The organism is Grimontia sp. SpTr1, from assembly GCF_947387585.1.
GTDB lineage: Bacteria > Pseudomonadota > Gammaproteobacteria > Enterobacterales > Vibrionaceae > Enterovibrio > Enterovibrio indicus.
Genome location: NZ_CANDOD010000014.1, coordinates 115344 through 169503 on the forward strand (window position 1 = coordinate 115344; position 54160 = coordinate 169503).

Below are 54160 nucleotides of genomic sequence, written 5' to 3' on the forward strand. Positions count from 1 at the left end.
TGTGTGCCAATGAGGTAGGCGTTCATCAGTTGTGGAGAAACCAAGGTTACTCCTAAGACAATTCCTAATATGGGTGTGCCACCCAGCTTGTTGACGGTGGACCAACATATTCCGACAGGCAGGAAGAAGAACACGGCTTCACCAATCAACCATAAAAAGCTGTGTGAGGTTGCCCAGAACTCGCTGGTTTCGATGAGTGTTTTCCCTCCGAACATTTCCACATCGCCGATGACATTGCGAAAACCGAGGATCAGTCCCCCCGTGATAATAGCGGGCAGAAGGGGAACAAAAATTTCTGCGAGGTGTGATATGGCACGCTCCAACACATTCATGTTCTGTCGGGCTGCTTTCTTTGCTGCTTCCTTTGATTCACCTTTGATGCCAGCTTGTTGCTCCAGTAGCTTGAATGCTTGATCGACGTCCGTGCCGATTACGACCTGAAACTGCCCGGCATTGGTGAAACAGCCTTTCACCATTGGCAATTTCTCTATTGCTTTGGCATCAGCCTTCTCCGTCTGATTTAGCACGAACCTAAGCCTCGTCAAGCAATGACTCACTGTTGCTATGTTCTCTCTTCCGCCGACTAAACGGATAAGGTCGTCAACCCCTTTTGCCGTAATGCTACTCATAGTCTTAATCCCTGCATGTTGATATTCATGGTTAGCTTTTGGAACCGTTCCCAAAAATATATCAGGCTTTGCTCAGGATGCCGTGGGAACATTCCCAAAACAGGATTTAGCTCACAAAGCAGTCGATCGGGATAAATGGGGAACAGCGCTTAGTCGTTGTCGGTCAGCAAGAGTCTACTGGGCTGTAAAAAATGGTAAGAGTTTGCTTTCTTTGGGTTTTCGAGTTGAGTGAGAAGCTGTTTCGCTGCCGCCTCGCCCGCTTGTCGGTAACCTAAGTCCACACTAATAGATTGTGGAAATACAAACCGAAGCAGTTGGTGGTTACCAATGCCGCCGAGACGAATGTCTGAACGGCCAATATCCTGTAATCGTTTACCCACGGCGAGCGCCAATGTGTCAGACGCGCAGACAACGGCTTGGGTTTCTCTTCGAATTAGCGCGTCGGTGTTCTGATAACCACTGTCCAGTGTCACCTCAGCGGTATTCCATACGGGGTCAAGCCCGTGTGAGTGGCAAAAACAGAGGTAGCTGTCGAGTCGCGCTTTACCCGTTGTTAAGTCTTTAGGGCTGACCCCCAGGTAGCTGATGTACCTCAAGCCTTCGTCATAAAAATGAGTCATCAATTGTTCGACAGCGCCACGGTTGTCATAGCTGACAGAGCTGAAGCGATCGGTATCTACCGCCATTACTACACATCTTTCTTCAAAAGGAGAGAGCTGGTCGACATCAAAATCCGAGAAGCCAAACATGATAATACCATCAGCATTCCGGCGTTTGAGTACCTCGATATGCTCTGCGGTGAGGGCTGCATCGAACTGGCTTTCCATGATGGCAGCATCATAACCCTGCGCATAGAGCGTTGAAAGAATACCGCTTACCGCTGCGTTTTCGGCACTGGAATCGAGTTTAGCGACAATAACTCCAATCAGGCGGGAACGACCTGCCCGCATGGATTGTGCTGACTTGGAGGGAGAAAAACCATGTTGAGCAATAACGGACTGAACGAGATCACGTGTCTCATCTTTAACGCGAGAATCGTTGTTCAACACACGGGAAACCGTCGACTTACCAACGCCAGCCAGTTTTGCGATATCCAATATGGTGAGCTTTTTTGTCATCGATGACTCAATCAGAGGGCTAAAAAAGGCATTTTGCTGGTAAACACGACAAAATCAAGCCCAAGCCTTGTTGGATGTGAGATTGCAACCAGCTATGAGGCATTTTTGATACCAGTGATATGAGTGATGGGACTGATAAGTGAAAGAGCGGTTTCTATTCACTCCTCTTTAAGTCAACCCGTGCTTCGAGGCGTTGAGTATGTTATTAGAGGAGTGATGTACAATAGAAATAGAGCAGCACAGCCTAGCGTTTCACACAAACGAAAATAGCGTTACCTGACGCGTTACCCCACATCTCCAGCTTTTCGTAGTCGTGCTCGAATACCGTCACTTCAAAGTAAGGCGCTAACAGCTCAGTGAGTTCTTGGAAGGTTATCGCGACCATTGGGTGCTCGTCGTGCCATTCTTCGGTGACTTTGTCTGTGGTCTTTTCAATGCTGAGCTTGAGCGCTTGCTTGTCGCCCTCACCGCCGTAGAACCAGCCCGATTTGAAAGCAAACTCACTGCCTTCATGCTGAACAATATGACGCACGAAGGAGCCGTTGTTGATCAGATTTTTCGCGACCGCGTTGAAGCAGAACACACCACCATCTACCATTGCAGCGTGCGCGCTTTCAATACATGCGCGCAGGTTTTCAATACTGCCGCTGTAATGGATGGAGTAGAGGAAACAAGTGATGAGGTCGTACGGTTGGTCAACCACGAAGTTACACATGTTCTGCAGCGAAAAAGCCGCTTCTGTCCAAAAACCATTCAGCGCAGCCATTGGCTGCGCTGGTGGTTTTATCAATTGGTCGGGTAGTGGGTGACAGGATGCCGCTTGAAAAATTCGGGATTCAATGGCTTCGCAGTCGCTTAGAGCGACTAACTAAATACATCGTTTATTCAAGCGATACGAATAGAAATCCAACCAACGAAGAATTTGTTATTGCCTCACAAGCTGCTGGGTTTTCTAACTAATCCACAATAGCTGAATTGAGTACGAAAAGCCGCTGATGAGAGTCAGCGGCTTTTTTTCAAAACTAACCTCAGAAAATCATACAAACTATTCGTGGCGTTGAGGCCAACGGTTAAATCGCCAAATACGGGCTTTCTCTCCCAATGCTGTATCTCCCGTCCAACATTGAAATTGAGTGGGTATTCAGGACTCAATGTCTCAATTATTAGCGTTGTGTTGGCGATTTTTGTGTCCAATTAATAAAATCAAGATAGTTTTATATTTCATTTCTCGCGTTCCTAAAAAGAACAAACAACAAACGGAGGGGCAGAATGAAGGAAACACAATCAACGCTTATTCGTGGCTTTCATATCCTTGAAAAAATTGTGAAGGCTGAAAAGCCACTTTCCAGTGTCTATCTTGCTGAAGAGTTAGATCTACCAAAACAAACCGTTCATCGTATCGCGCAACAACTGGAAGAGGATGGATTGTTGCAGCGTGAACCTGATGGAAAGCGTTTCACCGCTGGCACTCGTTTGTTAGATTTGGCCAGAGCCACTCTTAAAAATTCTTCTATCAATGCACATCGCTATACCATTCTGAAAGAGCTCTCTGACGAGATAGGTGAAACCTGTAACTTGACGATTTTGGATGGCTATGAAATTCTCTATCTGGAACGTGTTGAGACTAACTGGCCATATCGCATTCATTTGCCTGTCGGTGCGCATTACCCACTGCATTGCACAGCATCGGGTAAGCTGTTCCTCGCAGATATGAAGGCTGCAACGCGCAAACGACTGTTAAAAAGCATGAACCTGACTCGCGAGACGTCGCAAACCATCACGGATCTCACTCAGTTGGAAGCGCATTTGGCGAAGATAGCCGAAGATGGCGTGGGTGTGGATTCTGGTGAGTTTCTTGATGATATGGTGGCAATCGCGGTTCCCGTGATCAACAACGATAACCGCGTCGCTTTTACTGTCGCCGTTCATGCACCTTCTGCGCGTAAAACGACAGAAGAGTTAAGACAGTATTTGCCGCTACTTCGCCGTGCTGCCCAGCGTCTAGCTGTCGCGGAATTTGGTATAACTGACGATTGAGTAAAACTCGCTAATTTAGAGTCTGGTGAGCGAAAAGGGTAAACTGAAACCAAATAGCCAGCAGACTCTCCCCATTCTTGATGGCGAACACTTTCTTCGGCGCAGTCTGAACAGCCCGTTACTGCGCGAAACCATGGTCTTCCAGAATCATGTCAGAGGCCTTTTCTGCAATCATGATAGTGGGTGCATTTGTGTTACCTGATGCTATTTCCGGCATGATTGAAGCATCTACAACACGTAAGTTCTTAACGCCATAAACCTGCAATCTTGGGTTTACCACAGCCATCTCATCAACCCCCATTTTGCAGGTACTGGTTGGGTGATAAATGGTTTGGCTGTATTCTCTGGCTGCTGCCAACAACTCTTCATCTGATTGGAATTTTTCACCTGGCACATATTCGCTTAGCACATGCTCTGAAAGCGGAGGCGTACTCGCTATCTTTCTAGCAACTTTAATGGCATTGATAATCACAGTCTGGTCGCGCTCATCAGACAGATAGCAGGGCTGAATGGCTGGATGTTTTAGAGGATCTGTCGACGTGATTTTTACACTCCCGCGGCTATAAGGTCGAAGTTGACACACTGACGCAGTAAACGCTGAAAAGGGGTGTACGCCATCCCCGGGTTTGTCGGCGCTAAGCGGTTGCATGTGAAACTGAATGTCTGGACGCGATAAGCTTGGGTCGGACTGTGTGAAAATGGTGACTTGGCTTGCTGCCAGAGTGAGTGGACCTGTTCGGTTAAAGAGGTATTGCAGCGCCACCATCACTCGTTTCGTCAGACTATTCAATTCGTCATTGAGTGTGCGCTCACTGGTTTTAAAGACCAATCTCACCTGAAGATGGTCTTGCAGATTTTCACCCACACCAGGCAAGTCTTGAACAATCGCAATGCCCAGAGCGTTAAGCAGAGAAGCTGGACCGATTCCTGAAAGTTGAAGTAACTGTGGCGAGCCAATGGCACCGGCGCTCAGAATGACTTCCCGACTCGCCATAATTTGCTTTTTAGCACCCTCTTTGAGTACTTCAACGCCGGTGGCAGTTTTGTTCTCAAAGAGCACTTTTGATACATGGTGATTGGTGAGAATATTCAGGTTTTCTCTATGCTTAGCGGGGCGCAAGAAGGATTTTGCTGTACTCCAGCGGAAGCCTTTATATGCGGTTTGTTGGAAGTAACCGACACCCTCTTGGACTTCGCCATTGCAGTCAGGGTTATAAGGTATACCCAGCGCGGTCGCGGCGTTGATGAAGTGATCGGCAATCGGGCGGCGTAAGCGCAAATCGCTGACTTTCTGTGGGCCATTTACACCGTGATACTCGTCGGAACCGCGTTCCTGATCTTCTGACTTTTTGAAGTAGGGAAGCACCTCCTGATACGACCACCCCTGGTTTCCGAGCGCTGCCCAATGATCATAATCTTCCGCTTGTCCGCGAACATACAACAGCCCATTCAGAGCACTGGAGCCTCCTAACACTTTTCCTCTTGGCCACTGCAATTGGCGAGAATTGATACCCGGATCAGGTTCTGTGAGATAGCACCAATCTGTTTTTGGGTTGTGCATGGTCTTGAAATACCCCACCGGTATATGCAACCAGGGATTGTTATCCTTCCCTCCAGCTTCTATCAAAAGGACCCGGACCGATGGGTTTTTAGACAGACGATTGGCAAGAACACACCCGGCAGATCCAGCTCCAACAACAATAAAATCGTAATGATTTGAAGATAATCCCATCTTTTCCCTTCTCCCTGTTCACGAGTAACTGTCATGTATTCAAGGCGAGATGCTCCCGATCCAGCGCGAAATCGAAAATTCTCAAACATTAAAATATGAGACTAGTTATCTCGATTTTTATAGTCAAGGCTTGAATTTTGATTTTTCTATGCCATAAATGGAATGTTCCGGTTCATTTTTTAACCATTCTTTAACATGGGGTGGTTGAAGCGTTACCAAAAACACGGAGCAAAAATTTTCCACTGAACGTTGGATTGCTTGAATTTCAGAGCGTGATGATTGAACGCAGAAGGCTCTGTTTGAGAACGCAAATGTGGGCATGCCAGCGTAAACGTTTGAGCGACAGCCAACACAAAGGAGTGCGAGCATGAGCAAAAATCGGGAAAAACTCACGCGGCGAGATTTTATGAAGGTGTCAGCCCATTTTGGGATGACCTCCACCCTTATCGCAGCAGGTACTTTGGGAGCAGGTGCCACGGTATCTTCACTGGCACGAGCAGCCGAAAATACCCAAAAGGAACGCTATTCTGCGCCACCTAAATTTCAACTTAAATTTGGTGCATCCGGGTTTAATGAGAAGAACCTCGATATTCAAAAGTCGGCGCAGCTTTTCTTTGCAAGAGATCTGGAGGAGCGGACAAACGGCGCAATTCGCGTTGAGTTCATTGGCAGTAATCAGATATGCGGGCAAACCAATTGTGTGAAGAAAACACAGCAGGGCATCATCGATATGTATTCTGCTTCAACCCAGAACTCAGCGGGTGGTGCGCCGTATCTCAATGTATTGGATTACGCCTACATGTTCCCTTCCCGCGCATCTCAGTTTCATTTTTTCTACAGCAAGAAAAGCGAGCCCCTGTTTAGAGAGCCGTTGCGTCAGCGTCATAAAATGCAATTCCTGTTTACCCATTGCGAGCTGCGAGGTATCCAGCTTGGCTTGAAATGGAAAGACAAGCCTCTCGTCACGTCGATCGACCAGTTAGCGGGCACGAAAAACCGTGTAACGGGTACGCAATTGGGGCGTATCGCCATGCAGTTGATGAACCTCAACCCAGTACCGATTGCTTGGGAAGAAACCCTGGATGGTCTGAAACAAGGGCTTATCGATGGGGCAGAAACTTGGATGGGGGCGGTGGCTTATGCGGGTATGGCACCGGTGGTGTCGCAGTGTGTTGACCTCAAGTTTTTCTCCGGTACAGAGCACACCGCAATGAGTCTACCGGTGTTTGATAAGTTGGGCTCTGATCTTCAGGATGATGTCATGGAATCAGCGTATGTCGCTCAGATTTTCACACAGGGCATGAATGAGGCGGCACTGACTGACGTCATCGGTGCAACGAACCCGCCACGTGCGGGCACCATCTTCGCTGAAAACAATACCCGAGTTGCCACTTTGTCTGATGCTGAACTTCGTAAAGCGGAAGAAATGTGTTCGCCAGAGTTCAATCCAGAACCTTGGGAACAGTGGCGTGACCGTTTGAATAAGTGGTCCGGGGGACACGATACCTACCAAGAAATCTACGATATTGCGCGAGAAATTCCGCGCGACACTTCCGCTGTTAATGTGCCGCCACAACGCTGGTGGATGAGCTAAATAGGGTCGCACAGTGTCTGCTTGCTGATGTGAAACCACATCCGCAAACAGGCCTGTGCGTGTCTTTACTTCAAACTCTGTGAGGTCAGCATGAAACCGCTACAAACCTTGCTCAAATGGTTAGATGAAAACTCGGAAAAGGTCATCATCTTGATCACCTACTCAAGTATGGCTGGGATAATTTTTGTAGAGGTTGTTCGGCGGTTTCTGTTCAACCAACAAGTGCCCTGGAGCACGACAGTGCCTGTACTGCTTTTCTTGTGGGTGACGTGGTTTGGTGCTTCATACAACATCAAAAAACGTACGCATCTAGCCTTAACCGAAATTCGTTCGCGACTCTCCTACAAACATCAATTTTACTGCTTGGTTCTGGATGCGGTGCTCTGGATTGCCTTCGCCATCATCGTGATCTATCACGCAACGAGTCAAACCTACATTGCTTATGACAATTTCGCCATTGTGGGTGGAACGGATGATGTCATGGAATGGTGGTTTTACCTAGCAACGCCGCTTGCCTGGGGGCTGATCGTCATTCGTGTGCTGCAGAATCTCGCTCAAGACATTAAGCAATATCAGCGTAAAGAGCCTTTCGTGCTCCAAGCATCACTACTGGATTAGGAGCAGGATATGGAAGACGGCACTCTCATTACGCTGATTTCTCTCGGTGTCACACTGCTATTTATCATCGGCGTTCCAATTTTTCTTGTGATTGGTTTTTGGGTTGTAGGATGTAGCCTCGTTATCGATTTTACCCTTGCCAACATTGGCGTGACATTATTTGAAGGTTTGAACTTCTTTGGCTTACTGGCCTTGCCACTCTTCATCATGACAGGAGACTTAATCAATGCTGCCGGCATCGCCAAACGTATGTCTGATTTTGCCTATTCCATTTTAGGATGGGTGAGAGGGGGCTTGGGAATGGCCACCATTGGTGCGTGCGGAATGTTCGCCGCTATTTCCGGTTCCAATGCAGGGACGACTGCGACCATCGGTTCCATCATGCAGCCAGAGATGGCGAAGAATAACTATGATGAACGTTTTGCTGCTGCCACCGCTGCGGCGGGCGGCACAGTGGGTATCATTATTCCGCCAAGCATCATTTTCATTGTTTATGGCTTCCTGCTCGATCTTTCGATCAGCGACTTGTTCGTTGGTGGAATGTTACCTGGCTTACTCATGGTTATTGCAATGCAGTTGGCGTGCTACATCGTCTGTAAGAAGAATGGATGGGGTAACCTAATCAAGTTTGAGCCCAAGCGTATCTTTCAAACCGGTTTAAAAGCCTACCTCGGCTTAATTGCCATCGGAATAGTGATATACGGCATCTATTCCGGAGCCTTTTCTCCAACGGAAGCAGCCGGTGTCACGGTGGGTTTCTGTTTGATAGCGGGTGTGCTGATCACGCGACAAATCAAACTGCGCGAGTTGCCGAACATCTTACTGCGTTCAGGGCAAATCACGGGCATGCTGGCACCACTGATCGCGATATCCGTTGTGATGCAACAGTTGCTTTCCCTATTGGGTGCTGGTGAAGTGGTGCGTGGATGGATGTCTGCCATTGGTGACCCAACGTTTGTTTTGATTGCCTGCATGATGTTGGTGTTGTTGGCCGGAACGGTGTTAGAAAGCCTGCCCAATACCATCATTCTTGCCCCTATTCTGGCGCCAATTGCTTACAGCGTGGGGGTGGATCCGATTCATTTCGCCGTGATCTTCTTGGTTGGTGATGCCATTGGGTTTATCACGCCACCTTATGGGTTGAACTTGTATGTTGCCAGCGGGATCACGGGAATACCGTATTTCACCATTGTGAAATACGTAATGCCGTATCTGTTTGCACTGATGGTGGCATGGATGATCATCGCTTTCTGGCCGCCGCTTTCGACCTATCTTGTGCAGTTTTCAGCTGTGGGTTAGGGAGCCCGACCTTAAAATCTATTGCTGTTCTGACAAATAACAACGGCGCTGTTATATAGCGCCGTTTTCACTTTTTACTGTTAATGGGGGCATTTATTCTCAATACGCTATCTTGAGGGAACCCTGATAAATGAAGCTACCTCCTGGATCTTAGGGAAAACCTCTTTGATTAAGCGATTTTCATCCCATTCGCTCGTTTTAAATATGGCGACAATGCAGGCTATTATTTCCTTGTCGTAATTCAGAATGGGTACAGAAATATTTATCTTTCCATGGCTTATCTCTTGATTGGTTATGCAATATCCATTTTGCTTAAACTTCTGCACTTCATTCTTAATGTCTTCTTCATTTGTCATCGTCAGCGGCGTGAATGGTCTTTTGATTTCCTTCTCCAAGATAGAGTCGACCTTATTATCATCAAAAGTGGAAAGGAAAATTCTGCCTGAACTTGTACAGTAAATGGGGACAGTAAAGCCAGGATAATCGTTGGGATAGGCTTCGGTGATGCTTTGTAACGGAATGAGATAAACCACTTTTTCTTGATGGTAGACACTGACGCCAACGCGCGCATCCAGGTTCTGACGCAGATTGACAATGTGTGGGTTGATGGCGCTCACCAGATTGTTCTGACTAAGGTAACTACTTGCTGGAAGTAGCATTTTTAAGGAGAGCTCATATCGCTTTGAGGTTGGATTTTTCGTCAGGTATCCCAGCTCCTCAAGGGTATAAACATATCGTTGGACTGCGCTTTTCCCCATCCCCGTGACTTGAACAAGTTCGGTCAAACTCATGCTTTGCGTGGTCACATCAAAAGCTTCAATGATTTCAAAGGCTTTCTTAACTGAGCCAACAAATAAGCGATTCTCCATCCTCTAAATCCTCAGAAATAAGACATTAGAACGCAAGATCTGGTTTGCGATCGTAACCTGATCGTTATAGGGTTGTTAACGAAGTAACACAATACACAACAAAGTATTGCAATGCAATATTTATATGGAGGTAAATATCATGAAGTATCTATTCGCTACGCTTTTTGCTGTGCTTTCTATTGTCGCTAGCTTTACTCAAGCTGCTGAATGGCCGAAGAAAACAATCAAATTAACCGTTGGTTATGGAGCCGGTGGAACAACGGATACGGTGTCGCGCGTATTATCCACCGAACTTGAGAAAAGTCTTGGTAAGAAAGTTACCGTCATCAATAAGCCGGGAGGTGGCGGGTCTGTCGCGGCTGCGTTGTCGAAAGCGCAACGCCCTGACGGATATTCTATTTTTACACTGACGACAGGCGCGGCAGTACTCTCTCCCCATATGCAAAACCTGCCTTATGATCCGTTAAACGACTTTTCTTTCATCTCTCAAATTGCCCAATGGAACCTTGGAATAGTGGCCCCCAAGGATGCGCCGTACTCATCTATTCAAGAGCTTGTTGAATATGTGAAGCAACATCCGGGCGAAGTGAGTTACGCCATTGCTGGTGCCGGTACTCCACAACACCTTGCTATGGAGCGTCTCGCGCAACAAGAGTCGTTGAATTGGAAGGCGATCCCGTTTAAAGGCGGTGCTGCAAGTGTTACGGCACTCTTGGGTGGGCATGTTGATTTGATGGCTGGAGCGACGGAGTGGCTGCCTCAAGTCCGTTCCGGTGAATTTAAACTCCTTTCAATCATCACAGACAAGCGAATGGCTGAGTTCCCAAATGTGCCAACCTTGATTGATGCAGGTTACGACATCTCCGCGCCTTCTATTTTGGGTATTGCAGGTCCAAAAGGGATTCCCGATGAAGTGGTAGAGAAGCTTGCCAGCGCAATACAAGTTGCGACAGAAAGTGGGGATTTCAAGGAGATTATCGAAAAACTGGCTATGCAGGTGAACTATCTTGACGCGAAGAAATTCGAGAAGAACGTGACAGAGACGTTCCACAAGCAAGGCGAAATCATTCAGCTCTCTGGGCTAGGGAAATAGCCCGGTATTTAGAGCAGGAAGAGTAGAGCAGGAATTCAGGAAAGAATGATGAATCAAAAATCAAAGGACAGATTGTCAGCAGTGGTGCTTGCCATTATTGCTGTGTTGATAGGTGCCACATTAATACCAGGACAGGTTGAAGATACTCAATCTATCGCGTTGTCACCGAGGTTCTTCCCATACTTTGGTTGTGCGTTGGTTGGTATTGGCGCAGTTTTTCTGTTTATAAGCAGCTTTGATAAAGCCGCTGGTGAGCACGAAACTGCAGCTCCAAAGCAGAGTGTTGGGACTTGGTTTCGACCTCTTCTTACTGTCCTTGTGATAGTTCTGTTTATCAGTGTGTTTGAAAAATACGGCTTCATCCTTTCTGTATCAGCAATGATGTTTCTGCTCTTTCTCATCAATGGAGTACGACGACCAGCGACGCTAATCATCATACCGGCTCTGGTCACTCTCGCGCTCTATGCACTGTTTGTCATTGGACTGGGAATGTCCGTTTAAACCAAGGAGGGTGGTATGGAAGGCGAGATCCTTCAATCTGTTGTTTCAGTTTTTTCTGTACTTAATCTTGTCGCTATTTTTGTTGGTGTTGCATTTGGCATCTTTATGGGGGCAATCCCGGGGTTAACTGGCACCATGGGTATTGCATTGATTATTCCATTGACCTATGGATTTAGCCCTCTAACTGCGTTTTGTGTTTTGCTAGGGGCTTATAAGGGGTGTCTTTTCGGGGGGAGTATCCCCGCCATTTTATTAAATACACCGGGTTCTCCTGCAGCAGCGGCGACTGTTCTGGATGGCTATCCTTTGGCTCAAAAAGGACGAGGAAGCGAGGCGATGGGAATGGCGCTATGGGCGTCCGTTATTGCCGATGTTATTGCCACTGTCATATTGGTTTTGGGCGCTGTTTCCCTTGCCAAGCTGGCAACTAATTTTGGACCGCCGGAGTTCGCAACCCTAGTACTTTTTGCGCTTCTTGTTGTTGCTGGTGTATCGGGTAATTCACTTTCCAAAGGTCTAATTACCGCTTCACTCGGCTTTCTTTTTGGGACCGTCGGGCTAGACCCGATGGTGGCCACCCCAAGATTCACTTTTGATAACGTCAATTTGATGAATGGTATTTCGCTGATGGCGATGCTGATCGGTTTATTCGCCGTTTCTGAGCTCCTGATACAAGCAGAAAATTTGGTTGAGAAACAGACAGCGAAACAAGCCCACGACAAAGCCAGTTCATCTATTTCATGGTTTCAAATCAGGGGGAGCTTAAAGACCATCTGCAGAGGCTCATTCATTGGTGTTGTGCTGGGGGCGATACCCGGATTGGGAGCAACGCCCGCGGCGTTTCTGTCTTATTCCGAGGCAAAAAGGAAATCGGCGACACCCGAGAAATTTGGCCAAGGAGAGTTAGAGGGAGTCGCTGCCGCAGAGTCAGCGAACAATGCTACCTGCGGTGGTGCTTTGATTCCTCTGCTCGCATTAGGTGTGCCAGGAGATGTGACAACCGCTGTTCTGATGGGAGCCTTCCTGATACATGGCTTGGCGCCTGGTCCTGCGCTTTTTAGTGAAGATATTTCGTTGATTTATTCACTGTTCGTCGTGCTTTTTATCGCATCACTGTTTCTACCTCTTGTTGGTAAGGTCGCGATAAAGCTGTTTTTTCAGATTACGAGAATACCCCAAAGTGTCTTGTTGCCCATCATTGCTGTGTTTTGTGTTGTTGGCGTTTATGGGTTCAACAACAGCACGGTCGATCTTTGGATTATGTTGGGGTTCGGCTTGCTGGGTTACGTCATGCGAAAGCTCGATTTTCCGCTTGCCCCAATGATGATTGGCTTTGTTCTTGAGCCAGTGGGTGAACAAGCAGTGCGTCAGGCGCTCACCCTGTCTGAAGGGAATTGGCTCATCTTCGTCTCTACACCACTTTCTGTGTTGTTTTTAGCTTTATCAGTCATATCTGCGGTGGTGATTTTCCGTCGTAATACGAATAAAAATGGAGTTTAACAGTGAGTTTGTCTCAATCATCCTCGTGGAATATCAAGAAGAAAGTTGTTCGTACGCACCGAGGTGTGGTGACGTCACAAAGCCGTATTGCGTCAGAAATTGGTGCTGAGGTTCTAAGAAAAGGCGGAAACGCAGTGGATGCGGCAATAGCAACATCGTTCGCCTTAGGCGTCGCGGAGCCCTGGATGAGCGGTATCGGTGGTGGCGGCTTTATGGTGATTCGTTTAGCTAAAACTGACGAAGTTAAGGTGATCAACTTCGGTATGAAGTCCCCTAAGAATCTTAACGTCGAAGATTATCCGCTGGTTGAAGGTTCAGCGACAGATTTGTTTCCTTGGACTCGCGTCCATGAAGACAGGAATGTGACGGGGGCGCTCGCGGTTGCCATTCCTGGCCAAGTGGCTGGAATGGGGTTGGCTGCTGAGCATTTTTCATCTCTTCCCTGGAAAGCACTCATTGAGCCTTCCATAGACCTTGCTAAGAAAGGGCTGGTCGTTGACTGGTATGCACAGTTAGTTATTTCTTCCGTCGCCAAAGATCTGGTGCCGTTTAAAGCGTCTGCGGAGACGTTTTTGGATTCTGGTCTTTTCCCTAAATCTTCAGCGTGGACGTCTCATTCATCAAACGTCTGCGATCAGTCACGTCTGGCTAAAACGCTGGAAACCATAGCGGAAGAAGGCCATCAAAGTTTTTACCGCGGGGAGTTAGCAAGAACTATTGTCAATGAACTCGCTGCAGCAGGGGGCCGGCATAGTTTGGAAGACTTTGAAAGTTACACAGCCACTCTGCAGACTGCGGATAAATACAGTTATCGCGGCCATACCATATTTGGTACGCCATCAATGACTGCCGGTCCAACCTTAAAACGCACTTTTTCACTGATGGAGAATTGGCAGCCAGAGGGCAATTCTCCTGACTCAAAAGCCTACCAGGTCTACGACACTGCAATTAGGTTAGCCAACGAAGAGCGCTACCGCTTTATGGGAGATGAACGTAAGGAAGTAGCACCTAGTTGCACGACACATTTTAACGTTGTTGATTCTGAGGGAAATTGCGTATCGGTGACGCAGACACTGCTTTCCATTTTTGGCTCCAAGTTGATGTTGGGAGACAGTGGCATTCTTATGAACAATGGGATCATGTGGTTTGATCCGGAACCTAATAAGCCAAACTCGCTCGCTGCGGACAAAAAATGCCTGGCGAATATGTGTCCCACCATTCTCAAACGCAACGATGGTCACTGTTTCGCGTTAGGCGCATCGGGTGGACGTAAGATCATGCCTGCTGTAGCGCAACTTTCCTCGTTTATCTTGGATTACAAGATGGATATAGAGAAAGCGATGTGTATGCCAAGGATAGATACCAGTCTCAATGAGCTCACGATTGTGGATGACACAATGGATGAAAACCTCATTGAAGATTTAAGGGGAACAATACAACAGGTCAAATTAGCCCCGAGGACGATATATCCGTTTAACTTCGCTTGCCCAAGCATCATTTCGAGTCAGGTTGTAGGTGGCCAACTTGAGAATGCTGGCATCACAGAGGTGATGTCAGCCTGGTCAGATGCGATCAAAGAATGAAAGGCGTGATGGGTGGCAGAGGATGAGTGAATTCTTACTAAAGCTAAACGACGGAGATTTGGTTGCACTTGTTGTTCTCTTTTTGTCTCTATTTCTTTATGAGCCTATAAGTAAGGCGATATTTGGGAAGAATATTTCCAGCCAAATGATGTTGTGGAGAAAAGCGTGGGCAACCCAGATGCTCTGGCGCCATGAGAGAATTACGGATGTCAGTTTGGTGCGAGGATTGATTCACAATGTGTCTTTCTTCGCGACAACGACCGTTTTTGTTATTAGCGGCTTAGTTGCGCTGTTAGGTGCAAGCCACTCAATCACCGAAAAGTTAAACTCTTTTTCTTACTTGAATGGCACGACAGAGGAGGCAGTGGTTTTAAAAATAACGAGTTTGTTAATTATCATGGTGATTGCGTTTTTTGAATTTGCGTGGTCTATGGGTTTACACGCGAACTCTTTGCTTATGCTGGGGTCAGCGCCAGAGCCTAGTGAAAAGGATTCAAAAGCGACGAGCCTCGTTGTCAACAAACTCTCCGAAATGAGCGTGCTGGCCTCTTACCACTTTCAATATGGTGTGCGAGCTTATTACTTTGGAATATCCTCACTGGCTTGGATTATCCATCCTTATGTTTTCTATGCTGTTTTCCTGATTGTTATTCTTATTATTTTGAGAAGAGAGTTCTTTTCAAGAGCTTTCGATATCACGTCAATGGAAGACATCGAATGGCCAACCTCAGACTCCTCAACGGGGAGTCGTTAGGATCGGCAAGTAGTTGGAATATTCGTATTTTTGGTGTGTACCAGTAGCATCAAGAATCTTCACCCCAGCTTTCTTCTTCTATCTTCGCAAACGCGAGAGATGCCCTTTGCAGTGCAGGGAGGAAATGTAAGGCTTGGTCGGCTTTGAGTCGCATGATAGGTGCCTGAATGGCGACAGCGAGATTGGATTTTCCGCGCTTGGATGGCACAAGAACCGCGACACACAACAATCCGGGTAGGAACTCTTCGTTGTCGATGGCGTAACCGCAGGCACGGACGTTTTCCAGTTCTTCCTCCAACGAAGCCAGGTCAGTGATCGTTTTCTCAGTGAAGGCGGTCATCTCAGAGTTACCAAGCAGCCTGCGGCGCTGGGAAGGGGTCATATTTGCCAGAAACAGTTTACCTGTTGCTGAGCAGTGAACGGGGACTCGGGAACCAGGGTGTAAATGGAAACGCAAAGGAGCTTCCGTTTCAACGCGGTCAACGTAAATGACTTCGCCGCCTGACAGGGATGTCAGGTTACAGCTTTCACCCACTTCATCTCTTAATTGGCTCAACAGGTTGTGTCGTGCGCTGTGCGTGGTGGAGTTGAGCAAGACATTCTCTGCCATATGACGCAGTCTTGCCCCTTTGCCATAGTGTCTGTCGTCACCGTCGCGCTGGATGATACCCGCACTTTCCAGCTGTTGAAGCATTCTATGCAGTGAAGGCTTGGGGATGTTGGTTTCTTCGGTGAGATCTTGTAGCGAGAAAAATTCGTCTTTTTTAGCGATAAGTTCCAGCAATGAAAATAGACGTAATGTTGGCGTGTCGCCGTCCACAACAGCCAGATCAGATTTGTTCTTCGTTTTCATGGTTCTCCCTTATTCCATACCCGCCATATATATCAAAATTCTGGAAAATGACAACAAACCATCTTGAAAAATGAAATCCTCTGCCATTTATCCCGCTTCTGCGTTCATGACTAAATCACGGTTTTCATGACCTCCTTTTGCCATAAGATCTTCGTACTGACTCTGCAATCAGTGTGATGATATCGTTGAACGTCGCACTATCAGGTTGGAAGTCGATATCTAAGGTTAAATTGAGTGGGTAAAAGCGGCTAAGGTCTACACCTACACCCAGAGCAGTGATGATATCCCCCTGTTTTTCTCGGCTTGCTATGACTTGCTTGAGGTGGTTATCCAAATAGAAGTCGTCATTGGTCAGGTTGGTGGCGGTATCCATCGGACTTCCATCAGATATCACCAGCAATAGATGTCTCGAGATGTCTATCTGATGCGACCTTGCGCATGCCCATTCAATCGCTTCGCCATCAATACCTTCACGGAAAATATCTCCCTTCATCAATGCCGCCAAGTTTTTAGAGCCTTGGCGCCAATGTGTTCCAGCATCTTTGAAAATCAAATGGCACACTTCATTCATTCTGCCTGGCATGGCTTGCCTACCTGTCATTAGCCATTTTTTGTAAGGCCGCCCGCCATTCCAAGCACAGGTCGTGTATCCCAGAACTTCAGTAGGCACGCCACCAATGCCAAGTGCCCTGACCAGCCCATCAACGAGATGGATTATGTTTTCCATGTGTTGCCTCATCGAACCTGAGCAGTCAATCAGTATGGTGACAGCGCTATCGGGACGTTCAACGAAGTGTTCTTTGATAAATACGCGCCTTTCCATAGGGGATGAGACAACCTGTGGAAGGCGGCTTCCATCGATGTAACCTTCCTCCTCCTCAAATTGCCAGCCGTCGCGCGTTTTTTGGTTCAAACAAAGCAATAGGCGTTTGGATATTTCCCGAAGGTTCACTCCCAGATGAAGAAAGCCTTTATCAAGATGTGAGCGAAACTCTGCAAGCTGTGCTTTTCTCACCAAACTGCATGCGTCGATCTCGGTATCGAATTCACGGTTAAAAACCCGATATTGAAGACGGTGCATTTCAAATGATTTGCTGTTTCCCCCTACGACTGAAGAGTAGGTATTGTCGGCTTCTATATCCGTGTTGAGTAACAGGGGAAAAGCACTGAGGATCTGCTCACTCCTTTCACTGTCATCTTCATTGTTCTCACACTCACTCACCATGTTGGACACTTTCTCAGCCAGTGATAGAGCGTATCGGCCGTAAAAAGTTTGATGGTCTTTATTGCGACGAAGACCTGCCAGTTCTGAACCCAGACTGGGTGTGATACCGGCGCGGGTCGCCTCTATTAAATCTTCAATTTCTGGGTCGATGGGCGTTGAAAACAGGCGTGAACGGACAATCTGTATCACAGTGAAAATTAAGATACCGAGCTTTGATTCCATCAGATTCGTGTGCAATGCGAGCCTGCTCCAAGCGTCAAACCGATAGCGAATATTTTGTTGTGTGCCTGGCTGGTGGTTTCCGCTGAGAAGAGCTTCTGTGCGAAATTGTTCCAGTAGGTCATACAGCATGCCCGCGACAGGGTCTGCAGGCATGGTTGAGCGGTGAACATCAGCATTGCTAAACAACAGACGCGCTGATATAGCATCAGCACGTCCGCGCTGTGCTTGCGCATCATGGTAAAGATCATGAGCCTGTAAGTGAGCGGCCGAGATCGGCACATACACCGCTCCATTGTAAAAATGCTCACCACGAAGTTTGAGCTCCGAGTTGCCCGTTTCCGATCGGATGGTTGCCAGAATCAGTTCTCGTCTGCGCTGCTGGGCTCGGGTAAAAGGTGCGGGCGCGGGGTGGTGAGCACGACTCATCTTTCAGCACCCGTTAAAGCGGAGTCTTCCTCTATGACTTCCTCATTAAAACAGCGTTGATAAAGCTCGTTGATGATTGGCCATTCAGCTTCATCACATTTATTGAGGAAGGTGAGGCGGAAGGCAGTTCTAGGGTCACTGAATATTTCACAATTCTCCGCCCACGTAATCACGGTTCGTGGCGACATTAAGGTTGATATGTCACCGGTTGAAAACGCTTTGCGTGTCAGGTTGGCAATCTCAACCATTTGAGCCACCAGCTTTCGTCCGCGTTCTGTGTTTTTTGATGGGACACGCGCAAGAACAATCTTGGCTTCTGTTTCTGGCTTGAGGTAGTTCAGAGTGACAACCAGATTCCATCGGTCGATCTGGGCTTGGTTTAATACCTGAGTGCCATGATAAAGGCCCTGCAAATTGCCTAAACCGACTGTGTTGGCTGTGGCAAACAGGCGGAATGAAGGGTGAGGTTCTATCACCCGGTTTTTGTCAGTCAGGACAAGCTTTCCGTCTTTCTCAAGTAGGCGCTGAATAACAAACATGACATCAGGTCTGCCGGCGTCATATTCGTCGAGGATCAACGCAATCGGTCGGGCCGCAGACCAGGGCAGAATACCGTCCTGGAATTCGGTGACCTGCTTTTCGTCTCGGATCACCAAGGTATCTTTTCCTACCAAGTCCAATCGACTGATATGCCCATCAAGGTTAATCCTCATGCAAGGCCAGTTAAGCCGGGCTGCAACTTGCTCAATATGGGTGGATTTACCCGTGCCATGTAGCCCTTGAATCAGTGTTCTCCGGTTATGAGCAAAGCCCGCGAGAATCGCACTGGTCACTTCTGGATTGAAGACATAGTCAGGGTCGATTTTGGGCACTAACTCGCTGGTGCTGGAAAAAGCGGGTACAAGTAGGCGGGTATCGATACCGAATACTTCTTTGGCTGACACCTGGATATCGGGTCCTTGCATCATTGTCCTTTCCATTTTTCCTCCGTTATTAAACCTTGAGCGAGCCTCTATTGAATTGTTTTTACCAACGAGGCGATTTCTCGCTGGTGAGAATTTCGATATCAATAATTCCGCTATTTAAATTTTTTATTGACCAATCCCGAAACATGGCATTAACTAAATTTAAAATTCCGTATAACGAAACATTTAATTCCATAATATGAAATTTAGCAAGGAGAACGTTATGAGTGAATCATCGATGCGCACTGTTGTTGAAGGTCCAACCAAGATGACGCCATCAGAAGCATTCGTGGAAACATTGGTCGCAAACAACGTCACAACGATGTTTGGCATCATGGGTTCTGCATTCATGGATGCGATGGATATCTTCGCGCCTGCGGGTATTCAAATGATCCCGGTTGTTCATGAGCAAGGTGCAGCGCACATGGCAGATGGTTACTCACGTGTATCAGGGAATCATGGGGTGGTGATTGGACAGAATGGCCCAGGGATCAGTAACTGTGTGACTGCGATAGCGGCGGCTTACTGGGCACATAGTCCAGTGGTGATGATTACACCGGAAACAGGAACCATGACAATGGGCTTGGGCGGATTCCAAGAGTGTAATCAGCTGCCAATGTTTCAGGAATTCACCAAATACCAAGGACATGTTACTCACCCAGCAAGAATGGCGGAGTACACGGGTCGCTGTTTTGATAGAGCCATGAGCGAGATGGGCCCAACGCAGCTGAATATTCCGCGCGACTATTTCTATGGCGAAATCACTTGTGAAATTCCAAAACCTGCCCGTTTAGACCGTGGTCCTGGCGGTGAGAAAAGCTTGAATGAGGCCGCTGATATTCTCGCAGAAGCCAAGTTCCCTGTGATCATTTCTGGTGGCGGTGTGGTGATGGCTGATGCTGTAGAAGAGTGTAAAGCACTGGCTGAGCGTTTAGGTGCGCCAGTGGTAAACAGCTATCTGCACAATGACTCTTTCCCTGCTTCGCACCCACAATGGTGTGGTCCACTGGGCTACCAAGGCTCAAAAGCGGCGATGAAATTGATCGCGCAAGCAGACGTTGTCATTGCTTTGGGTTCCCGTCTGGGTCCATTTGGCACCTTGCCACAACACGGTCTCGATTATTGGCCGCAGAACGCCAAAATCATCCAGATTGACGCTGACAACAAAATGCTGGGATTGGTGAAGAAAATTTCAGTCGGTATCTGTGGTGATGCGAAAGCGGCAGCGGTGGCACTGACTGAACGGCTAAGCAGCCGAGAACTGGCATGCGACAGCAATAAAGAAGAGCGTCTTGGCATCATGAAACAGGAAAAAGATGCCTGGGAAAAAGAGCTGGATGAGTGGACGCATGAAAAAGATGCTTTCAGCCTCGATATGATTGAGCACAACGCGAATGAAACGCCATTTTCCGGCGGCGAATACCTCCATCCGCGCCAAGTCCTGCGTGAGCTTGAAAAAGCCATGCCTGAGGATGTCATGGTTTCTACCGACATTGGCAACATCAACTCCATTGCTAACAGTTACCTAAGATTCGAAAAGCCCCGCAGCTTCTTCGCAGCAATGAGCTTCGGTAACTGTGGTTACGCTTTCCCAACCATTATTGGCGCAAAAATGGCGGCACCAGACAGACCCGCTATTTCTTACGCTGGTGACGGTGCGTGGGGAATGAGCCTGGTTGAAACCATGACCTGTGTACGACACAACATCCCAGTCACCGCAGTGGTATTCCATAACCGTCAATGGGGCGCAGAGAAGAAGAACCAGGTTGATTTTTACAACCGTCGATTTGTGGCGGGTGAACTGGATAACCAAAGCTTCGCAGAAATTGCACGTGCGATGGGTGCGGAAGGTGTCACTGTGGATCGTTTGGAAGATGTTGGCCCAGCACTCAAAGCAGCCATCGACAAACAAATGAACGAAGGGAAAACCACGGTGATTGAAATCATGTGTACTCAGGAGCTGGGAGACCCATTCCGCCGTGATGCGCTTTCTACACCTGTTCGCTTCCTCGAAAAGTATCAGGATTACGTTTAACCGCGTGTCGCGAAGTCGACAGCACCGAGAAAGGAAATTCTTTAAATAAAGAGTGAGTGTCTGGCTGAGTGCGCTTAGCCAGACCTCTCTTAAAAATTAACCCGAGACAGATTTCAAAAATAACAAGGTTCAGCTTAAAGCGCTGACCGCGGATGAAAAGGAGTTTTAACGTGAACAACCCTATGACTCAGGCAAAACCGGATTCCATTACCACCGATTTTTTGGACGCGTTTTCGAAAGCGTGGAATGACCATGATGTTGAAGCACTGATGACATTTATGACGGATGACTGCGTTTTTCTTACGGCAGCCGGTAGTGAACTGCAAGGCACCACTATTTCAGGGTTTGATGCCGTCCGCGATGCATTTGAGCAAGTGTGGAAAACCTTTCCTGATGTGTGTTGGAAAGATGCAGAGCACACGATTTTATCCGGGAGCAAAGCCATCACTGAGTCTACTTTCTGTGCAACAAAGCCTGATGGCAGCAGGATAGAAGCGCGCATGGTGGATGTGTTTACGCTCCGTGACGGCAAGATTGCAGTGAAAAATGCCTTCCGCAAAGACAGACCTGCCTTAGTGGTTTGATTGTTTTAGCAATTGATATCGGAGCAAGCAATGGAATCAGCCACTCAAGAGATATCTGGTGTCGAAAACGAGCTCTCCCGCTCCCCGACGCCAGCAGTTGATGCTTATGACCCCGCCTACGATCCCCTAGTGGATGCGACGCCAGGAAAAGGTAGGGACTATTCTCCTTCATATTGGATTGGTACGGCGGGTACGCCACCGGAAGACGATGGCCCGCTGCCCGGTGATACTGATGCCGATGTGGTGATCGTCGGTTCGGGGTTTACCGGACTGACCGCTGCTATTTTTCTGGCAGAAAACTATGGCATTAAAGCGACTGTTCTAGAGGCGAACCGCACCAGTTGGGGGTGCAGCACCAGAAATGGCGGCCAGGCTCAATGCGCTTCCGGCCGGTTAAAGCGCTCACAGTGGATAGAACGATGGGGGTTAGATACGGCGCTTCGCATGCATCAAGAGTGTGTAGATGGCATGGAAACGTTCAAATCGCTGATCAAAGACATCGATTGTGATCCCCAGCCAGGCGGACATCTCTATATTGCCCACCGTGCGAAGGTGATGCCAGGGCTAGTCAAAGAGGCGCAACTTCTTCGTAAAACGTTTAATTATGATGCTCAAATTTTTGATGCCCAGACCGTCAAAGAGCAATACGTCAACGATGTAGAAGCAGCAGGAGCGCTGCATGAGCCGGAGGGGATTGGCATACACGCAGGCAAGCTGGCCTTTGGTTACTTGAAGAAGGCACGGGCTCTAGGCGTCAAAGTGCACCCTGCAAGCCCAGTGACCGGGTGGGAAACACGAAAGGGTATCCACTACCTTCAAACACCGCATGGCACGGTAAAAGCGCAAAGCGTAGGCATCGCAACGGGGGGCTATACCTCTCAATCGCTGCATCCTCAGCTGAAAAACCGCTTGTTGCCCATACTGTCTAATTCCATGGTAACCCGGCCTTTAACACCCTCAGAAATTGAGGCATGCAATTTCAGAACAACGCAGATCATCACAGACACCCGTGTTCTTCGGCATTACTACCGGTTACTTCCTGATAACCGGCTACAGATTGGCTCGCGTAGCGCCATTACCGGTTTTGACGCGCCAAAACAGAAGTATGAGGACAAGCTCTATACGGACATGGTTCGAAAATTCCCTGCTTTACAGGGCATAAGTATCGACTACTCGTGGTGGGGTTGGGTTGATGTGAGCCACGACATGATGCCAAGAATTTTTCAGCCAAACGAATCTGAGACCCTCTATTACGCATTGGGTTATGGCGGCAATGGCGTGATGTACTCCGCGCAGGCTGGCAAACGGTTAGCGCAGTGGATTGCGGAGGATACCAAAGACCTCAATCTCCCTATTTTCCAGTCAAAGTTGCCTTATCCAAATGTGAGAGAGCTTGTTGAATCCGAATACTTTGCACCGTTTCGACGGCTAGGGCAGCGATTCCTATACCGTTGGTATCACTTAAAAGACGAAGTGCTTTAGTGATGTAGGCGCATGTATTCGAATCAGAAATTGATAGACGCTCGCTGCAGCGCACCTGCTTGATGGAGCCAAGCATGACGCCAAACCAGCTGTAAACGGAGAATTCAGTTGGTTTGGGACAATAACACCGAAATCTAAAGCAACGTTTTGCCGCCTGCATTGGGTGGCTAGCACCCGAGGAAAGTCAGAACCAATACATTAATTAAAGAGGTTAAGATCATGAAATTAATTCGTAGTAACGTCCTCGCTATTGTCACCGCTTTCAGCATGGCGCTGACCACTCCGCAGTTATACGCTCAAACATTCAAAATGGCGCTGGGTGATGCTGCTGGTGGTACACAATGGGAACTGGGTAAAACGTTTGCTGAAAAACTCAGTGATAAAACGGGTGGTAAAGCTAAGGTTGACCTCTTTCCCAATGGCCAGTTAGGTACCGAGCAAGACACAGTTAACAATGCAGCTATCGGCTTGCTTGATTTCTCTGTGTTGGCCATCAACAACGTGACGCCTTTTTCTCCCACTGTTGGCCTGTTGACTATGCCGTATGTGATTCAGTCAGCTGAAGAGGCGAGACTATTGACGCAAGGCGATATTGGTAAAGAGCTTGTAGAGAACACCATACGTGATGCAGGCGTCAGAATTGTTGGTTGGGCGTATTCAGGTTTCCGCGTTCTCACCAACTCTAAACGCCCTGTCAAAACGCCTGAAGATCTAAAAGGTCTGGTGATCCGCGTTCCCCGAAATGAAATCATGATTGCTTCCTATCAGGCGCTGGGTATTAACCCTACACCCATGGCGTGGTCAGAGACCTTTACCGGCCTCCAGCAAGGTGTGGTTGATGGTCAGGACAACCCTTACATCACTATTTCTGCCATGAAATTCAATGAAGTACAGAAGTACGTGACCAATATCCGTTACATTTTCTCGATGGAGCCCCTCATCATCAGTGAGTCGGTCTTCCAGGACCAATCACCCGAAATGCAAAAGGCGATTTTAGAGGCGGGTCAGGAAGCGACGGTACATAGCTTTGAGTTTCTTAAAGATACCGAAGATCGCATCAAGAAAGAGCTGGTAGCAAAAGGCATGGAAATCGCCGAACCGGCTGATAACGAGAAGGAATGGATTGAGAGTGTAACAACTGTTGTTTGGCCGAAATTCTACAGCAGTATCGGTGGTAAAGAAAAACTGGATAACGCACTGAAACAGCTCGGTCGATAATCGAGATACCCGTCGGGCACGGAACGTGTCCGACGGGTTAGCTATTGAACTCACCCTTGAAGCCTGAACGTTGAGAGTAAGAGCATGTCGATAATGTTACCAGTGCGTCGTCACCTAAACAGGATTGAAGAATACATCTGCTGCTTGTTTCTGGCGGTATTTGTCACGCTTTTGTTTACGCAGATCTTGGTTAGACAGTTTTTCCAATACTCCATTCCTTGGGGTGATGAAGTCGCGACCTATTTATTCGTTTGGTTTACCTATTTAGGTGCTGTTGTCGCAGCAAAAATGTCTGCTCATAACCGAGTCTCTTTCCACTTTAACTACTTTCCACCCATCGTAAAAACCGTCTGCGAGACGATCGCCGATCTGCTCTGGATTGCTTTCAATCTGTATTTTGTTTACCTGAGTTATGACTTTGTTTTCAACAAGATGAACTTGTTTTGGAAGTCTCAAACCACCGGTATCCCAATGAAGTACATCTACATGATTCTGCCCATCGCGTTTTTGCTGATGTCGATACGGATTCTATGGAATGTCATCGATCGCTTAAAAGGTATTGAACACGATGACCCAGAGGCAGAAGAGATCCGCAAGCTCAGCGAAAAAAAGATGGATATTCCCAAGCTGCCATAGGCCCGGCGGTGAAAAGATAGCGAGAAGGGATTCAACCTTATGGAAGCCTATTTAACACTCATTTTATTTGGTGGTTTTTTAGTTCTGCTGGTGCTTGGGGCACCTATCACCGTTTCTTTGGCTGGCGCATCGATGGCGGCCTACCTGATTTTGGATAAAAACCCTATTGCACTGGTGCAAATCGCATTCACGTCTGTCGGGAACTTTCCACTGATGGCACTGCCATCTTTTGTTTTGGCCGGAGCCTTGATGGAGGCCTCTGGTATATCACGCCGATTGGTCGATATTGCAGAAAACATGGCAGGCCCGGTAACAGGCGGACTTGGTGCCGCAACGGTTTTTGCCTGTCTTTTCTTCGGTGCGATATCCGGTTCAGGGCCAGCGACCACGGCAGCAGTGGGCATGCTGATGATTCCTGCAATGGTAAAACGCGAATATGAAGCAAGCTACGCGTCAGCGGTGACTGCCGCAAGCGGCGGCTTAGGAATAATCATTCCTCCGTCCATACCTATTGTCATCTTCGGTATCTCTGCGATGGGGTTGATGGCACCGCCAGAAGCGATATCCCTGCATGGCGAGTTTGATACTGTCTCCATCCCCAAATTGTTTATTGCAGGTGTTGTTCCCGGACTGATCATGGCGACAACCCTGATATTGACCAACTACTACATCTCAAAACGTCGTGGCTACAAAGGCTTGATGGAGTCCTGGTCTCTTCCTGACATCAACCACTCGTTGCGTCGGGGTGTTTGGTCGATTCTTGCGCCATTTCTGATACTGGGCGGGATCTATAGTGGCATTTTCACGCCAACCGAGTCGGCGGTGGTGGCGATTTTCTACTCGCTATTTGTGGGGTTCTTTTTACATAAAGAACTGAAATTTAGGAATGTGCTTAAGTCTTTGACCACCACAACATGGATAACCGGCCGTGTTCTTTTGATTCTCTTCGCTGCCACGGTTTTCGGGCGTCTTCTTATCGAGCAGCGAATTCCGGTTCATGTGGCTGATGCGCTATTGAGTGTCACGGACAACATGTATCTGGTTTGGGCATTGACCATCATGTTACTGCTCTTTATCGGCATGTTTATGGAAACGCTGGCGGCGATAATGATCATTGTGCCTGTCCTACTGCCCATCATGTACATGCTAGGCGCGGATCCAACGCATGTTGGGATCGTGGTGATTTGTACCTTATCCATTGGCTTTGCGACGCCGCCATTGGGAGAGAACATTTTTGTCGCGTCCGGTATCGGCGGTTCGAGCGTCGAGCAAATTACTTCAAGAATTCATCCCTTCGTTTTTGCCTCTGTGCTTGGCGTGTTTGTTATTGCCTTCTTCCCACAACTCACCCTATGGCTTCCTTCGCTGGTGGGCTCATAAAGAGGAGTAGACAAACGAAAGCTTTGTTTAGAGATATTCGGATGAAATCCCATAGGGATATTGGGTTTTGAAAAGTGACGTTAAGAGAGCAGTAAGTGATGAAAGCACTAAACAATATTATTGAGAAAGCGAAAAAGTTGGACTCAAAAATTGTGCTATGTGAAGGCGATGATAAACGGATTCTCATCGCCGCCGCTCAGGCTCAACAAGACGGAATTGCAAAGGTCGTTTTGGTTGGTGAAAGAGAAAAACTACAACTGGCCGCTGACGAAGCTAACGTTCGACTGGATGATTTTGAGGTGATTGAACCTCAATCCAGCCCGCTCACCGCCTCTCTGTCGGAGTTGTATCTCGCGCTTAGGGAAAAGAAAGGCATCACGCCTACGCAGGCGTTGCAAGAGACGCTTAAGCCACTCAATTTTGCCAACCTTATGGTGGCCAAAGGACTCGCAGACGGCTCAGTCGCTGGGGCAGTGCACACAACGAAAGATGTCGTTCGCAGCGCAATACAAATCATTGGATTGGATGGCACCAGCACGATTGTGTCCAGCTTCTTTCTGATGATGCTGTGCCAGCCCTTCCACACCTTGAAAGGAGGACTGATTTTTTCAGATTGTGGGCTGGTGATTGATCCCTCCGACGAAGAACTGGCGAGCATTGCTATTGCAGCAGCGAAGAATGCAGAAACCTTACTCATGGAAGAACCGAAAGTCGCGATGTTGTCTTTTTCAACCAGCGGCAGTGCACAGCACGAATCGGTCAGCAAGGTCGTCAGGGCATCTCAACGGGTAAAGCAGCAGTTGCCGGACATTGCTATCGATGAAGATATCCAATTGGATGCGGCGATTGTCGCGGATATCGCGAAGAAGAAACTGCCTAACTCCAACGTAAAAGGGAAATCGAATGTCCTCATTTTCCCTAACCTGGAGGCGGGCAACATTTGCTACAAGCTGGCAGAGCGTGTTGGAGGAGCGGTTGCGATTGGTCCTTTGTTGCAAGGCTTGGCAAAACCAGCGAATGACTTATCGAGGGGTTGCAGCGTGGATGACATTGTTAACGTTATCGCGGTGACGGTCGTACAAAAAGAGATAAACAGCTCAGTTGGCTACTCCAATGCGAGGAAATTATGAATCATATTAACTATATAGACTCACTGTCTGCCTTTACGGCAGCGGTTGAAAATATCACCGAAACTAACAAAACCATGCTGTTTCGAGGTCAGCCTAATATCCGCTGCAAATTGCTCCCTCAGGCGGCTAGGGGTCATACCAAAACCGTAGAAACGGAAGCCAAGATGTTAGCGCATATCGCAGAGTATGGCCGGGACTACATCGACATTGATAATCCTTCGACATGCCACTTACTGATGAAAGCACACAACGCCGGCTTGGAAACCCGTTTGTTGGACTGGACGATTAATCCTTACGAGGCGCTATGGTACGCCTGTCATAGTTCAGGATCTCAGCCTCTTGTTTATGTACTGAACACGGAGAGTATTCCGCAACTGGGTATGGACGATGATCCTTTTGCGATTACGCAAACACACATCATGCCTGTCTACGGGAAAGCCGCAGACAAAAACAAACGGCTAACTGTGCATGCCTCCACCCTTATTCAGGGTCGTCCTCAATTCACGGCGTTGGAGGAGGAAGAAGGAATGCATTCCGCGTTGACTGAGCTTCCGATCATGCCAGATCTAAAAGTGAAAATTATTCAAGAGCTTAATGAGTTTGGGGTCAATGAACACTCTATATACAACAACCTGTTCGGGCTGTGTCGCCATGTGAACTTAATGTACGACAACAACCCATACGGTTGGATGCCTATGGATAACCGTTCTGCTGGTGCCGAGATGCAGGGCGAGGTAGGTGAGAGTTTGCAGCAATTTAAGAAAAAGTACGTATCTGATTTTGATTTCGACTGAAAGACTTGAGTCTCGTTTTCTCTCCTCAGAATAACCCTCTAGCCGCTGACGACAGTCAGGGGCTAGAGGCAGCCATCTTTATATCCAAACAACCTGAAGAAGCTTGTATTCAGAGATCATCAATGTATTCAATTCGATGCAAATTTCACATGGAATAGTGGTTCTATTTACCCATGATTTAACCAAGAAGTGGGCGCATTGAGGCCCTCCCTTCGGACGAGCCGTGCTCATTGTTGTTCCTTATTGATGGAGATGGCTACACCTACAAAAACGCTGCGATCACAACCCCAGTCAATCTCGCTGCTTCCTGCATCTTCGGGTTGTTTGGGTATATAAAATGTCGCGATATCGATATCTAACTAGTGCAGTCCGACACTGCACTGGTGTTTGCCTTTCTTCACACCTAACATGCAGTAAATCAACAAGTGCAGTTCGACATTTGAAAGGTGAGGGAAGTGAGAAAGACGGACAAAAAAATAGATAATTCGCTTAGACATGCGCTAACACGAGTCTGTGATACTGCCCAATCGGAACATCAAGGATTCGAGTGGCTGACCCATTTTGTTAACTATGATCGATTCCCTAATTCGCTTTCTATCGTATGTATTTTTGACACTCAATCTAGCTTGGCCCAAGCCAACCAGGAACACATTCGCCGTCTCATCAAAGATGTGCTGGCTTCCATCGATATCAAGCTGAAAGATATTGGCAAGCACGTATATTTTGATACCGAAGAAAGCTGCGAAAATGACGATAACGGTAAATGGAACGTACGTTTCGAAAAACAGGGTTGGCAGTACTAAATAGACAGCAAAGCAATACATGCGGCTAGTTTAAATTAACGGCAAAAAGGGATTGGAGTGAGATGGTGTTAGATAACCTTTATATTTACCTCGGCACAGTCAGTGTGGTGGGGGTTGCTGTTATCTGGTGGGCGACATCGGCCTTATTGAAGTCAAAGTCTAATAGGGAAAAACGACTAAGACGCCTGAAGAACTTTAACAGTGTTCAGACATCCTTACCCAAAGCAGAAGGTCAGATTGGGGAGATTGATGCGGCAGTTGAAAAAATCGAAAACCGTTTTTCGATTATCCGAAAGATCACCTTTTTCTTCATCTTTATCGTGTTAGGTCTCGCATTATCGCTGCCATTTCTGAATTCGATGCCAGCAGCAATGGTTTCGCTAATGGTTGCTGTTTCCACCACCGTTCTCGGCTTTGCCGCAAAACCTGTGATTGAAAATATTATTGCGGGCGTCGTACTTTCTCTTTCCAAAGCGATCCGTGTCGGAGATACGGTCGTGATTGAAGATCAATATGGAACGGTGGAAGACATTAGCCTTAACCACACGATTATTAAGCTCTGGAACTGGAAGCGACTAATTATTCCAAGCAGCAAAATGCTCTCTCTGGAGCTGGAGAGTTTTACCTATAACGACACTTATATCTGGGTGCATGTGGAGTTTTACACTTCTTACGAAAATGATTTAGAGCTTGTGCGGCAAATGGCCATTGAGTCCGTTCAGAGCAGCAAGCATTTTATCTCCCAAGAATCACCAGATTTTTGGGTGATGAACCTTGATAAAGATGCCTACCAATGTTGGGTTGCAGGTTGGACAAATTCCGCGACAAGGGCTTGGAACCTTGCCAGTGATATTCGCACGGGGATTGCTGTACGATTCCAAGCAGCTGGAATTAAGACACACAATGTTCAGGTAAAAATGGAGCCACGCGCAAAATCTTCAGAGGACTCAAGTGAGTTGCATACATTAAGCCGTTCTAACCGTGTTGGTGGCGTTTCCTGAGCCTGCTATTTGTGTATATACCCAAACAACTTTGGGGTGAAGGAATCGCAAGGTTGACTGGCGTTGTGATCGCGGCGTTCCTTTGCAGATGTAGTCATTTCCATCAAAAAGGAACAACAAAGAGCACGGCGTCAGTCAACTCGCCCGAAGGTAGGCCTTCAATGCGCCCACTTCATCGTTAAATCCCACGGAAATAGAACGACTTTTCCTCGTGAAATTTGCCTCGAATTGAACGCATTGATGACCTCTGAATTCGCGTATCCTTAGGTCGCCTAAGTATACCCATCCGTCGTTCTTACCTTTTCACTGATCATTTTAATTTGTCTTTATTTTATACAGTCTTTCGTTCCGTAATATCAATGTGAGATTAAGTACGAATAGTCTTTTATCTATCGTTTTATCTAAGTTGTTATTTTTTATTTTATTTATTATGTTTTTTCTGTAAATGGTACTTCGTTCTTCATTTTTTGTAGAGAATATTGGTCATAACTATTTATTTTATTTCAATGAAAAAATTAATTTTATTTAGTCTAGTATAAAGGTGTTGGATATTTTTCTGTCAGTTAATTATTTGTTGTATGAGTATTCTTTTTTCTTGTATGGTTTTATTTGCATTGATTATTGGTTCCTCTGAATACTTGTATGGGTAGTAAGTTTGGAGGCGGAGATGAAGTATTTAAAAGGTATTTTTCTGTGGAGTACATTAGTCTTTCTGAACGGGTGCAATATAGACTATGTATTTGATTCAGGAAGTGGAGCTTCGGAGTCGATAACGTCACCGACAATGTCACCGCCATCAGCATTTAACCTTCAGTCATTGTCTGCTTCTGTTTCCTCGGGGGGAGGTTCTTGCCCGATTACTTTCTCTTGGGATGCTGCTGAAGGTGCTTCGAGATATACGGTTTGTCGAAAAGACGAAACGCAACCTGATAACTGCGAATCGATGGGGGTTGTATCCGGAACAACGGCAACTATCAATGTCACTGGCGCTCTCAAAGATCACCTCTCTGAATTTTTCGTAAAAGCCAGTAATGAAGTTGGGAGTACACTGTCTAACGAGTTATCTTTGTCACCTTCAGACATTACCGCGTTAATCACTTACATCAAAGCATCTAATACGGATATTGACGACAGTTTTGGTCGGCCTGTGTCCCTATCATCTGATGGGTCGACACTGGCAGTGGGTGCGTATTCAGAAGCCTCTAGCTCGTCAGGCATAAACAGCACACCTGACAATCTGGCAGCAATAGCAGGAGCGGTATATGTTTTCCGATATTTGGATGGGCACTGGGCAGAGCAAGCCTATTTGAAAGCGTCAAACAGTCAGGAGGGGGACAGATTTGGTTGGGCTCTCGCATTGTCAGCAGATGGTAATACAATTGCAGTTGGCGCCTACGCAGAGGACTCTTCCTCCAGTGGTGTTAACAGTATTCCGAATGAGTCAGCAACATTATCGGGCGCTGCTTACATTTTCCGTAATGCTGGGGGGAGCTGGAGTGAAGAGGCATACATAAAGGCTTCTAACCCGGGTGCTAGCGACTACTTCGGCTGGTTTGTGACCCTTTCATCTGATGGCAACACCCTTGCGGTGGGGGCATATGCGGAAGACTCGTCAGCCACTGGCGTTAACAACGCAGAAAACAATTCGTTATATAATTCAGGGGCTACGTATGTCTATCGTTTTACCGGAGGCAGCTGGGCGCAGGAAGCTTACATCAAAGCCTCAAACCCTGACGCGTCTGACTATTTTGGCTATTCGGTATCTTTGTCAGGGGATGGCAACACCCTTGCAGTGGGGGCTACTTGGGAGGATTCAGATACAACAGGGATTAACAGTACCCCCAACGATTTGCTGAGTGCCGCTGGGGCTGCCTATGTTTTTCGCTACTCTGGCGGTGTCTGGTCGCAGCAAGCCTATGTGAAAGCATCCAACACAGGGATTGGTGATCGATTCGGTTGGTCGGTCTCCTTGTCAGGCGATGGCAATGTAATGGCAGTGTCCTCAAGATATGAAGACTCGAGTACAATCGGTGTTGACAGCGTACCCGACGAAGGTGCGACAGACGCAGGCGCGGTCTATATCTTCCGCTATTCGGGCGGAAACTGGGGTCAAGATGCCTACATTAAAGCATCGAATACCGGTGCAGGTGACTATTTCGGTTGGTCTGTTGATTTATCTTCTAGCGGTAACACACTTGCAGTAGGAGCTCGGGAAGAAGACTCTGGTACCTTGAGTATTAACAGCACGCCTGATGAAGGGGCTGTAGATTCCGGTGCAGCCTACATATACCGTTACGAGAACGCTATTTGGGCCCATCACGCGTATTTAAAATCACCTAATACTGGGGCTGGAGATAATTTTGGCGTGTCGGTGAGTCTTGGAAAAGACGGAGACATGCTTGCAGTGGGCGCATTTCTTGAGGATTCAAGTACCACTGGCGTTGGAAGCACACCTGATGAGGGAGCAAGTAACGCGGGTGCGGCATACATTTTTTAAGTGGGAATGAGGCACGAATGCTGTTGCGCCTAGTTATAATTTGCTTTGTCTGTAATCTCTGGGTGAACAACCGAATTGGTCTCGGAAGGTGCGAGAGAAATGTTGAAGGTTGTTCTGCCCCCACTTGAATGCGATTTCACTGATCCCCGCTTTTTGAAAGCGCTCATCCACTAGATCACTGGCGATTTTCTGCATTCTGCTCTCTCGGATAAAGCCACATACCGTTTCTCCATTTTTCGTAAACACTTCGCTAAGGCGACGTACTGACAACCCCAGGCTTTTCGCAATGTCTTCACGGTTAAGGCTGGCATCTTGCAGGTTTGTGAGAATAAAAGACTTGGCGCGAATCAGCAGTTGCTGCTCTGGCTGAGACAACTCGAGACGAGAGCCTCGGAGTGGTGCTAATGACGTGGCGATCAAATCTATCAATGTCTCTTGCAACAGGAGTTTACAGTCCGTGGTTTGGCTGTCGATAAGCGAAGAAATATTTAACGCCGTCGTTGCCACTAAACTGCCTAGTTGAGATGTCCCGTTGACGGGAATTGCCGTGAGCATATTGGCGTCAGGGAGCCGGCTTAATAGTGCCTTCTTTGGAAACTTGATGACTAACTGTTTGAAGTCTTCTTCGAGGTCAATGGAGTAGGTTTCTGTACTGCTATACAGAGTAAAATCGTAGCGGGATAGTGGAGCCGCACGGCCACATTGTTCGATAACAGAACGGTTGTTAAGTTGAATACTTAACAGGAATTCGGCTTCTGATGTGCGCCCAATGTCTTCCGCACGCCTGATGACCTTGTGTTTCGACCCAGACACAAAGGAAAGGTCAATAACGTCATGTTTGGAGAGTTCAATTCTTCCTTTAAAGTCTTTTCGAGATAGAGCTTCACATCCTAAGTTGACATAAGCATCGCACACCGACTCCCGCCAAAAAGCGAACTTTTCGCTAGGTTGGCAATGGCTTGTGTCATAGGTAAACCTTTTGACGGTACTACTCATCCGTGTGCTCTCTTTTAAACCCTACCTTTATGTTGTAACACCAAATGCAAAATTGACACTGTCTCAAATGTGAGTCGGTTTGGCCGCTGCCTTTTACGACAACTAAGGCCGCCTTCTTACGCAAGCAATCCTCCCGTTCGCCTCTTAGTGTTTTAGAAGCCCGCCGTAAGGCTCTGGTTTTCATCATTTGCCAGACATCACTTATGAGTGGGTGGCTAAAACCACATTACTACACGCGAAGAAGGAGAACGCGCGATGTCGGAAGTATTTAAAGTGGCTGCGGTACAGGCAGCACCATCTTTTTTAAATCTCGCAGAAGGGATACAGCGAGCCGAAGCGTATATCGATGAAGCCGCTTCCAAAGGGTGCAAGTTGGTGGTCTTCCCGGAAACCTGGCTTCCAGGTTATCCCAATCATATCTGGTTAGGCCCAGTTGCATGGCAGATGCAATTTGTAGGGCGTTATTTTGACAGCAGCATTGAAGCGGGCAGCGAGGAAGACAAAGCCATTGCTGAAGCGGCTCGTCGAAACAATATTCAGGTTTCGATCGGTGTGAGTGAGCGTGACGGCGGCAGCCTGTATATCTCGCAGTGGCACTATGGCGAAGATGGCGAAATTATCAGCCGTAGAAGAAAACTCAAACCTACCCATGTAGAACGCACTGTGTTTGGTGAAGGTGATGGTAGCGACCTGGCAGTAAAGGAAACGTCAATTGGCCGCATTGGACAGCTTTCCTGTTGGGAGCATCTTCAGCCACTCTCTAAGTATGCGATGTACGCTCAGAATGAACAGATCCATTGCGCGGCATGGCCGAATTTTTCCCTCTATCGTGGAATGGCCTATGCCCTTGGCGACGTAGTGAACAACGCAGCCAGCATGATGTATGCCGTGGAAGGTGGCTGTTACGTTATTGCGCCATGCGCCACGGTGAGCAAAGCGCAGCAGGAAATGCTTTGTCAGGGTGATCCCGAAAAAGAGGCGATGTGCCAGATCGGGGGTGGTTACACCAAAATCTACGCGCCGGATGGGCAGTCTATTGGTTCTGAAATTGGAGAGACGGAAGAGGGCTTAGTGATTGCAGATATTGACCTCAGCATGATCCCTTATGCCAAAGCTGTCGCTGACCCTGCGGGCCACTATGCGAAGAAAGATGCTACACGTTTACTGATAGATCGTGAAAAACGACGTGCAGTTGTAGAAGTTACAGACCTTGATGCGTCAAAAACGGCAATGTCAGAGCTGGCAACAACGGGGCAGGAGGAAGCGGTTGAAGTTGTGAGTGAACGTTCTTCATTGTTGCACCGACTTAAACCTTGGTAAGGCCTAGACAACCGATGTCACCAATTTGAAGTCATAAGCACAAGGAGTACTCACCATGGCGAATAATACAACCAACAGAAAACTGCCTCTGAAGATGCCACCGGATTGGGAGCCACCCGTACCAGCATGGAGTTCGGTATTTGCCGAAAACCAACAAGACGTCAGCATGTGCATTATAGGGTGTCAGCACAAATCTGATGCTTACATCAGCGAGTTTGTTGGTGCACTGAATGGCCTCGCTAAAAACGCGGATGTTTGCGATTTTGCAACCTGCGAAGACAAAGATGGGCTCAGCCAAACCATTGCGATTATCTATTGGATGGATGCGCAAGCCTGCGCAGATTGGCTGCACAGCGATGTTGTGACCTTATTCTGGGAGTTATATTCGGATGACAAGTGGGGGTTTGGGATTTTCAGGGAGGTGTTCAATGTACCTTTTGAACGTCTTGAGACCCTGTTCTCTGGCCCGGTACACAATCATGGCTTTAGTCAGATACGCAAGGACATCGAAGGCCCTATTCAACGTCATGGCTATTGGGGAGGGATGCGGGATCGTATTCCGCTCTCGGCTGAAAACCCTTTTGAAGCGCATCAGACTTTGGAAGTGATTGAGCAACAGGGAAATCGTGTTGTGGTTCGTGCACATGAGAACCTTTGCATTATCCGATCTGGTCAGGATTGGAGTCACACTACAGGTACCCAAAGGGAAGAGTACCTAAATCAAATTGAACCAGTGCTTAAAGCGGGCATGAATTTCCTGCGTGATGAAGGTGATGAGGTCAATTGTTATAGCTGCCGTTATATGACGCAGTTTTTGCCCTTTAAAGGCAAGCAGGAGTGCACGTTTGGTCTTGCCTTCTTCCGCACGATGTCAGACTTAGAGGCATGGTCTGAAAGCCATCCTACTCATGTAGCGATATTTAATACTTTCCTTGAAATTGCACCCAAGTATGGACCTGATCTTCAGCTACAACTTTGGCACGAAGTATCTGTATTACCAGCTGGCTCTCAGTATGGGGAATATATTAATTGTACTGAAGGAACGGGTTTATTAGCAGGCGTTAAATTGTCATAGATGTATAAGTTGGACAATTCTCCTTAATTTTGAGGATTGTCCAACTAGGCTCCAGTGTCCACTCTATTTAAATAATAAAAATAATCCCATGAATCTCCGTTTTTGCGGGGACTGGTTTCGTCTATTTGTTCTTTTAGTTGGCTAATAAATGAATTTAAAAATCAAGGAAAATTATCACCGCTAGATGTGATAATTAAACCATCAAAGGAAAGCAGTATGAGATTAACAAGGAATATATTGGGACTTTCAGTCTCTTTGGCATTAATGGTACCTACAGTGGGGTTAGCGAATGCTGAACCTGCTGGCGGCTCGCTGTTTCGTGCAGCGACAAACAACGCGCTAGATGAATATGAAATCACTGTCGCAGGCTGGGCAGAAGCGACGGCACTTCATGCTTCAGACACGATTGGCGATGGCAATATCAGCAACGGTGCCTTTTTAAACCAGAAAGACGGTGTAGGCCTAAACCAAATCGGCTTAATGTTGTGTAAGGGCATGGGTTGTTTGCCGACTGGTGCTTTTGCACCGGCTCAGAACGTCTTGAGTCGGGTAGGTCCATTCCCAGGTCCGGTTGGTGAAGCGCGTATTGATTTCAACGTGACAGCTATGTACGGCCAGGATATTCAGTTTTTCCGTACTGCAGGCATTGACGACTACACCTTCGATAACGATGACGACAACAAACTCGCCATTCCGCAGTTTTACATTGATGCGTACCTGCCAGTATTAGATGGTATGACATTGATGGTAGGTAGCTTCTTCACTTTCATCGGCAATGAAGTCGGTGCTCCTTTTACGCCGCCTAACTGGTTTGTCACGCACACTTACGCCACGCAACATGGCCCTTCAAAACACGTTGGTGCGCTTGCCAGCATCAAAGTACCGACGGATGAAGACTTTGGGCTTTTGAGCTTTGATGCCGGTCTGGTGGCGGGTTGGAATAACTGGGATGAAAAGCGTCCAACCTTTATCGGTGCAGCGCGCTGGCGTAGCCCGGATTTAGCAACCTGGTTAGATTTCGAGTTTATCTACGGTGATGGCGAAGGCGATGCATTTGGCGCTGCCAAAGGCGGTTCACCCTACATTGCTGTTAGCTCTACCGATGAGAAGCTCGACCGTTTTCACTCTTCTACCACGCTGATCCAAACTGTCAATCCAGACCTGCAGTTGGCCGCAGAGTTTGTTTATGGCTTTCAGGAAGGTGGCGATGTAGCAGCGGCACCTGTATTTATCACTAAAGACAGTGACTGGATGGGGTTGAATCTGGGCGCGAGATATAAACTGGACGATAACCTCTTCTTCGCAGCCCGTGCCGAATGGTTTGATGATGAGAATGCAGCGAATGTGCTGTGGAGTTCAGTAGGGGCAACAGGTGGTGATGTTTACTCCCTTACTACTAACCTCGACTGGAGTGTGAATCAGCACTTAAAGATCCGTCCTGAACTTCGCTATGACACCTATAAAGGCAATGGTGCGGGACTGTTTGCTGGTGGTACATCAGACGATCAATTTATCGCACTGCTCAATGCAGTTGCTTATTTCTAAGTCTTCCGTTTAAAAATATAGGAAAGCTCTACTGATTAATCCCTAGCAATTGGTACTTACCATTTAGTACACGCCTAGTATTTGGCCTTAACGTTAGTTAAGGTCTTTTTTTAGGCATAAAAAAGCCCGCAAATTAATGCGGGAAAAATGGAGTTGCTAGTGCGTAAGATGAATTTAAATAGTTTCTAATTTCTCAGAAGGTTGCCACCATGCTTTATTTGTTTCACGGTAAAGATAATTGATACTTTCAATCGTGTTACTTATTCCTGCTGCTTTGGCGTAATACATTGGACCACCTCGAAAACGGGGGAATCCGTAGCCATTTAGCCAAATGGTATCTATATCTTCACTGTTTCTGGCAATTCCTTTTTCTAATAAATTTGCCCCTTCATTGACCAATGCAAGCACCAGTCTGTTCTGAATTTCCTCATCACTGATTCTTCTGGCTTCAATGCCTAAACGTTCTGCTTCAATAGCAATCAGTGCCATTGTTGTTGGGTCATTGGTTTTCTTACCATTTTCATAACGGTAAAAGCCCACACCCGTTTTTCGGCCGAGTCGTCCATGTTCAACCATGGTATCGGCTGCGAGAAAGTAGGCAGGATCATCGTAAATCGGTGGGTACTCGCGGCGCGCTTTGTAGGCGATATCGATACCGGACATATCGTTCACTGCCAACGGTCCCATCGCCATGCCCCAGGATTCCATCGCCGAATCTATTTGTTCCGGGCTTGCGCCTTCCAGCAATAGCATATTGGCTTCCCGGCCGTAAGCGGCATACATCCGGTTGCCAACAAATCCAAAGCCAACTCCAACACAAACCGGTACTTTGCCCAGTCGCTTGGCGGTCTTCATGACTGCACTGACAGCTTGTTCGGATGTCGAACGGGTTTTGACCACCTCAACCAGTTTCATCACGTTAGCGGGGCTGAAAAAGTGCATGCCGATGACTTGCTCGGGTCGGGTGGTAGAGGTGGCTATCTCGTCAATGTCCAGATAGGAGGTATTGGTCGCGAAGATGGTCGACGGCTTACAGACTGCATCTAAAGAAGAGAAAATGATCTTCTTCACCGACATTTTTTCAAATGCTGCTTCGACCACCAAATCAATATTGGCAAGGTTGCCATAATCACTGGTGCCAGAAATCAGCGAGAGGGCATGTTCTTTTTGCGCTTCTGATATCCGGCCTTGATCATACATTTTCTGATATTGGTGACGAATGCGCTCTAAACCCAAGACGCACAGATCTTCATTGGTTTCCACTAAAGTGACGCTGTAACCACTATTTGCAAAAGCGATGGCAATACCGGCGCCCATTGTGCCTGCACCAATGACGGCGACCGATTGAATATCATCGTCAGACGTCGATTTGGCATAGCCGGAAGCTGCCTGTTTTTCAGCAAAAAAGGCATAGCGCATCGCATTGGATTGTTCGGAATCCCGGCAGGCCAGAAACAGGGTTCTTTCCAGGGCCAAGGCTTCGTCAAAGGGGAGCTTAGTGGTAGCTTCAATGGCATCAATGGCTCTTTGAGGAGCGAGCTGACCTTTGGCCTTTTTGGCGAGCTTTTTACGCCAGCTTTCGAAGATATTCTCTTCGAAAGAATCCGGAATATCCCGCTTGTCCGGTGCAACAAAGACATCGTTAGCTGTGCGTTGGGAGAAAAGAATCGATGCTTGGTTAACCAGAGAGGCGTGCTCGGGTAGCGGTGAAGATGCTTGTCCTAAACTGCCGTCATCGACCTTCATATCGATAAGATCCGTTAAGGAATCTGTCGATACCATTTTACCGGATGTGATCATGGAAAGGGCCTTCTCTACACCTACATAACGGGGTAAAAGCTGAGTGCCGCTGGCACCCGGAATAAGGCCAAGGTTCACTTCGGGCAAGCCAACCTTTGTGCCTATCATGGCAACCCGGTAGTGGCAGGACAGCGCCAATTCGAAACCGCCGCCAAGCACGGTGCCATGAAGTGCAGCCGTCACGGGTTTCACACTGTTTCGAATCGCCTGCAACACATCAGGAAGGTGAGGTGTTTTGGGCATTTGGCCGAACTCTTTGATATCAGCGCCGGCAATAAAGGTGTTGCCGTCACAACCAATCACAATCGCGGAAATATCTGGATTGGCATTTGCCTGTTCCAGTCCGGCCAAAATGCCAGACCGTACTGAATGGGAGAGGGCATTTACCGGTGGGTTGTTTACCCGGATTACCCCAACCCCATCCTCAATGAGAAGACTCACGGTGTCAGAAAGAAGCATAATTTTTCCTATCCTTGGTCGAAATCATCGCTGATCGAAGTCAACGGTCACATCATCAGTAAGAGGGTGCGCCTGACAGGTCAGGATGTAGCCCGCATCGATTTCGTGTTGTTCAAGCCCGTGGCTGATATCCATCTCGACTTCTCCTTTAACCAGCTTGGCTTTGCAGGTGGAGCAGACACCGCCTTTGCATGAATAGGGGAGTGACATGCCATTCTCGATGCCTGCATCGAGAATGTTTTCACCCACAGTCGCCAGCTTGAAGGTGATAGAGCGACCATCAGCGGTGACGGTCACTTTGCTCATCTTTTCTTCGCCATAGTTGGCGACACGCTGTTTGGCTTTTTCCAGCGCTACTTGCGCATCTTCAGACGATGAAGAGAAAAGCTCATAGTGAATTTGATCATCAGAAAGCCCCTCAATACGGAACCCTCTGGAGACTTCCGCCATCATGGATTCAGGGCCACAGATAAAGGCATGGTCGGTGCTGTTGATATCAATCAGGCGATGTTTTTGCAGTGCGGCACCTTTCTTCACGTCAATGTGGCCGGATAACAGGTCTGAGCCCTGATCTTCCTGGCTCATGATGTTTATCCAACTGAATCGGGTCATGTAGCGGTTTTTCAGATAACCCAGGGTGTCAGCGAACATCATGGTGTTGCTCTGACGATTGCCGTAAATCAAGGTGATACGGCTATTGGGCTCCTGAGAAAGTACGGTTTTGATGATCGACAAAATCGGCGTGATCCCGCTTCCGACGGCGATGCACATGTAATGATGCTGGTTAGATGCATTCAGCTCTGTATAGAAGCTGCCTTGTGGCGGCATGACATCAACCGTAAGACCTGCCTCAAACGTGTCATTGGCGAAGTTGGAAAACTTACCGCCATCCACGCGTTTGATCGCGACTTGTAACAGGCCTTCATCGGCGCCGGAACAAATCGAGTAAGCACGTCGTACTTCTTCACCATCTATGTTGGCGCGCAATGTGAGAAACTGCCCTTGAACAAAGCGGAATGTCTCAGTCAGCGTGTCAGGAATATCGAAAGTGACGCACAAAGCAGAGTCAGTCTGGGGCTGCGTATGTTTTATTTTTAATGAATAGAAATTGGTTTCACTCATGGTCAATTCCCTTTACTACAAGCATTTAAAGAAATCGAAAGGCTCATGACAGCTCTCGCAACGGAATAGCGCTTTACAGGCTGTTGAGCCGAATTCGCTGATCCTTGTTGTGTTTGATGAGCCGCAGTGAGGGCAGCGCACTCCTTGCTCGGGCGTCAGTCGAAGGCAGCTATCAGGTGCATCTGAGGGCGGCGCAATACCATATTCCCTCAGCTTTCGTTGGCCAGACTCTGACATGTCGTCGGTTGACCAAGGAGGGAAAAGCACGGTGTTGACTTCAACGCTGCCATAACCGGCTTCAGACAGGAGAGTCAGGATATCTTCCTTGATCGTCTCCACCGCCGGACAGCCGGAATACGTGGGGGTGATGGTGACAAGGAGCTTACCGTCCTGCTCGCTGACATTACGTAGGATCCCGATATCCCAAATAGAAAGCACCGGGATCTCAGGGTCAGCAATTTCGTCCAGCAACTGCCAAACCTCTGGCAGTGTAGACTCTGCCCGCATCTTCACTCGCTCAAACCGGGCATGTGGTGTTACTGGGATGGTTTCCATACCTCACCACTCACAACCGGGATAAGCGCGGTGTACGCTTTGCATCACGCCTAACAAATGACCGAGATGTTCCGTGTGATAGCCTTTACGGCCTCCGCGCACTGCCCATTCATCAGCTGGAACCTCAAGCGTAGCTTCTTCCAAAACGCGGCTTAACTGGGCGTCAAAACTGGCTTTAAGAGCAGAAGTATCCACGGCTATGCCAGCGGCAACCAATCGCTGTTCTGTGTCATCCGGCTCAAATATCTCTGGGATATAACCCCACAAATCGTTGAAGGCGGTCTGCATGCGCTGGTGGCTTTCTTCAGTGCCGTCCCCTAGTTTGATGACCCAATCTTTGCTGCGCATCAGGTGGTAACGGGTTTCTTTAATCGACTTATGGGCAATGGCTGATAACACAGGATCGTTGGACTCCAGCAACTGGGTCATAAACAGTTGGCTGTAGATGTCGACGATAAGTTGCCTTGCCATGGTGAACGCAAAATCCCCGCGGGGAAGCTCGTTGATGAGGTGATTGATGTAATCACGCTCTCCGCGAAGAAAGGCAAAATCATCTTCGCTTTTCTCACCGTTGGTCAGTTCTGAGGCATAGCCATAAAACATGCGGGCGCGGCCAATGTAGTCCAGTGCGACATTACCCAGAGCAATGTCTTCTTCCAGAAAAGGCCCATTGCTCGCCCACTCGGACAAACGGTGTCCGAGTGTTAATGCGTCATCGCCAAGGCTCAACACGTAGCGGAGCAAATCTTGTTGTTCCATTTTCATGCCTCCTTACATGTTGCCGACTTCTTTCGGAAGTGGGTAATAGGTGGCGTGGCGGTATGGTTTGTCGTCTGACGGGTCGAAGAAAGCTTCGTTATCATCTTCCTGTGAAGCAGAAATATCGGCCGAGCGAACCACCCATATGCTCACACCTTCACTTCGGCGCGTGTAACAGTCTCGTGCATATTGCAGAGCGTGGGCGGCATCTTCCGCGTGAAGACTACCAACGTGCTTATGGTCAAGGCCGCGCTTACCGCGAACAAAGACTTCAAACAGTTCGAGATTTTCCAGAGTCATAGCGCTTCTCCTTAAGCCACAGCATGTTGTTGACGTTGTTTGACTTTCTCTGCGTGCGCATTCTGCGCGTCACGCACCCAGGCGCCTTCTTCGTGAGCGTTCACATGGTGCTGAATACGCTGGCGATTACAGTGTCCGTTGCCATTAATCACGTTGTAGAATTCTTCCCAATCGATTTCGCCGCTGTCGTAATGGCCGCGTTCTTCGTTCCATTTAATGGCTTTGTCTGGGTGTTCCAACCCAAGAAACTCAATTTGCTGCACGGTCTGGTCAATGAACTTCTGACGAAGACTGTCATTGGTTTCGCGTTTTATTTTCCATTGCATTGAACGTGCTGAGTGCGCAGACTCTGCATCATGCGGGCCGAACATCATCAGTGATGGCCAGTAAAAACGATTTAGTGAATCTTGCGCCATCTGGCGCTGCTCTTCGCTTCCATTGGCGAGTGCCAGCATGATTTGATAGCCCTGACGCTGGTGGAAACTTTCTTCCTTACAGATGCGGATCATGGCGCGTGAGTAAGGGCCGTATGAGGTGCGCTGTAAGGAAACCTGATTACAGATAGCCGCGCCATCAACCAGCCAGCCAATAGCGCCAATGTCGCCCCAGGTCTGGGTGGGATAATTGAAGATAGAGGCGTATTTCGCTTTTCCAGTTTGCAGTGCTTCGATCATTTCTGCGCGGCTGATTCCGAGCGTTTCGGCAGAGCTGTAGAGATACAAGCCATGGCCTGCTTCATCCTGTACTTTGGCGAGCAGCACGGCTTTGCGGCGCAGCGATGGCGCGCGGGTGATCCAGTTGCCTTCTGGCTGTTCACCAATCACCTCTGAATGCGCGTGTTGCGAGATTTGACGGATCAGGTTCTGTCGATAGGCCTCTGGCATCCAATCTTTTGGTTCGATCTTTTCTTCACGATCAATCTTCTGCTGAAAGGCTTCCAGCAGTGCTTTTTCCTGGGCTTCCTGTCTTAGTTTTTTCATTGTTATTGCTCCGTTTTCAGGTGCAGAAAGTCAAACACGTTCAATCACGAGGGCGATGCCCTGACCGACACCAATACACATGGTGCAAAGGGCATATCTACCTTGCGTGCGTTCAAGTTGGTTCAGGGCGGTAAGTACAAGGCGCGCACCACTGGCACCCAAAGGGTGACCCAACGCGATAGCACCGCCATTGGGATTCACTTTTTGTGAATCATCCGGCAGGCCAAGGTCGCGGGTTACTGCTAACGCCTGTGCGGCAAACGCTTCGTTGAGCTCGATGGTGTCCATGTCATCGAGGGTCAGACCCGCCAGTTTCAGCACTTTCTTGGCTGCTGGAGAGGGGCCAAAACCCATGATGCGAGGTGGTACGCCAGCGGTTGCCATAGCAAGAATGCGGGCTCTGGGTTTGAGGCCATGTTTCTCAATGGCACTTTCTGATGCGAGCAACAGTGCTACCGCACCATCGTTCACACCTGATGCGTTGCCAGCGGTGACGCTGCCAAATTCACGAAAAGGCGTGGGCAATCCCGCCAGTGCTTCAGCAGTGGTAGCGCGAAGGTGTTCGTCTTTCTCGAAACAAAGCGGTTCTTGCTTACGGCGTGGGATCATGACGGGTGTGATTTCAGCGTCGAATACACCCGTTTCCTGTGCTTTGGCGGCACGTTGTTGGCTTCGAAGGGCAAAGGCATCTTGATCTTGGCGGTTAACCTTAAAATCTTCCGCGACGTTTTCTGCTGTTTCAGGCATAGAATCGACGCCGTATTGCTTCTTCATTTTGTCGTTGATAAAACGCCAGCCAATGGTGGTATCGAAGATTTCCGCCTGACGGGAAAAAGCGGTCTGCGCTTTGCCCATCACAAAGGGAGCTCGGGACATGGATTCCACGCCGCCGGCAATCGCCAGTTCAATCTCTCCACAGTCAATGGCGCGGGCTGCTGTGCCGACGGCGTCCATACCTGAACCGCAAAGGCGGTTGATGGTGGTGGCGGGGACAGAATCTGGCATGCCTGCCAGAAGGGCACTCATGCGGCCCACATTGCGGTTATCTTCACCGGCCTGATTGGCACAGCCATAGAAGACTTCTTCGATCTGGGACCAATCAATTTGCGGGTTACGCTCCATCAGGGCGCGAATAGGTACTGCGCCCAGGTCATCGGCTCTCACTGCGGAGAGCGTGCCGCCGTAGCGGCCAAATGCGGTGCGAATGCCATCGCAGATATAAGCATGCTTCATGAATCACTCCTTTGATCTGGTGGGAGTACGGCTTGGTTCAGGCGTGCTGAGTTGCCCTTGAAAATGGCGACAAGCTCCTGGTTCTGGTTAGTAATATTGACGATGTAGATGCCAGCTCTTCTGCCTTGATGCATGACATGCGCCCTTGCAGTCAGCACATCGTTTTCTTTGGCGGGGCGTAGAAAATCGATAGAGCAGGCTGAGGCCACGGCAGATTCGTTTTCTGAATTGCAGGCAAAAGCAAATGCTGAATCCGCCAAGCTAAAAATCTGGCCGCCATGACAGGTTTGGTGACCGTTCAACATCTCTTGGGTGACACGCATGGTGACTTCACTCTGCCGACAGGCCATGTGCACAATTTCCATGCCCATATTGCGGGAGACACTGTCATGACTGAACATTTGCTGCGCGCAGGCTTGCGCTATTTGGTCCGCATCCATGCTCATTTCCCCTTAAACTTCGGTGCACGCTTTTCAAGAAATGAAGCCACGCCTTCTGCGTAATCCTTTGAATAGCCGAGGTTACGCATAGTCTCTTTCTCCAGCTCAAGCTGGTGGTCGAGCGTGTTGGCAAACGATGCATTCAACAGGCGTTTGATATTGGCGAGAGCAAGGGTCGGCTGGCTGGCTAGTTTTTCTGCTACTGCATTGGCTTCTTCCATCAAGGCTTCATCGTCAACACAGCGCCAAATCATTCCCCAAGCCTCGGCTTGCTCTGCCGGAAGCTTTTCACCCAGCAACGCCAAGGCTTTTGCTCTTGGCAGGCCAAGTGCGCGGGTAAGGTTCCAGGTGCCGCCGGAATCCGGGATCAGTCCGATTTTGGCGAAAGACTGAATAAAGCTTGCAGAGCGGGCAGCAAAGACAATGTCACAAGCCATGGCGATATTGGCACCAGCGCCAGCGGCTACGCCGTTAACGGCGCAGATCACGGGAACATTGAGCGTGCTGATGGCGCGAATCAATGGGTTGTAATTGCGCTCGACAGATTCGCCCAAATCAACGCGGGCACTGGCGTCATTCACGGCGCGATCATTCAGATCTTGTCCGGCACAAAAGCCCCGGCCATTACCCGTGATGAGCAAACAGCGGATCTCACTGTTTTCACGCACTTCTCTGATGGCAGCTTTCACTTCTTCATGCATTTGTGCATTGAAGCTATTGAGCGAATCCGGTCGGTTCAGCACCAAGGTCGCGACACCATTGTGGACGGTGAAAAGTATGGTGATGAAGTTTATTGGCTTCTTCATGCTTAGCCCTCCTGACGCTCGACCAGAGTCATGATGTCGTACACCGCGACGGTCTCGTCATTCTGGTTGCGTACCAGCACATCCCACACCACCACACCCGTTGCGCGTTCCTCATCCGGGCGGCGGGTTTTCTTGATCTTCTGCTTCACGGTAATGTCCGCCTGAATGGTGTCGCCAATCGCGACCGGAGCAATAAAGCGCAGATTCTCTAAGCCGTAGTTGGCAAGTACCGGGCCTGGCGCGGGATCGACGAACAAGCCTGCGGCTGCTGAAAGCACGAAGTAACCGTGAGCCACGCGCTGACCAAACAGTGAATCTTTCGCGGCAATCTCATCGAAGTGGGCATAGAAATGATCGCCCGAGAGACAGCCAAAATTCACGATGTCAGCTTCAGTGACCGTGCGTCTGTGCGTGGTCAGACTTTCACCAATTTGCAGTTCATCAAAGTACTTACGGAAAGGGTGTACTGGCGTTCGGGTTTTCTCAGCGCCTGCGGTGTACTCGCGGGTAATCGCGGTCAGCATGGTGGGTGACCCCTGTAAAGCTGTGCGCTGCATATAGTGTTTGATGGCACGGACGCCACCCAATTCTTCACCGCCACCAGCGCGCCCAGGGCCACCATGAACAAGCGGCGCGAGCGGCGAACCATGTCCGGTTGAGGATTTGGCGTTGTCACGGTTCAGGATCAGCATACGGCCATGGTAGGCGGCTGCTTTCAGCACAAGCTCTGATGCTTCTGATGCATTGTTAGTCACGACTGAACCCACCAGACTGCCTTTACCCAGTGAAGCAATGGCAACCGCTTGGGAAATGTCGTCATAAGGCAATAGCGTACAAACCGGACCAAACGCTTCAACGCTGTGGACATAGCCCTCTTCGGTTGGTGCTTTGGAGAGCAGCACGGTCGGCGGATAAAAAGCGTCTTGAGAACAGTGGTCGCCGACAAGTTCCATTGCCGCGTCGTTCCCGCCCAACAGCACATCGCTTTGCTCGCAAAGCTTGCTGACCTGAGCCGTCACATCATCCCGCTGGCCTTTACCAATCAGAGGACCCATTTTGACGCCTTCAATAGAAGGGTCGCCCATCGACACGCGGGCAAGGCGCGCTTTAAGCGCTTCACTCACTGCGTTGACTTTGGCGCGTGGCACCAGAGCACGACGGATGGCCGTACATTTTTGGCCCGCTTTGACCGTCATTTCCCTTGCGACTTCTTTGATGAAAAGATCGAACTCTGGATCGTCTTCACTCACCGTTTCACCAAGAATGCTGCAGTTCAGCGAGTCTGCTTCCATGTTGAATGGAATGCTGTGGGCAACGATATTCGGGTGCACTTTAAGCACCTGGCCGGTAGAAGCTGAGCCAGTAAAAGTGACGCTGTCCTGTTCGCTCAATTGATCCAACAGATCGCCCACGCTTCCGCAAATAAGCTGCAGAGAGCCGTCAGGAAGGAGACCGCTTTCGACCATATCCTCGACCATCGCTTGCGTCAGGTAAGCCGATTGTGTGGCGGGTTTAACAATCACGGGCACGCCTGCGATCAAGCTAGGAGCAATTTTTTCCAGCATGCCCCAGCAAGGGAAGTTAAAGGCATTGATGTGAACTGAAACGCCGGGTTTTGGTGTGAGAATGTGCCGCCCAACAAATGAACCATCTGCAGAAAGTGGTTGGGCTTTGTCCTCAACGATGAAAGGCTCATTGCCCAGTTCACGACGGGCAATACTTGAGTAGCTCAGCATGGTGCCAAGACCACCTTCAATATCAACCCAGCTATCGGCTTTGGTTGCGCCCGTCCATTGAGAGATATCGTAAAAGCGCTTCTTGTTATCCAGTAACTTCAAACCCAAAGCCTTTAGCATTTCTGCGCGTTCATGAATGGTCATCGCGCGCAGCGCAGGGCCGCCTACTTCACGGCCAAATCGCACTACTTTCGCAAAATCAATGCCGTCAGAGCTGACAGAACAAATCGGTTCTCCCGTGATGGCATTGGCAACAGAAACCCCTTCTGCAGCTCCTTCATGCCATGCGCCGTAAACAAAACTTTTTGCCTTCATGTCACGTGTCCTTCTACGTGGTCGCATTTGCGTTCGACCCAAATCAATCCCTGCGAAAGCGGTCAATTGTTGTCGAGGTTTAATAAAAATGTTTATGAATGGTTAAATTTTATGATACACAATAAATGTAAATGATCAATAATGTGTAACATGAATAAATAATCGAATTGGCGACTACGCTTTAAGAGGCGAACCTTGAAAAGCGATGGAGCTGGAAGTAAAGCCTTGAAAGGAGAGAGCAAGATGAGCAGTAAGGTAGGGATGCACGCGATTGAAAATGCCAGCATTGATGAGTTACGCGGACTTCAGCTATCACGTCTTAAAAACACGTTGAACCACGTCTATGAAAACTCGCCGGTTTATCGCGAGAAATTCAAGGCCCATGGTGTCCATCCAGACGATTTGAAAACACTGTCTGACCTCAGTAAGTTCCCTATGACCACAAAAGCTGACCTTCGCGATAACTACCCATTCGGCATGTTCTGTACGCCAATGGAGCAGGTGGTTCGCGTTCACGCTTCGAGTGGTACGACGGGCAAACCGACGGTGGTGGGATACACACAAAACGACATAGATATGTGGGCGGATGTGGTTGCCCGTTCTATTTACGCAGCGGGTGGCAGGCCTAAAGACAAAGTGCATATTTCATACGGCTATGGACTTTTCACCGGCGGCCTCGGTGCCCACTATGGCGCGGAAAGGTTAGGTTGTACTGTGATTCCAATGAGTGGCGGACAGACCCAGAAGCAAGTTCAGCTGATTCGGGATTTTGACCCAGACATCATTATGGTGACGCCTTCCTACATGCTTAACATCGCCGATGAAATGGCGAGGCAGGGTATGGATCCAGAAAAACTTGCCCTACGGGTAGGTATTTTTGGTGCAGAGCCCTGGACAGAAGCCATGCGTGAAGAGATGCAACGTCGCTTGTCGATGGATGCGGTAGACATTTATGGCTTGTCTGAAGTGATTGGCCCAGGTGTCGCTCAGGAATGCGTGGAATCCAAAGATGGCCCAACCATTTGGGAAGACCATTTCTATCCGGAAATTATCGACCCACTAACGGGGGAAGTATTGCCAGATGGCGAGGAAGGGGAGTTGGTATTTACCAGTCTCACAAAAGAAGCGATGCCTATTATCCGCTATCGTACCCGTGATTTGACCCGCCTTCTGCCCGGCACATCGCGCACCATGCGCCGAATGGGGAAAATCACCGGTCGCAGCGACGACATGCTGATTATTAGAGGTGTGAATGTTTTCCCCACCCAGATAGAAGAACAAATTTGTAATACCCGTGGCCTGGCGCCCCATTACCTGATTGAGCTGTTTAAGCAGGGCAATATGGACTGCGTGACAATAAGGGTGGAACAGCAACCTGAAGTTCATGGTTCTCAGTTAAATGGTTTGGCGAATGAGCTGGCAGGCAAAGTGAAAACCTTTATTGGCATTTCATCCAAAGTGGAAGTAGTGCCGGCCGGTGTATTGCCGCGTTCAGAGGGCAAAGCCAAGCGAGTGATCGATAAGCGATAGAAGCGGTAACAGAGAATCGATGCAAGAACGCGACAGACCCTAATTAACAGATTCATATTTTTGCTGTTTTGTTGTGATTGTGTAACATGAAGCTAAGTGCCCTGAAGGTACAAAATAACAAAGCGCTATGTTTATGGATAAAAACGTATGAACCAAAAATTAGGGAAGCTGCTTTCTGACATTCTCGCCGCTGACTCGGTCAGCGGCACCTCGCTCATCATGACGGTCTTTGGTGACATCCTTGCCCGTCGCGGTGGCTCAATCAGTCTTTCCAGCCTGATTGAGCTGTTAAGTGTGTTCAATGTGTCTGACCGGTTTGTCAGAACGTCGGTGTTTCGTTTGGTTAAAGATGGCTGGCTGACGGCTGAACGCAGTGGTCGTTACAGCTTCTATCACGTCACGGAAGAAGCGATGGACCGATTCACGGCAGCGGAAGAGCGGATATACAGTGCACATGATGCTGAGTGGAACCGCCAGTGGCAGATGATCGCCTTGCCCTCACTGAGTGGCAGTGAGTTGATGGAGGCAAGAAAGCAACTGGAGTCGGCAGGTTATGCCATTCTTTCGACCTCCGTCATGCTGTATCCGCGCGCAGACAAAGATGCGACACGACAGCTGTTGAGCAAACATGAGCTGAACGATAAAGCACTGGTGTTCGAAGCCTCCTCTTGTGACCTTTCGGAGGGTAACGAAGCCAACTTGAAATCGCTGGTGGCAAAGCTGTGGCAACTGGAAGAAGTGGAAGGCAGGTTTCATACCCTACTCAGCCAGTTCAGGCCAGTTCTGTCGTTGCTGGAAAACGGTGAGCAACTGGAGCCTGCACAAGCCTTTCAGGTACGCACACTGCTGATTCATATCTATCGTCGTGCGCTGTTGAAATACCCGCCATTACCCGAAGAGTTATTGCCGGGAAACTGGCCAGGTAAGGCGGCACGAACATTGACACACAATATCTACAACCTGGTGGCGTATCCGGCCGAGCAACACGTCGATGCTGTTGCCCGCGCGGCGGATGGGCCTCTTCCAAAAGCCGATAAACAGTTCTGTGAACGCTTCGGAGGCATCACACTGAACTGACACTAAACAGACTAAGGAGTAGTCATGCCCTGTTATGCATTGGACGGTATTTCGCCTGTGGTTGAAGAGGGTGCATATGTTCACCCGGAAGCGGTTTTAATCGGTGATGTCATTGTAGAGCGGGGCAGTTATATTGCGCCATTTGCCAGCTTGCGCGGCGATTTTGGCCGGATACACATCAAAGCCAATGCCAATGTGCAGGATAACTGCGTGATTCACGCTTTCCCGGGCATCGATGTGGTGGTTCATGAGCGTGGTCATATCGGACACAGCGCCATATTACACGGCTGTATTATTGAAGAAGGCGCACTAATTGGCATGAATACCGTGGTGATGGACGGTGCGGTGGTTGGTGCCCATAGTATCGTCGCCGCTCACTCCCTTGTGGCCTCCCAACAACATATCCCCTCAAAAATGCTCGCCCTTGGCAGCCCCGCCAAAGTCATTCGTGAACTTCGAGAGGAAGAAGTGACCTGGAAGAGTCTAGGCACGGATGGCTATATCGAACTCACCGAACGTTGCCTTGCGACCATGCAGCAAGTTGAGCCGTTAAAAACGGTTGAAGCAGACCGAAAGCGCATGGTGATTGATGAAAGCATCAAGCCGAAGTTTGCTGATTAGATTTTCTATGACTGGAAACGAGTCGTTTTCACTATCCTGAATGGGTAATAAGCGGGTAATTATCAAAATTGACACTGCTTTCGCGCACAGTATTGAATGGTGTTGACCATAATACCGAGGTACTCCTGTTCTGGGACGTTTAGATACACCACTTTGGTGTCCAATACGCTGTTATGCGCTAAAACGAAGAAGATGTTGTGAGTTTAGCAATAATTTTTATGCCATATAGATATATCGGGTGTTTGTCATTACTAGGTTTGGTTACCATTCAGCATGAGCATAACAAATACATGAAACATCGTGCCATTAGATCCAAACTCGCATAAACGCTCGCCGCTTATGCGAAAAGTTAGAATCAAGGGTATAACCATGAAGAAGTTTCTACTACTGATTTTTGCTCTTAATACAGATCTAGCATATGCAAACACTGAAGTGTTTTCTTATATGCGGCAGTCTTTATCAAGCAATGAAATGAGACTTCAAGAAGTTACCGATGCACTTTTTCAGTACAAGCCTGAATCTCTAAAAGCTATATACTGCAAAGACATAGCGAACAAAATGACTGACAATGATCTGGACGTAATTTTTAAACACGTTCCTAGAGAAGGCTTCGAGGGTTTTACTCGCCTAGAGACTGAGAGAAAGCAATACATATACGAAGAGCATGAAGGAAAAGATGTTGGGATCCTTTTATATCGAATTCGGCTGTATGATCAAACAGGATCCTTTAAACCAGGAGTAATCCAGTTCAAAGATAATCCAGTGTGTTTATATACAATCTGGTTTCAGCCGGTAACCATAACTGGCGAATTTAAGTTTAACAAAGAAAAGTGACTCCGGCTGTGTACTGACAAAAGACTTTTAATGTGTCGTAAATACAAAGGATTAAAGCGTTTTTTTGCGGTTTTGTAAGCACCCGTTTTGGCGAGGTTATAGGCATAATGCTAGGGAAGGTTTATGTTCAAGTTCTTCTGGGCTCTTTTGCTAGTGATTATTACATCGAACCCATCTTATGCTAGCACAGTTGAAGTAGAGCAGGCGGAATTACGCGAGCGACTGGGCTGTAAGGCTAGTGGATTGGAATTATGCTATGTAAACGCGGTGTATAACGCGAATAGCAAATTACACGTGCTGAATTTCAACGCAAACGTCGAAGAACTAAATCCCGATGTTTCAATGCCTGATGATTTCTTACGAGAGTTAGCGATTCAATTGCTGGTGAAATTCAATCCAGACGCCGCCAGTTTCTATGGAATTGAACCAACACTAAGACATATCATCGATGAAAGTACATACGCTGCTGATAAAATTGCGATTGGCATTTCGGGGTCCTACAAAGGAAAACCTTTAGTTGGCTATGCAAAGCACGGAAGTGATGAAGTCATAAGTTCTTTTATCTCTTCCAAGGTAGAGTATGGCTCAATTACTCCTCTTGAATTATTGTTGTCGCCATGTAAGAGAATAGAATCATTGGAAAATACTGGTGAAATAAGTAAGTTATCTCCAGAGCAATATAAAGAAGTTTGTGGTTTTGAGCGAGAGAGAGAAGTGCCATAACAAGGCTACAAACGGAGTGCATTTGTCAATGCGGCAGCTTTTCAAAGTCATTCGTGAACTTAGTGAAAAAGAAGTCTCTTGGAAGAGTTTAGGTACCGATGGTTACATTGAACTCACCGAACGCAGCCTTGCGACTATGCAGCAAGTCGAGCCGTTGAAAACGGTTGCAGTAGACCGAAAGCGAATGGTGATTGATGAAAGCATCAAGCCGAAGTTTGCGGATTAGAAACTGTGTAAGCGAGAAAAAGCGGGCTTTTTGTCGCTTTGTTAAGCACTGCTTTTACAAACAGAATTAAACCTTCTTACCTCTATGCAACAAAAGGGACTCCTAGTCCTTTTTGTTCGTCACAGTTTTTCAATTTTCGATAATTTTCTTTTAAAACAACCCGTTAGTCAGTGATAGAATCAGTGCCATTGTTGTTAAAAGACAAAGTGTCGTATTTGATTCCGACATTTTGTCATCTAATACACTGTTATGCCTCTTTAATTCGGTACATTCGGAGATTATATGCAACAGAATTGGGCTTCTTATAAACAATGGATTGCCGAGGCAACTCGTAACAATCGAAAGCACTATTATCGAGGACAAAGCGATAGTAAGTGGAGGCTTGAAACTACATTCCATCGCAGTGCTAAGTTCAAGAGTATTTCTCTTTCCGACTATTTTGGTTCGATAATTAATGACGTCAACTACCAACTGGCTGCTTTTGAATCTCCGATCAATCTTGAAAATAACATCGAATATGGCGCTTTGTTAGGGAAGTTGCAGCATCACGGATTCCCGACTCCATTATTAGATTGGACTCTTTCCGGATATGTCGCAGCATATTTTGCATTTAAAAATGCTCCATTAGAGCCAGAACCAACAGATAAAGTCACAGTGTATATCTTCGATATTGACGGTTGGAATAAAGCATTTGGCTCACAAACTAACTTTTTAGGTGCAGAGCATTTTGTAAGTAACTTCGTCCCATACGCAACAGGTAATCAGCGGATGGTTAGGCAGATGGGTGTTACTACTTCAACGAATGTCGTCGATATTGAGGGTTTCATCATGAGCAAAGGCACTGAAAGCAATCAGACGTATTTATGGCGTTATGACATGCCAGCTAGTGAGCGAACGATGGTAATGCGAGAGCTTAATTCTATGGGAATAAATGACATGACTTTGTTCCCAGACTTTGATGGTTTGTGTCAGCATCTGAAAGAAGTGCACTTTACAAGTCAGCAACGAATGATACCGCCGCCACCGCCACCATCGGTGCATGAAACCAAGGCATAACACATATGAGCCCTTCTCCGGTCAATAGGCAATAGTATTCTTTTGGCTGCGCCAGCAGCCAATTCTCTCGAACA

General features: G+C 48.1%; 48 protein-coding genes and 1 pseudogene (1 of these 49 running past the window's edge). 30 read left to right on the forward strand and 19 right to left on the reverse strand.

The genetic code is table 11. The features are described 5' to 3' along the window. From treB to QL223_RS18595, 3 genes and pseudogenes are all read right to left on the reverse strand, one after another. Positions 1-629, reverse strand: the start of a protein-coding gene (gene treB, locus QL223_RS18585) for a PTS trehalose transporter subunit IIBC (protein ID WP_281545592.1). The gene continues 790 nt to the left of window position 1, outside the view; 629 of the gene's 1419 nt are visible here — the first part of the coding sequence; its start codon is at positions 627-629; its stop codon lies beyond the left edge, outside the window. 149 nt (positions 630-778) lie between these two features. Further along, complete coding sequence (gene treR, locus QL223_RS18590) at positions 779-1747, reverse strand: trehalose operon repressor TreR (protein WP_002538676.1); 969 nt, start codon at positions 1745-1747, stop codon at positions 779-781. A 244-nt stretch (positions 1748-1991) separates the two neighbouring features. Next, positions 1992-2486: pseudogene (locus QL223_RS18595) on the reverse strand (SAM-dependent methyltransferase); the annotation flags it as partial. A 530-nt stretch (positions 2487-3016) separates the two neighbouring features. On the opposite strand from QL223_RS18595, the gene QL223_RS18600 reads away from it, so the two are divergent. After that, positions 3017-3784 carry an IclR family transcriptional regulator gene (locus tag QL223_RS18600; RefSeq protein WP_002538680.1) on the forward strand — a complete coding sequence of 256 codons (768 nt, stop codon included), beginning with the start codon at positions 3017-3019 and terminating at the stop codon, positions 3782-3784. A gap of 118 nt (positions 3785-3902) precedes the next feature. Here QL223_RS18600 and QL223_RS18605 read toward each other — a convergent pair whose 3' ends face one another. Next, complete coding sequence (locus QL223_RS18605) at positions 3903-5516, reverse strand: choline dehydrogenase (protein ID WP_002538683.1); 1614 nt, start codon at positions 5514-5516, stop codon at positions 3903-3905. A gap of 430 nt (positions 5517-5946) precedes the next feature. Here QL223_RS18605 and dctP point away from each other — a divergent pair, with 430 nt between their 5' ends. The 3 genes from dctP (at position 5947) to QL223_RS18620 (ending at position 9027) form a co-directional block, all read left to right on the forward strand. Further along, positions 5947-7110: a TRAP transporter substrate-binding protein DctP gene (gene dctP / locus QL223_RS18610; protein ID WP_348651398.1), complete on the forward strand. Its 1164-nt coding sequence runs from the start codon at positions 5947-5949 to the stop codon at positions 7108-7110. Positions 7111-7200: 90 nt separating this feature from the next. After that, a complete protein-coding gene (locus tag QL223_RS18615; protein ID WP_281545593.1) occupies positions 7201-7728 on the forward strand; it encodes a TRAP transporter small permease in 528 nt (175 codons plus the stop codon). Between the two features lie 9 nt (positions 7729-7737). Next, on the forward strand, positions 7738-9027 hold the full coding sequence (locus QL223_RS18620) for a TRAP transporter large permease (protein ID WP_002538689.1): 1290 nt from the start codon (positions 7738-7740) through the stop codon (positions 9025-9027). 107 nt (positions 9028-9134) lie between these two features. Here the strand turns inward: QL223_RS18620 and QL223_RS18625 are convergent, their stop codons facing one another. Next, positions 9135-9896: an IclR family transcriptional regulator gene (locus tag QL223_RS18625; RefSeq protein WP_046303212.1), complete on the reverse strand. Its 762-nt coding sequence runs from the start codon at positions 9894-9896 to the stop codon at positions 9135-9137. Positions 9897-10035: 139 nt separating this feature from the next. Here QL223_RS18625 and QL223_RS18630 point away from each other — a divergent pair, with 139 nt between their 5' ends. The 5 genes from QL223_RS18630 to QL223_RS18650 are packed head-to-tail and all read left to right on the forward strand — an operon-like array spanning position 10036 to position 15327. After that, entirely contained in the window at positions 10036-10989 is a 954-nt protein-coding gene (locus tag QL223_RS18630) for a tripartite tricarboxylate transporter substrate binding protein (protein ID WP_046303211.1), read from the forward strand. A 45-nt stretch (positions 10990-11034) separates the two neighbouring features. Then, the gene (locus QL223_RS18635) at positions 11035-11490 is read left to right on the forward strand and encodes a tripartite tricarboxylate transporter TctB family protein (protein WP_281545594.1); all 456 of its coding nucleotides are present in this window, start codon (positions 11035-11037) and stop codon (positions 11488-11490) included. A gap of 15 nt (positions 11491-11505) precedes the next feature. After that, on the forward strand, positions 11506-12990 hold the full coding sequence (locus tag QL223_RS18640; RefSeq protein ID WP_046303209.1) for a tripartite tricarboxylate transporter permease: 1485 nt from the start codon (positions 11506-11508) through the stop codon (positions 12988-12990). A gap of 2 nt (positions 12991-12992) precedes the next feature. After that, positions 12993-14573, forward strand: coding sequence for a gamma-glutamyltransferase (locus QL223_RS18645; protein ID WP_002538694.1), 1581 nt, complete (start codon positions 12993-12995; stop codon positions 14571-14573). A 22-nt stretch (positions 14574-14595) separates the two neighbouring features. Further along, the gene (locus tag QL223_RS18650) at positions 14596-15327 is read left to right on the forward strand and encodes a DUF599 domain-containing protein (protein WP_046303207.1); all 732 of its coding nucleotides are present in this window, start codon (positions 14596-14598) and stop codon (positions 15325-15327) included. Between the two features lie 49 nt (positions 15328-15376). Here QL223_RS18650 and QL223_RS18655 read toward each other — a convergent pair whose 3' ends face one another. From QL223_RS18655 to QL223_RS18665, 3 genes are all read right to left on the reverse strand, one after another. Then, on the reverse strand, positions 15377-16180 hold the full coding sequence (locus QL223_RS18655) for an IclR family transcriptional regulator (RefSeq protein ID WP_002538697.1): 804 nt from the start codon (positions 16178-16180) through the stop codon (positions 15377-15379). Positions 16181-16304: 124 nt separating this feature from the next. Continuing rightward, positions 16305-18053 (reverse strand): aerobic cobaltochelatase CobT subunit, encoded by a 1749-nt coding sequence (locus tag QL223_RS18660; protein ID WP_281545595.1) that lies wholly within the window; start codon positions 18051-18053, stop codon positions 16305-16307. After that, a complete protein-coding gene (locus QL223_RS18665) occupies positions 18050-19033 on the reverse strand; it encodes an AAA family ATPase (protein WP_281545596.1) in 984 nt (327 codons plus the stop codon). The genes QL223_RS18660 and QL223_RS18665 overlap by 4 nt, the downstream gene beginning before the upstream one ends. Before the next feature lie 208 nt (positions 19034-19241). On the opposite strand from QL223_RS18665, the gene xsc reads away from it, so the two are divergent. The 11 genes from xsc (at position 19242) to QL223_RS18720 (ending at position 32578) form a co-directional block, all read left to right on the forward strand. Continuing rightward, positions 19242-21053: a sulfoacetaldehyde acetyltransferase gene (gene xsc, locus QL223_RS18670; RefSeq protein WP_251882046.1), complete on the forward strand. Its 1812-nt coding sequence runs from the start codon at positions 19242-19244 to the stop codon at positions 21051-21053. Between the two features lie 182 nt (positions 21054-21235). Then, entirely contained in the window at positions 21236-21637 is a 402-nt protein-coding gene (locus tag QL223_RS18675) for a nuclear transport factor 2 family protein (protein WP_281545614.1), read from the forward strand. A 30-nt stretch (positions 21638-21667) separates the two neighbouring features. Next, positions 21668-23119: an FAD-dependent oxidoreductase gene (locus QL223_RS18680; RefSeq protein ID WP_281545597.1), complete on the forward strand. Its 1452-nt coding sequence runs from the start codon at positions 21668-21670 to the stop codon at positions 23117-23119. A gap of 219 nt (positions 23120-23338) precedes the next feature. After that, positions 23339-24337, forward strand: a complete 999-nt coding sequence (locus QL223_RS18685; protein ID WP_002538703.1) for a TRAP transporter substrate-binding protein — start codon at positions 23339-23341, stop codon at positions 24335-24337. Between the two features lie 84 nt (positions 24338-24421). After that, positions 24422-24973 (forward strand): TRAP transporter small permease, encoded by a 552-nt coding sequence (locus QL223_RS18690; RefSeq protein ID WP_039849985.1) that lies wholly within the window; start codon positions 24422-24424, stop codon positions 24971-24973. Positions 24974-25012: 39 nt separating this feature from the next. Next, positions 25013-26353, forward strand: a complete 1341-nt coding sequence (locus tag QL223_RS18695; RefSeq protein ID WP_002538705.1) for a TRAP transporter large permease — start codon at positions 25013-25015, stop codon at positions 26351-26353. A 98-nt stretch (positions 26354-26451) separates the two neighbouring features. Next, positions 26452-27483, forward strand: coding sequence for a phosphate acetyltransferase (gene pta, locus QL223_RS18700; protein ID WP_002538707.1), 1032 nt, complete (start codon positions 26452-26454; stop codon positions 27481-27483). Next, positions 27480-28277: an FRG domain-containing protein gene (locus tag QL223_RS18705; RefSeq protein WP_002538709.1), complete on the forward strand. Its 798-nt coding sequence runs from the start codon at positions 27480-27482 to the stop codon at positions 28275-28277. The genes pta and QL223_RS18705 overlap by 4 nt, the downstream gene beginning before the upstream one ends. A gap of 455 nt (positions 28278-28732) precedes the next feature. Continuing rightward, positions 28733-29080: a hypothetical protein gene (locus tag QL223_RS18710; protein WP_281545598.1), complete on the forward strand. Its 348-nt coding sequence runs from the start codon at positions 28733-28735 to the stop codon at positions 29078-29080. A 62-nt stretch (positions 29081-29142) separates the two neighbouring features. Further along, entirely contained in the window at positions 29143-30081 is a 939-nt protein-coding gene (locus tag QL223_RS18715) for a mechanosensitive ion channel domain-containing protein (RefSeq protein ID WP_002538713.1), read from the forward strand. A gap of 784 nt (positions 30082-30865) precedes the next feature. Beyond that, positions 30866-32578 carry an FG-GAP repeat protein gene (locus QL223_RS18720; protein WP_051997507.1) on the forward strand — a complete coding sequence of 571 codons (1713 nt, stop codon included), beginning with the start codon at positions 30866-30868 and terminating at the stop codon, positions 32576-32578. A gap of 33 nt (positions 32579-32611) precedes the next feature. Here QL223_RS18720 and QL223_RS18725 read toward each other — a convergent pair whose 3' ends face one another. Then, complete coding sequence (locus QL223_RS18725; RefSeq protein ID WP_002538715.1) at positions 32612-33574, reverse strand: helix-turn-helix domain-containing protein; 963 nt, start codon at positions 33572-33574, stop codon at positions 32612-32614. Between the two features lie 255 nt (positions 33575-33829). Between QL223_RS18725 and QL223_RS18730 the strand changes: the two genes are divergently transcribed. The 3 genes from QL223_RS18730 to QL223_RS18740 all read left to right on the forward strand — a co-directional run bounded on the left by QL223_RS18730 (position 33830) and on the right by QL223_RS18740 (position 37514). Continuing rightward, a complete protein-coding gene (locus tag QL223_RS18730) occupies positions 33830-34894 on the forward strand; it encodes a carbon-nitrogen hydrolase family protein (protein ID WP_002538716.1) in 1065 nt (354 codons plus the stop codon). 55 nt (positions 34895-34949) lie between these two features. Next, entirely contained in the window at positions 34950-35969 is a 1020-nt protein-coding gene (locus QL223_RS18735) for a phenylacetaldoxime dehydratase family protein (RefSeq protein ID WP_002538717.1), read from the forward strand. Between the two features lie 216 nt (positions 35970-36185). Further along, positions 36186-37514, forward strand: coding sequence for an outer membrane beta-barrel protein (locus QL223_RS18740; RefSeq protein ID WP_002538718.1), 1329 nt, complete (start codon positions 36186-36188; stop codon positions 37512-37514). Positions 37515-37688: 174 nt separating this feature from the next. On the opposite strand, the gene QL223_RS18745 is transcribed toward QL223_RS18740, so the two are convergent. Genes QL223_RS18745 through paaZ form a run of 10 tightly spaced genes read right to left on the reverse strand, consistent with a single transcriptional unit; the run spans position 37689 to position 48019 of the window. Then, complete coding sequence (locus tag QL223_RS18745; RefSeq protein WP_281545599.1) at positions 37689-39773, reverse strand: 3-hydroxyacyl-CoA dehydrogenase NAD-binding domain-containing protein; 2085 nt, start codon at positions 39771-39773, stop codon at positions 37689-37691. 24 nt (positions 39774-39797) lie between these two features. Then, complete coding sequence (gene paaE / locus QL223_RS18750) at positions 39798-40895, reverse strand: 1,2-phenylacetyl-CoA epoxidase subunit PaaE (RefSeq protein ID WP_062706800.1); 1098 nt, start codon at positions 40893-40895, stop codon at positions 39798-39800. A 15-nt stretch (positions 40896-40910) separates the two neighbouring features. Next, a complete protein-coding gene (gene paaD, locus QL223_RS18755; protein WP_281545600.1) occupies positions 40911-41450 on the reverse strand; it encodes a 1,2-phenylacetyl-CoA epoxidase subunit PaaD in 540 nt (179 codons plus the stop codon). 3 nt (positions 41451-41453) lie between these two features. Next, positions 41454-42209 (reverse strand): 1,2-phenylacetyl-CoA epoxidase subunit PaaC, encoded by a 756-nt coding sequence (paaC, locus tag QL223_RS18760; RefSeq protein WP_281545601.1) that lies wholly within the window; start codon positions 42207-42209, stop codon positions 41454-41456. Between the two features lie 12 nt (positions 42210-42221). Next, positions 42222-42509 (reverse strand): 1,2-phenylacetyl-CoA epoxidase subunit PaaB, encoded by a 288-nt coding sequence (gene paaB, locus QL223_RS18765; RefSeq protein WP_002538723.1) that lies wholly within the window; start codon positions 42507-42509, stop codon positions 42222-42224. An 11-nt stretch (positions 42510-42520) separates the two neighbouring features. After that, positions 42521-43489: a 1,2-phenylacetyl-CoA epoxidase subunit PaaA gene (gene paaA / locus QL223_RS18770; RefSeq protein ID WP_002538724.1), complete on the reverse strand. Its 969-nt coding sequence runs from the start codon at positions 43487-43489 to the stop codon at positions 42521-42523. A gap of 30 nt (positions 43490-43519) precedes the next feature. After that, positions 43520-44722 (reverse strand): 3-oxoadipyl-CoA thiolase, encoded by a 1203-nt coding sequence (gene pcaF, locus QL223_RS18775; RefSeq protein ID WP_281545602.1) that lies wholly within the window; start codon positions 44720-44722, stop codon positions 43520-43522. Further along, positions 44719-45162, reverse strand: coding sequence for a hydroxyphenylacetyl-CoA thioesterase PaaI (paaI, locus tag QL223_RS18780; protein WP_281545603.1), 444 nt, complete (start codon positions 45160-45162; stop codon positions 44719-44721). Before paaI ends, pcaF begins: the two co-directional genes overlap by 4 nt. A 2-nt stretch (positions 45163-45164) precedes the next feature. Next, positions 45165-45968: a 2-(1,2-epoxy-1,2-dihydrophenyl)acetyl-CoA isomerase PaaG gene (paaG, locus tag QL223_RS18785; RefSeq protein ID WP_281545604.1), complete on the reverse strand. Its 804-nt coding sequence runs from the start codon at positions 45966-45968 to the stop codon at positions 45165-45167. A gap of 2 nt (positions 45969-45970) precedes the next feature. After that, positions 45971-48019: a phenylacetic acid degradation bifunctional protein PaaZ gene (paaZ, locus tag QL223_RS18790; RefSeq protein WP_281545605.1), complete on the reverse strand. Its 2049-nt coding sequence runs from the start codon at positions 48017-48019 to the stop codon at positions 45971-45973. Between the two features lie 243 nt (positions 48020-48262). On the opposite strand from paaZ, the gene paaK reads away from it, so the two are divergent. The 7 genes from paaK to QL223_RS18825 all read left to right on the forward strand — a co-directional run bounded on the left by paaK (position 48263) and on the right by QL223_RS18825 (position 54086). After that, positions 48263-49549 (forward strand): phenylacetate--CoA ligase PaaK, encoded by a 1287-nt coding sequence (gene paaK / locus QL223_RS18795; RefSeq protein WP_281545606.1) that lies wholly within the window; start codon positions 48263-48265, stop codon positions 49547-49549. Between the two features lie 147 nt (positions 49550-49696). Then, the gene (gene paaX, locus QL223_RS18800; protein ID WP_002538730.1) at positions 49697-50626 is read left to right on the forward strand and encodes a phenylacetic acid degradation operon negative regulatory protein PaaX; all 930 of its coding nucleotides are present in this window, start codon (positions 49697-49699) and stop codon (positions 50624-50626) included. Positions 50627-50650: 24 nt separating this feature from the next. Then, positions 50651-51247 (forward strand): phenylacetic acid degradation protein PaaY, encoded by a 597-nt coding sequence (locus QL223_RS18805; RefSeq protein ID WP_062663750.1) that lies wholly within the window; start codon positions 50651-50653, stop codon positions 51245-51247. Between the two features lie 369 nt (positions 51248-51616). After that, positions 51617-52081, forward strand: a complete 465-nt coding sequence (locus tag QL223_RS18810) for a hypothetical protein (protein WP_281545607.1) — start codon at positions 51617-51619, stop codon at positions 52079-52081. 123 nt (positions 52082-52204) lie between these two features. Beyond that, positions 52205-52804 (forward strand): hypothetical protein, encoded by a 600-nt coding sequence (locus tag QL223_RS18815; RefSeq protein WP_281545608.1) that lies wholly within the window; start codon positions 52205-52207, stop codon positions 52802-52804. 28 nt (positions 52805-52832) lie between these two features. Further along, complete coding sequence (locus tag QL223_RS18820) at positions 52833-53030, forward strand: hypothetical protein (protein ID WP_281545609.1); 198 nt, start codon at positions 52833-52835, stop codon at positions 53028-53030. Positions 53031-53312: 282 nt separating this feature from the next. Next, positions 53313-54086 carry an FRG domain-containing protein gene (locus QL223_RS18825; RefSeq protein ID WP_134837505.1) on the forward strand — a complete coding sequence of 258 codons (774 nt, stop codon included), beginning with the start codon at positions 53313-53315 and terminating at the stop codon, positions 54084-54086. The last annotated feature ends 74 nt before the right edge of the window (positions 54087-54160 follow it).

Excerpts from the sequence above, each read along its gene's own strand:
- dctP (WP_348651398.1), top strand. The coding sequence starts at position 5,947 with ATGACCTCCACCCTTATCGCAGCAGGTACTTTGGGAGCAGGTGCCACG.
- QL223_RS18655 (WP_002538697.1), bottom strand. The coding sequence starts at position 16,180 with ATGAAAACGAAGAACAAATCTGATCTGGCTGTTGTGGACGGCGACACG.
- QL223_RS18620 (WP_002538689.1), top strand. The coding sequence starts at position 7,738 with ATGGAAGACGGCACTCTCATTACGCTGATTTCTCTCGGTGTCACACTG.
- QL223_RS18815 (WP_281545608.1), top strand. The coding sequence starts at position 52,205 with ATGTTCAAGTTCTTCTGGGCTCTTTTGCTAGTGATTATTACATCGAAC.
- QL223_RS18665 (WP_281545596.1), bottom strand. The coding sequence starts at position 19,033 with ATGGAAAGGACAATGATGCAAGGACCCGATATCCAGGTGTCAGCCAAA.
- pcaF (WP_281545602.1), bottom strand. The coding sequence starts at position 44,722 with ATGAAGCATGCTTATATCTGCGATGGCATTCGCACCGCATTTGGCCGC.
- QL223_RS18605 (WP_002538683.1), bottom strand. The coding sequence starts at position 5,516 with ATGGGATTATCTTCAAATCATTACGATTTTATTGTTGTTGGAGCTGGA.
- treR (WP_002538676.1), bottom strand. The coding sequence starts at position 1,747 with ATGACAAAAAAGCTCACCATATTGGATATCGCAAAACTGGCTGGCGTT.
- QL223_RS18640 (WP_046303209.1), top strand. The coding sequence starts at position 11,506 with ATGGAAGGCGAGATCCTTCAATCTGTTGTTTCAGTTTTTTCTGTACTT.
- paaI (WP_281545603.1), bottom strand. The coding sequence starts at position 45,162 with ATGGATGCGGACCAAATAGCGCAAGCCTGCGCGCAGCAAATGTTCAGT.
- QL223_RS18825 (WP_134837505.1), top strand. The coding sequence starts at position 53,313 with ATGCAACAGAATTGGGCTTCTTATAAACAATGGATTGCCGAGGCAACT.
- paaB (WP_002538723.1), bottom strand. The coding sequence starts at position 42,509 with ATGACTCTGGAAAATCTCGAACTGTTTGAAGTCTTTGTTCGCGGTAAG.
- QL223_RS18715 (WP_002538713.1), top strand. The coding sequence starts at position 29,143 with ATGGTGTTAGATAACCTTTATATTTACCTCGGCACAGTCAGTGTGGTG.
- paaK (WP_281545606.1), top strand. The coding sequence starts at position 48,263 with ATGAGCAGTAAGGTAGGGATGCACGCGATTGAAAATGCCAGCATTGAT.
- QL223_RS18660 (WP_281545595.1), bottom strand. The coding sequence starts at position 18,053 with ATGAGTCGTGCTCACCACCCCGCGCCCGCACCTTTTACCCGAGCCCAG.
- paaA (WP_002538724.1), bottom strand. The coding sequence starts at position 43,489 with ATGAAAAAACTAAGACAGGAAGCCCAGGAAAAAGCACTGCTGGAAGCC.
- paaD (WP_281545600.1), bottom strand. The coding sequence starts at position 41,450 with ATGGAAACCATCCCAGTAACACCACATGCCCGGTTTGAGCGAGTGAAG.
- QL223_RS18740 (WP_002538718.1), top strand. The coding sequence starts at position 36,186 with ATGAGATTAACAAGGAATATATTGGGACTTTCAGTCTCTTTGGCATTA.
- QL223_RS18675 (WP_281545614.1), top strand. The coding sequence starts at position 21,236 with ATGACTCAGGCAAAACCGGATTCCATTACCACCGATTTTTTGGACGCG.
- xsc (WP_251882046.1), top strand. The coding sequence starts at position 19,242 with ATGAGTGAATCATCGATGCGCACTGTTGTTGAAGGTCCAACCAAGATG.
- QL223_RS18690 (WP_039849985.1), top strand. The coding sequence starts at position 24,422 with ATGTCGATAATGTTACCAGTGCGTCGTCACCTAAACAGGATTGAAGAA.
- paaX (WP_002538730.1), top strand. The coding sequence starts at position 49,697 with ATGAACCAAAAATTAGGGAAGCTGCTTTCTGACATTCTCGCCGCTGAC.
- QL223_RS18630 (WP_046303211.1), top strand. The coding sequence starts at position 10,036 with ATGAAGTATCTATTCGCTACGCTTTTTGCTGTGCTTTCTATTGTCGCT.
- QL223_RS18720 (WP_051997507.1), top strand. The coding sequence starts at position 30,866 with ATGTCACCGCCATCAGCATTTAACCTTCAGTCATTGTCTGCTTCTGTT.
- QL223_RS18725 (WP_002538715.1), bottom strand. The coding sequence starts at position 33,574 with ATGAGTAGTACCGTCAAAAGGTTTACCTATGACACAAGCCATTGCCAA.
- paaZ (WP_281545605.1), bottom strand. The coding sequence starts at position 48,019 with ATGAAGGCAAAAAGTTTTGTTTACGGCGCATGGCATGAAGGAGCTGCA.
- QL223_RS18705 (WP_002538709.1), top strand. The coding sequence starts at position 27,480 with ATGAATCATATTAACTATATAGACTCACTGTCTGCCTTTACGGCAGCG.
- paaE (WP_062706800.1), bottom strand. The coding sequence starts at position 40,895 with ATGAGTGAAACCAATTTCTATTCATTAAAAATAAAACATACGCAGCCC.
- paaC (WP_281545601.1), bottom strand. The coding sequence starts at position 42,209 with ATGGAACAACAAGATTTGCTCCGCTACGTGTTGAGCCTTGGCGATGAC.
- paaG (WP_281545604.1), bottom strand. The coding sequence starts at position 45,968 with ATGAAGAAGCCAATAAACTTCATCACCATACTTTTCACCGTCCACAAT.
- QL223_RS18680 (WP_281545597.1), top strand. The coding sequence starts at position 21,668 with ATGGAATCAGCCACTCAAGAGATATCTGGTGTCGAAAACGAGCTCTCC.
- pta (WP_002538707.1), top strand. The coding sequence starts at position 26,452 with ATGAAAGCACTAAACAATATTATTGAGAAAGCGAAAAAGTTGGACTCA.
- QL223_RS18735 (WP_002538717.1), top strand. The coding sequence starts at position 34,950 with ATGGCGAATAATACAACCAACAGAAAACTGCCTCTGAAGATGCCACCG.
- QL223_RS18625 (WP_046303212.1), bottom strand. The coding sequence starts at position 9,896 with ATGGAGAATCGCTTATTTGTTGGCTCAGTTAAGAAAGCCTTTGAAATC.
- QL223_RS18810 (WP_281545607.1), top strand. The coding sequence starts at position 51,617 with ATGAAGAAGTTTCTACTACTGATTTTTGCTCTTAATACAGATCTAGCA.
- QL223_RS18820 (WP_281545609.1), top strand. The coding sequence starts at position 52,833 with ATGCGGCAGCTTTTCAAAGTCATTCGTGAACTTAGTGAAAAAGAAGTC.
- QL223_RS18730 (WP_002538716.1), top strand. The coding sequence starts at position 33,830 with ATGTCGGAAGTATTTAAAGTGGCTGCGGTACAGGCAGCACCATCTTTT.
- QL223_RS18745 (WP_281545599.1), bottom strand. The coding sequence starts at position 39,773 with ATGCTTCTTTCTGACACCGTGAGTCTTCTCATTGAGGATGGGGTTGGG.
- QL223_RS18600 (WP_002538680.1), top strand. The coding sequence starts at position 3,017 with ATGAAGGAAACACAATCAACGCTTATTCGTGGCTTTCATATCCTTGAA.
- QL223_RS18635 (WP_281545594.1), top strand. The coding sequence starts at position 11,035 with ATGATGAATCAAAAATCAAAGGACAGATTGTCAGCAGTGGTGCTTGCC.
- QL223_RS18615 (WP_281545593.1), top strand. The coding sequence starts at position 7,201 with ATGAAACCGCTACAAACCTTGCTCAAATGGTTAGATGAAAACTCGGAA.
- QL223_RS18685 (WP_002538703.1), top strand. The coding sequence starts at position 23,339 with ATGAAATTAATTCGTAGTAACGTCCTCGCTATTGTCACCGCTTTCAGC.
- QL223_RS18695 (WP_002538705.1), top strand. The coding sequence starts at position 25,013 with ATGGAAGCCTATTTAACACTCATTTTATTTGGTGGTTTTTTAGTTCTG.
- QL223_RS18650 (WP_046303207.1), top strand. The coding sequence starts at position 14,596 with ATGAGTGAATTCTTACTAAAGCTAAACGACGGAGATTTGGTTGCACTT.
- QL223_RS18805 (WP_062663750.1), top strand. The coding sequence starts at position 50,651 with ATGCCCTGTTATGCATTGGACGGTATTTCGCCTGTGGTTGAAGAGGGT.